The organism is Flavobacterium sp. GW821-FHT11G01, from assembly GCF_058808175.1.
In genome coordinates this window covers 600,668-658,338 of the sequence record NZ_JBXARK010000001.1, presented here as the reverse complement: position 1 = coordinate 658,338, position 57,671 = coordinate 600,668, and the positions used below count along the sequence as shown (strand labels likewise).

At 32.6% G+C, this 57,671-nt stretch carries 54 protein-coding genes (1 of these 54 cut by a window edge); 17 read left to right on the top strand and 37 right to left on the bottom strand.

Annotated features, from left to right (window positions below):
* A protein-coding gene (locus tag AC1RRN_RS02890) for a hypothetical protein (protein ID WP_492965853.1) crosses the window boundary here: on the bottom strand, positions 1-955 show its 5' portion. It extends 212 nt beyond the left edge of the window; only the first 955 of its 1,167 coding nucleotides appear in the window; its start codon is at positions 953-955; the stop codon falls past the left edge of the window.
* Positions 952-1,953 (bottom strand): DUF2157 domain-containing protein, encoded by a 1,002-nt coding sequence (locus AC1RRN_RS02885; RefSeq protein ID WP_492965852.1) that lies wholly within the window; start codon positions 1,951-1,953, stop codon positions 952-954. Before AC1RRN_RS02885 ends, AC1RRN_RS02890 begins: the two co-directional genes overlap by 4 nt.
* A 226-nt stretch (positions 1,954-2,179) precedes the next feature.
* On the opposite strand from AC1RRN_RS02885, the gene AC1RRN_RS02880 reads away from it, so the two are divergent.
* Complete coding sequence (locus AC1RRN_RS02880) at positions 2,180-3,493, top strand: T9SS type A sorting domain-containing protein (protein ID WP_492965851.1); 1,314 nt, start codon at positions 2,180-2,182, stop codon at positions 3,491-3,493.
* A 75-nt stretch (positions 3,494-3,568) separates the two neighbouring features.
* Here the strand turns inward: AC1RRN_RS02880 and argH are convergent, their stop codons facing one another.
* The 12 genes from argH to AC1RRN_RS02820 form a co-directional block, all read right to left on the bottom strand.
* Positions 3,569-4,849, bottom strand: coding sequence for an argininosuccinate lyase (gene argH / locus AC1RRN_RS02875; protein ID WP_492965850.1), 1,281 nt, complete (start codon positions 4,847-4,849; stop codon positions 3,569-3,571).
* A 182-nt stretch (positions 4,850-5,031) separates the two neighbouring features.
* Positions 5,032-6,102, bottom strand: coding sequence for a M20 family metallo-hydrolase (locus AC1RRN_RS02870; RefSeq protein ID WP_492965849.1), 1,071 nt, complete (start codon positions 6,100-6,102; stop codon positions 5,032-5,034).
* Between the two features lie 259 nt (positions 6,103-6,361).
* A complete protein-coding gene (gene argB / locus AC1RRN_RS02865) occupies positions 6,362-7,135 on the bottom strand; it encodes an acetylglutamate kinase (RefSeq protein WP_492965848.1) in 774 nt (257 codons plus the stop codon).
* A 103-nt stretch (positions 7,136-7,238) separates the two neighbouring features.
* Positions 7,239-8,186 (bottom strand): N-acetylornithine carbamoyltransferase, encoded by a 948-nt coding sequence (locus tag AC1RRN_RS02860; protein ID WP_492965847.1) that lies wholly within the window; start codon positions 8,184-8,186, stop codon positions 7,239-7,241.
* A gap of 78 nt (positions 8,187-8,264) precedes the next feature.
* Positions 8,265-9,026: a glutamate 5-kinase gene (proB, locus tag AC1RRN_RS02855; RefSeq protein WP_492965846.1), complete on the bottom strand. Its 762-nt coding sequence runs from the start codon at positions 9,024-9,026 to the stop codon at positions 8,265-8,267.
* 97 nt (positions 9,027-9,123) lie between these two features.
* Positions 9,124-10,317: a glutamate-5-semialdehyde dehydrogenase gene (locus AC1RRN_RS02850; protein WP_492965845.1), complete on the bottom strand. Its 1,194-nt coding sequence runs from the start codon at positions 10,315-10,317 to the stop codon at positions 9,124-9,126.
* Positions 10,318-10,343: 26 nt separating this feature from the next.
* Positions 10,344-10,949, bottom strand: a complete 606-nt coding sequence (locus tag AC1RRN_RS02845) for an FEKKY domain-containing protein (protein ID WP_492965844.1) — start codon at positions 10,947-10,949, stop codon at positions 10,344-10,346.
* A gap of 6 nt (positions 10,950-10,955) precedes the next feature.
* A complete protein-coding gene (locus AC1RRN_RS02840) occupies positions 10,956-12,095 on the bottom strand; it encodes an aspartate aminotransferase family protein (RefSeq protein WP_492965843.1) in 1,140 nt (379 codons plus the stop codon).
* 87 nt (positions 12,096-12,182) lie between these two features.
* Positions 12,183-13,160, bottom strand: coding sequence for an N-acetyl-gamma-glutamyl-phosphate reductase (gene argC / locus AC1RRN_RS02835; RefSeq protein WP_492965842.1), 978 nt, complete (start codon positions 13,158-13,160; stop codon positions 12,183-12,185).
* Positions 13,153-14,346, bottom strand: coding sequence for an argininosuccinate synthase (locus AC1RRN_RS02830; RefSeq protein WP_007806017.1), 1,194 nt, complete (start codon positions 14,344-14,346; stop codon positions 13,153-13,155). Before AC1RRN_RS02830 ends, argC begins: the two co-directional genes overlap by 8 nt.
* A 64-nt stretch (positions 14,347-14,410) precedes the next feature.
* A complete protein-coding gene (locus AC1RRN_RS02825) occupies positions 14,411-15,052 on the bottom strand; it encodes a GNAT family N-acetyltransferase (protein WP_492965841.1) in 642 nt (213 codons plus the stop codon).
* Between the two features lie 469 nt (positions 15,053-15,521).
* Positions 15,522-17,786, bottom strand: a complete 2,265-nt coding sequence (locus tag AC1RRN_RS02820; protein ID WP_492965840.1) for a M1 family metallopeptidase — start codon at positions 17,784-17,786, stop codon at positions 15,522-15,524.
* Between the two features lie 187 nt (positions 17,787-17,973).
* On the opposite strand from AC1RRN_RS02820, the gene AC1RRN_RS02815 reads away from it, so the two are divergent.
* The 3 genes from AC1RRN_RS02815 (at position 17,974) to AC1RRN_RS02805 (ending at position 20,074) form a co-directional block, all read left to right on the top strand.
* On the top strand, positions 17,974-18,825 hold the full coding sequence (locus tag AC1RRN_RS02815; protein WP_492965839.1) for an aldose 1-epimerase family protein: 852 nt from the start codon (positions 17,974-17,976) through the stop codon (positions 18,823-18,825).
* 10 nt (positions 18,826-18,835) lie between these two features.
* A complete protein-coding gene (locus tag AC1RRN_RS02810) occupies positions 18,836-19,384 on the top strand; it encodes a GNAT family N-acetyltransferase (protein ID WP_492965838.1) in 549 nt (182 codons plus the stop codon).
* A gap of 135 nt (positions 19,385-19,519) precedes the next feature.
* A complete protein-coding gene (locus AC1RRN_RS02805; protein ID WP_492965837.1) occupies positions 19,520-20,074 on the top strand; it encodes a DUF3575 domain-containing protein in 555 nt (184 codons plus the stop codon).
* Here the strand turns inward: AC1RRN_RS02805 and AC1RRN_RS02800 are convergent, their stop codons facing one another.
* Both AC1RRN_RS02800 and AC1RRN_RS02795 read right to left on the bottom strand, forming a co-directional pair.
* Positions 20,075-20,302: a VF530 family protein gene (locus tag AC1RRN_RS02800; protein WP_492965836.1), complete on the bottom strand. Its 228-nt coding sequence runs from the start codon at positions 20,300-20,302 to the stop codon at positions 20,075-20,077.
* Positions 20,303-20,407: 105 nt separating this feature from the next.
* Complete coding sequence (locus tag AC1RRN_RS02795) at positions 20,408-21,034, bottom strand: hypothetical protein (protein ID WP_492965835.1); 627 nt, start codon at positions 21,032-21,034, stop codon at positions 20,408-20,410.
* A gap of 140 nt (positions 21,035-21,174) precedes the next feature.
* On the opposite strand from AC1RRN_RS02795, the gene smpB reads away from it, so the two are divergent.
* From smpB to AC1RRN_RS02780, 3 genes are all read left to right on the top strand, one after another.
* A complete protein-coding gene (smpB, locus tag AC1RRN_RS02790) occupies positions 21,175-21,630 on the top strand; it encodes an SsrA-binding protein SmpB (protein ID WP_072971105.1) in 456 nt (151 codons plus the stop codon).
* 82 nt (positions 21,631-21,712) lie between these two features.
* Positions 21,713-22,351, top strand: a complete 639-nt coding sequence (locus tag AC1RRN_RS02785) for a putative periplasmic lipoprotein (RefSeq protein WP_492965834.1) — start codon at positions 21,713-21,715, stop codon at positions 22,349-22,351.
* Between the two features lie 89 nt (positions 22,352-22,440).
* The gene (locus AC1RRN_RS02780) at positions 22,441-23,490 is read left to right on the top strand and encodes a Fic family protein (protein WP_492965833.1); all 1,050 of its coding nucleotides are present in this window, start codon (positions 22,441-22,443) and stop codon (positions 23,488-23,490) included.
* A gap of 27 nt (positions 23,491-23,517) precedes the next feature.
* On the opposite strand, the gene AC1RRN_RS02775 is transcribed toward AC1RRN_RS02780, so the two are convergent.
* Positions 23,518-24,159 carry a protein-L-isoaspartate(D-aspartate) O-methyltransferase gene (locus AC1RRN_RS02775; protein WP_192184989.1) on the bottom strand — a complete coding sequence of 214 codons (642 nt, stop codon included), beginning with the start codon at positions 24,157-24,159 and terminating at the stop codon, positions 23,518-23,520.
* A gap of 211 nt (positions 24,160-24,370) precedes the next feature.
* On the opposite strand from AC1RRN_RS02775, the gene AC1RRN_RS02770 reads away from it, so the two are divergent.
* From AC1RRN_RS02770 to AC1RRN_RS02735, 8 genes are all read left to right on the top strand, one after another.
* Entirely contained in the window at positions 24,371-25,336 is a 966-nt protein-coding gene (locus AC1RRN_RS02770) for a Gfo/Idh/MocA family protein (protein WP_492965832.1), read from the top strand.
* A gap of 90 nt (positions 25,337-25,426) precedes the next feature.
* The gene (locus tag AC1RRN_RS02765) at positions 25,427-26,314 is read left to right on the top strand and encodes a 3-hydroxyacyl-CoA dehydrogenase family protein (RefSeq protein ID WP_492965831.1); all 888 of its coding nucleotides are present in this window, start codon (positions 25,427-25,429) and stop codon (positions 26,312-26,314) included.
* Positions 26,315-26,327: 13 nt separating this feature from the next.
* Complete coding sequence (locus tag AC1RRN_RS02760) at positions 26,328-26,849, top strand: hypothetical protein (RefSeq protein WP_492965830.1); 522 nt, start codon at positions 26,328-26,330, stop codon at positions 26,847-26,849.
* Positions 26,840-27,499, top strand: coding sequence for a YggS family pyridoxal phosphate-dependent enzyme (locus AC1RRN_RS02755; protein WP_492965829.1), 660 nt, complete (start codon positions 26,840-26,842; stop codon positions 27,497-27,499). The genes AC1RRN_RS02760 and AC1RRN_RS02755 overlap by 10 nt, the downstream gene beginning before the upstream one ends.
* Before the next feature lie 66 nt (positions 27,500-27,565).
* Positions 27,566-28,927 carry an exonuclease domain-containing protein gene (locus tag AC1RRN_RS02750; protein ID WP_492965828.1) on the top strand — a complete coding sequence of 454 codons (1,362 nt, stop codon included), beginning with the start codon at positions 27,566-27,568 and terminating at the stop codon, positions 28,925-28,927.
* A 30-nt stretch (positions 28,928-28,957) separates the two neighbouring features.
* Positions 28,958-29,797: an ion transporter gene (locus tag AC1RRN_RS02745; RefSeq protein ID WP_492965827.1), complete on the top strand. Its 840-nt coding sequence runs from the start codon at positions 28,958-28,960 to the stop codon at positions 29,795-29,797.
* 155 nt (positions 29,798-29,952) lie between these two features.
* Positions 29,953-30,873 (top strand): tRNA (adenosine(37)-N6)-dimethylallyltransferase MiaA, encoded by a 921-nt coding sequence (gene miaA, locus AC1RRN_RS02740; RefSeq protein WP_492965826.1) that lies wholly within the window; start codon positions 29,953-29,955, stop codon positions 30,871-30,873.
* 61 nt (positions 30,874-30,934) lie between these two features.
* Complete coding sequence (locus tag AC1RRN_RS02735; protein WP_492965825.1) at positions 30,935-31,681, top strand: acyl-[acyl-carrier-protein] thioesterase; 747 nt, start codon at positions 30,935-30,937, stop codon at positions 31,679-31,681.
* A 72-nt stretch (positions 31,682-31,753) separates the two neighbouring features.
* Here the strand turns inward: AC1RRN_RS02735 and AC1RRN_RS02730 are convergent, their stop codons facing one another.
* From AC1RRN_RS02730 to AC1RRN_RS02660, 15 genes are all read right to left on the bottom strand, one after another.
* Entirely contained in the window at positions 31,754-32,290 is a 537-nt protein-coding gene (locus tag AC1RRN_RS02730) for a hypothetical protein (protein ID WP_492965824.1), read from the bottom strand.
* Positions 32,277-32,966: a peptide chain release factor H gene (gene prfH / locus AC1RRN_RS02725; RefSeq protein ID WP_492965823.1), complete on the bottom strand. Its 690-nt coding sequence runs from the start codon at positions 32,964-32,966 to the stop codon at positions 32,277-32,279. Before prfH ends, AC1RRN_RS02730 begins: the two co-directional genes overlap by 14 nt.
* A gap of 12 nt (positions 32,967-32,978) precedes the next feature.
* The gene (locus AC1RRN_RS02720; protein ID WP_492965822.1) at positions 32,979-34,370 is read right to left on the bottom strand and encodes an RtcB family protein; all 1,392 of its coding nucleotides are present in this window, start codon (positions 34,368-34,370) and stop codon (positions 32,979-32,981) included.
* Between the two features lie 556 nt (positions 34,371-34,926).
* Entirely contained in the window at positions 34,927-35,643 is a 717-nt protein-coding gene (locus AC1RRN_RS02715) for a response regulator transcription factor (RefSeq protein ID WP_099711827.1), read from the bottom strand.
* Between the two features lie 3 nt (positions 35,644-35,646).
* Entirely contained in the window at positions 35,647-37,233 is a 1,587-nt protein-coding gene (locus AC1RRN_RS02710) for a sensor histidine kinase (protein WP_492965821.1), read from the bottom strand.
* Between the two features lie 59 nt (positions 37,234-37,292).
* A complete protein-coding gene (gene coaE / locus AC1RRN_RS02705; protein ID WP_492965819.1) occupies positions 37,293-37,889 on the bottom strand; it encodes a dephospho-CoA kinase in 597 nt (198 codons plus the stop codon).
* A gap of 1 nt (position 37,890) precedes the next feature.
* Positions 37,891-38,889: a glycosyltransferase family 2 protein gene (locus tag AC1RRN_RS02700; protein ID WP_492965818.1), complete on the bottom strand. Its 999-nt coding sequence runs from the start codon at positions 38,887-38,889 to the stop codon at positions 37,891-37,893.
* 122 nt (positions 38,890-39,011) lie between these two features.
* Positions 39,012-40,202: an enoyl-ACP reductase FabV gene (fabV, locus tag AC1RRN_RS02695; RefSeq protein ID WP_492965817.1), complete on the bottom strand. Its 1,191-nt coding sequence runs from the start codon at positions 40,200-40,202 to the stop codon at positions 39,012-39,014.
* Between the two features lie 106 nt (positions 40,203-40,308).
* Positions 40,309-41,961 (bottom strand): DNA repair protein RecN, encoded by a 1,653-nt coding sequence (gene recN / locus AC1RRN_RS02690; RefSeq protein ID WP_492965816.1) that lies wholly within the window; start codon positions 41,959-41,961, stop codon positions 40,309-40,311.
* Between the two features lie 53 nt (positions 41,962-42,014).
* Positions 42,015-42,899: a type IX secretion system protein PorD gene (gene porD, locus AC1RRN_RS02685; protein ID WP_492965815.1), complete on the bottom strand. Its 885-nt coding sequence runs from the start codon at positions 42,897-42,899 to the stop codon at positions 42,015-42,017.
* Positions 42,900-42,966: 67 nt separating this feature from the next.
* Positions 42,967-44,181: a bifunctional phosphopantothenoylcysteine decarboxylase/phosphopantothenate--cysteine ligase CoaBC gene (gene coaBC, locus AC1RRN_RS02680; RefSeq protein WP_492965813.1), complete on the bottom strand. Its 1,215-nt coding sequence runs from the start codon at positions 44,179-44,181 to the stop codon at positions 42,967-42,969.
* 9 nt (positions 44,182-44,190) lie between these two features.
* A complete protein-coding gene (locus AC1RRN_RS02675; RefSeq protein WP_007807938.1) occupies positions 44,191-44,508 on the bottom strand; it encodes a DNA-directed RNA polymerase subunit omega in 318 nt (105 codons plus the stop codon).
* 8 nt (positions 44,509-44,516) lie between these two features.
* Positions 44,517-45,311 carry an outer membrane protein assembly factor BamD gene (locus AC1RRN_RS02670; RefSeq protein ID WP_492965812.1) on the bottom strand — a complete coding sequence of 265 codons (795 nt, stop codon included), beginning with the start codon at positions 45,309-45,311 and terminating at the stop codon, positions 44,517-44,519.
* Between the two features lie 130 nt (positions 45,312-45,441).
* Entirely contained in the window at positions 45,442-46,329 is an 888-nt protein-coding gene (gene dapA / locus AC1RRN_RS02665) for a 4-hydroxy-tetrahydrodipicolinate synthase (protein ID WP_492965811.1), read from the bottom strand.
* 14 nt (positions 46,330-46,343) lie between these two features.
* Entirely contained in the window at positions 46,344-46,856 is a 513-nt protein-coding gene (locus AC1RRN_RS02660; RefSeq protein ID WP_492965810.1) for a DUF6913 domain-containing protein, read from the bottom strand.
* A gap of 47 nt (positions 46,857-46,903) precedes the next feature.
* Between AC1RRN_RS02660 and AC1RRN_RS02655 the strand changes: the two genes are divergently transcribed.
* Both AC1RRN_RS02655 and AC1RRN_RS02650 read left to right on the top strand, forming a co-directional pair.
* Positions 46,904-47,683: a 5'-nucleotidase C-terminal domain-containing protein gene (locus tag AC1RRN_RS02655; RefSeq protein ID WP_492965809.1), complete on the top strand. Its 780-nt coding sequence runs from the start codon at positions 46,904-46,906 to the stop codon at positions 47,681-47,683.
* Positions 47,684-47,735: 52 nt separating this feature from the next.
* Positions 47,736-48,647: a bifunctional metallophosphatase/5'-nucleotidase gene (locus AC1RRN_RS02650; RefSeq protein WP_492965808.1), complete on the top strand. Its 912-nt coding sequence runs from the start codon at positions 47,736-47,738 to the stop codon at positions 48,645-48,647.
* Here the strand turns inward: AC1RRN_RS02650 and AC1RRN_RS02645 are convergent.
* From AC1RRN_RS02645 to AC1RRN_RS02625, 5 genes are all read right to left on the bottom strand, one after another.
* Positions 48,633-49,328: a hypothetical protein gene (locus AC1RRN_RS02645; protein ID WP_492965807.1), complete on the bottom strand. Its 696-nt coding sequence runs from the start codon at positions 49,326-49,328 to the stop codon at positions 48,633-48,635. The genes AC1RRN_RS02650 and AC1RRN_RS02645 overlap by 15 nt on opposite strands.
* Positions 49,315-51,321 carry an NAD-dependent DNA ligase LigA gene (gene ligA / locus AC1RRN_RS02640; RefSeq protein WP_492965806.1) on the bottom strand — a complete coding sequence of 669 codons (2,007 nt, stop codon included), beginning with the start codon at positions 51,319-51,321 and terminating at the stop codon, positions 49,315-49,317. Before ligA ends, AC1RRN_RS02645 begins: the two co-directional genes overlap by 14 nt.
* 246 nt (positions 51,322-51,567) lie before the next feature.
* On the bottom strand, positions 51,568-53,502 hold the full coding sequence (locus AC1RRN_RS02635) for an OmpA family protein (RefSeq protein ID WP_492965805.1): 1,935 nt from the start codon (positions 53,500-53,502) through the stop codon (positions 51,568-51,570).
* A gap of 11 nt (positions 53,503-53,513) precedes the next feature.
* Entirely contained in the window at positions 53,514-54,446 is a 933-nt protein-coding gene (locus AC1RRN_RS02630) for a PorP/SprF family type IX secretion system membrane protein (protein WP_492965804.1), read from the bottom strand.
* A 47-nt stretch (positions 54,447-54,493) separates the two neighbouring features.
* The coding region (locus tag AC1RRN_RS02625; RefSeq protein ID WP_492965802.1) for an Ig-like domain-containing protein at positions 54,494-57,671 on the bottom strand (3,178 nt) is incomplete at its 5' end.

Genomic DNA, 57,671 nt, shown 5'->3' with positions numbered 1-57,671 from the left:
TTGCAAATAAAACGACTCCGCCTAAAGTTAAAGCGACTTCTATCGGTAAAACCGAATAATAAAATCGGATGGTATAAATTGAAAAACCAATGGCTAAGAAACTTATCCAAAGCATTATTCTGTCTTTTGTTTTTAAAGCTTGTACCAAATAAATAATCGGTACAATTAGGGTAAAAGCATAAAAGAAATAAGCAAACGGAATATCTTTCCCCGGAAGAATTTCATTCCCCAAAAGCATTACGGAAAGCTCTCTTACAACCAAATAATTACACGAAAGATAGAACAGAATCAAACAAAAACTATTGGCTAACAAAAGACCGTTATAATAATAACTTTCAGAAAGATTATGGATTGATTTTTTAGTAAAAAAGTAAAACCCTGCCGAAAATAACATCGCTACAAAAGGCAAAATAGTTTTTCCGATTGCTCCAAATTCAAATAAACCATAAAATAAAACTGCTGATGAAGCTAAACAAAAAACCAATAATGATGGTAAATGCAAATATCGTCTGTACATTATAAAAGCTGCAATTGCCATGAAAATAGCAATTATTAATTCATACCCTTCTGTTGTAATTCCTATAGCAAAACCTACGTTTAAAATGGCTCCTAAAATAAAAGCATCATCTAAACCGTGTCCGTAATATTTTTGACGGGCTAAAAATTCTGATGCGACAAAACCTACTCCAGCGAAAATGTAGCAACAAATTTTGAAAAAGAATTCTTCGCCACTCAACCCTAATAGCGAAATTGCTCCGCAAATTGATGAGTACAAAAATGATCCTAACAGAAAGAATCCTAATCGCACCAAAATATTCTTTTGGTTTTTAAAATCTGGTAATTGGTTTTTTATTAGATCTTTTTGTTCTTTACTAATAAAACCTGCATTTTGCAAAGAATTTGCTTCTTCTAATAAAGCCAAATCATTTAATAATTGTTTATCGTGTGCTATCATTCGGCGGTTTCTTTATTGAATTTTTTAATTAGTTTAATAAACAATATTATTGACCCAATGAAATAGGCCGGTAATGCAAGAACAAATAATATCCAAACATCTGAAAAATCAATAAATTGAAAAAATCTGAATATAAATATATTAAATCCAATGTAAGCATAGATTATCATAAAAACATAAAGGGAAATTGCCTTAATGTCGTAGCTGGTTTTATAAAAATAATAAGATGAACCTGCTAAAACTAACCCGAAAAGCATCCAGATACTATCATTATTATAATCATCTACAAGATTACTGATAGCGGCAATACTTATTAAATGCAATGCAAAAGTTAGATAGATAATATTAAAATGAGTTTTTAGATTTATTCTTGATCTATATATCGTATACAAAATAAGCAAGCCTCCTAATATAATAGCAGAATAACTAAGATTTGGGTTTGAATAAAAATCATTATGCAACAAATCCTGAGGCGTTACTGAAAATCCGATATATGCTGCCAAACCAGTAATTGCAATGGTTAATACACTTTTATTATCAAAATAATAAGCACAAAAGAAACTTACTACAGTTGGAATTAAAGTTGCCAGATCGTAATGTGTTCCGAAAGGTTTATACTGAAATTGCAAATAACCAATAAAAATGCAGGTCAGAATATTGGCTGCTAAAACCAAATATTCTAAAATTGGACTCTCAAATACAGTTTCTGTTTTTTGAAATCCTTTTGAATTTTTAAAACAATAGAAAAAGCAAACCGCGATAACAATAAGTAATATCGAAAGAATTGCGATATGCCCAATACTATCAATATTTTCATAAATTAAAATTCCAATTCCGGAAGTAAAAAGTAAAACTGATAAATACAGAAAAAGTTTCAGTTCTGCATTCAATGAGAAAATATTCAGATTTCGATAAGAAGTAATTTCCTGATATTGATTTTCAGTAATTAGACTCTTATCCAAAAGCGATTTAGTCGCCTGGTCATCAAACTTATTCATGTTTTGGTTTTATAAATAGCAAATCAAAAATAGTCTTTTTTTGATTCAATGAAACTTTATTATTGTAAATAAAATCTCTCTGTTTTTAATTGATTTAAAGAAGCTATTAAACTACAAAACCATAATATTTTACAAAAAAATAATAACATTTCATTTTTATTATTACATTCGTGTAATCGATTACATTAAACCGCTTTACTTTATCACGAACCAAACATTATTTAAAATGAAAAAACTATTAGTAATTATTTTTGCGCTGGGTCTGACCAATCTATCCGCACAAAATTATGTCATGTCGGCACCAGAAGGTTTTGGAGCTGCTGCAACCGGAGGCGGAAATGCAACTCCGGTAACTGTTTCGACTTATGCGGATTTAACGGCAAAATTAAAATTAACTACACCTCAGGTTATTTTGGTTTCCGGAACCATTGCATGCTCATACACAAGTGTTCTGGTCAATGACAAAACGATTATTGGATTACCAGGCGCAAGATTAGTCAATACAGACCAAACTGCAGCCGGATCTGGAATTCTGAGTTTAAAACCAGGTTCAAATAATATTATTATCCGAAATCTAGTATTTGAAGGCCCTGGTGCTTATGATGTTGACGGACGCGATAACCTAACTTCAGAAGCAACCAATATTTGGGTAGATCACTGTGAATTTCAGGACGGAATGGACGGTAATTTTGACAATAAAGGAGCCGCAGATAATGTGACTATTTCATGGTGTAAATTTACTTATCTAAAAGCTCCAAAAGCAGGAGGTTCTGGAGGTGCAGATGATCATCGATTTTCAGATTTAGTAGGTTCCGGAAAAAGTGATGCCCCAGCTGACGGACATTATAGCATTACCTTTAAAAACTGTTATTGGGCTGATGGCTGCAGAGAACGTATGCCACGTGCCCGAAATGCTGAACTTCATATTCTGAATTGTTATTATAATACTTCTGTGACAAGTTCTCTGGCTATTGGTTTGGGAGGTGGCGATAAAAATTCGACCTGTTATGTTGAAGGAACTGATTTTGCTAAAATTGGAACAACATTCAAAAATTATATTAGTACTGACGGAGGAACAGTTGGAATCGTATTTTTAAACAGTTTAAAAGCTCCTGCTGATTATGGAGAAGCTGTTACAAAACCTTCTTACGCTTATACCACCCTGCCTGTAGCTGATATTGCAGGATATATTACCAATACTTCTTGCGGTGCCGGAGCAACACTTCAGGTTTCTGCTGCTGGCACAATTTCTACCTCTTGCACTAATTTAGGAATTGCCGAAAACACGAATAATTTAGAATTAAAATATTATCCAACAGTTATAGATAGTTTATTGAATGTTCAGTTTTCTAATAAAGAAAATGGAACAGCTAATATCAGTATATTTTCTGCAAATGGTTCTAAAGTATATTCAAATTCTAAAAATATTACTGCCGATGAAAAAATAGAATTAAATATGGGGAATTTGGCAAAAGGAAACTATATCTGTAAAATTCAAATTGATAACAGAATAAAAACTTTCAAGTTTATAAAAAACTAAAATTCAACTTCATAAAAAAAACCGATTTGCATTTTAAAATACAAATCGGTTTTATTTTTTTATAAAGGAAAGCTTTTAGAAAGCAGCTTTCATTTTATCTTTAATAGCATCCAGGCATAAATTATTGATACTGCCTTCGTGTGTATGTTTAGTTTCTTTTGGAGATTTGTATGTTCCAGCTTCTAATTGTTCTGCAACAGCTTTGTACGCGTCTCTAAATGGCATTCCTGCTACAACCATCTCATTTAAAGTATCAACCGTAAACAAATAATCGTATTTTTTATCTTTTAAAATATTGTCTTTTACGGTAATGTCTTTTACAGAGAAAATGGCAATATCTAAACAAGATTTTAAGGTTTGAATTGCCGGAAATAATCCTTCTTTTAAAAGCTGTAAGTCTCTATGATAACCACTTGGAAGATTATTCGTAATTAAAGTGATTTCGTAAGGAAGCGCCTGAATCTTGTTGCATTTCCCTCTGATCAATTCGAAAACATCTGGATTCTTTTTATGAGGCATAATACTAGAACCAGTTGTGAGATGCGCCGGCAAACCAATAAAATCAAAGTTCTGGCTCATATACAAACAAACATCCATGGCAAATTTTGATAAAGTTCCCGCAACACTTGTCATCGCAAAAGCAACTGTTTTCTCTGCTTTTCCTCTACTCATTTGGGCTGCAACAGCATTATATTTTAAGGTTTCAAAGCCTAATTCTTTTGTCGTAAATGTTCTATTGATTGGAAATGAACTTCCGTAACCTGCCGCAGAACCTAACGGATTCTGATCTACAATTTTTGAAGCTGCGTTCAGCATTGTAACATCATCAATTAAACTTTCGGCGTAAGCAGAAAACCACATTCCGAATGACGATGGCATAGCGATTTGTAAATGCGTATAACCTGGCAATAATACATTTTGATGTTTTTCTGCCGATTCCATTAACAAGTCAAACAATGTTTTTACCTGTTCTTTTATCGCCTTTAATTCATCTTTTAAATACAAATGAACATCAACCAAAACCTGATCGTTACGAGAACGTGCAGTGTGGATTTTCTTTCCGGCATCGCCTAGTTTTATCGTAAGAAGATATTCGATTTTAGAATGTACGTCTTCGAAACTATCTTCGATTTCAAAATTTCCAACTACGATATCAGCGATGATTTCGTTTAATGCATCAACTAAAGAGGTTGTTTCTTCCTGAGTTAATAAACCAATTTGCCCTAACATTTTAGCGTGCGCAATTGAACCTAAAGCATCGTATTTTGCTAAAACCAAATCCAGTTCACGGTCGTTTCCAACAGTGAAATGTTCGATTTGTTTATCTGTTGGTATTCCTTTTTCCCAAAGTTTCATAAGATGTATGTTTTTTGTTTCACAGAGATCCGCAAAGTCACTCGAAGATTCGCAAAGTTTCTTTTTAAACTTATGCTTCTTATTTCATGATTGCCCTAGCCCCGATAGTAGTGAAAATCCTTTTGTGCCGGGGTTCGGCACAAAAGATTGTAACGGATAGCGGGATTAGCTCCTAAAAAATATTATAATTTAAAGAAATCGGTTAGTATTTTGATATACAAATCGACTCCTTCTTCAATTTCGTTTACAAAAATAAATTCGTCTGCTGAATGCGAACGTAATGTTTCTCCTGGTCCTAACTTTAAAGACTGACAGCTTAAAACTGATTGATCTGAAAGCGTTGGCGATCCATAAGTTGTTCTTCCTAAAGCGATTCCAGCCTGAACCAAACCGTGTTCAACCGGAATAGACGATGCATTTAAATGCATGGATCTTGGTGTAACTTCGGCATTTACATTGGCTTTCACCACTTCTAAAATTTCAGCATTTGTATAACGATCTGTTACACGAATATCTACAACCAAATCACATTCTGATGGCACAACATTATGCTGTTTTCCTGCACTGATTTGCGTTACGGTCATTTTTACGGGGCCTAAAACGTCTGAGATTTTATCGAATTTATAGTTTTTAAACCATTCCATTACCGGAATTGATTTATATAATGAATTATCATCATTTTGATGTGCAGCGTGACTTGCAGTACCTTTTACTTTTACATCAAGAACTAACAAACCTTTCTCTGCAACAGCTAATTGCATTAATGTTGGTTCGCCTACAATCGCGCAATCTAATTCTGGTAAATGTTTTAAAACACTGTTTAAACCATTTTTCCCGCTGCTTTCTTCTTCGGCGGAAGCCACAATTACTAAATTATGTGACAAATTTTGATTTTCATAAAAATGAACAAAAGTTGCCAAAAGTGAAACCAGACAACCACCTGCATCATTGCTTCCTAAACCAAATAATTTTCCGTCTTTTTCAATCGCTTTAAAAGGATGGTTTGTATAAGCCTGATTGGGTCTTACTGTATCGTGATGTGAATTGAGTAAAAGTGTTGGTTTATTTTCGTCAAAATATTTGTTGAAAGCCCAAACATTATTGTTTTCTCTTTTAAAAGGAATTTCGTTTTGATTGAACCAATTTTCTATCAAAAGCGCCGTCTGATCTTCTTCACTTGAAAATGAAGGGGTTTCAATAAGGCTTTTTAATAAACTAATTGCTTCTTGGGTAAGCGTATCTATACTTTTCATAAGTTTGGTTTCTTTGCCACAAAGGCGCGAAGTCACAAAGTTTTTTAATTTAAATCTGTGACATTTTTGATTGGCGCTAATTTCTAAAATTAAATTCTAAAAGCACTGCGCAGCTCCGTTTTTTTGCCACTAATTGCACGATTTTTTACGAATTATTTTTTTGTAAGAGATTTAAAATCAAAATAAACTTTTTAATGTATTTCCAAAATTATTTTCTCTGTTAAAACATAAAATTAGCGTCAATTCGTGGCAACATTTTTTATAATGTAATCGTTGTATGCGGAATATCTGAGTTTTGAAGCATTTTATGATGCCCAATTTTGATTTTCTGTACACCTCGTGATAAACTATTGAAACAGTTATCCAGTTTTGGAATCATTCCGGAATGGATTACTTTTTCTTCTTTTAGTTTATTGTATAATGCTTCGTTGATTTCTGTTATTACAGATGAATCATCTTCTGAATCTTGTAAAACACCTTGTTTTTCAAAACAATATGTCAATGTAACATCAAAAACTTCAGATAATGCAATTGATAATTCGCTTGCAATAGTGTCTGCATTTGTGTTTAACAATTGTCCGTTTTTGTCATGTGTAATGGCGCAGAAAACAGGAACAACCCCAGCTTCCAATAAAGTTGCAAGTAATTTGGTATTGACTTGTTTTACATCGCCTACAAATCCGTAATCAATTGTTGGGTGATTTCTTTTAGTTGACTGAATTAAATTTCCGTCAGCTCCCGAAAATCCCATTGCATTGTTTTCTTTGGCTTGCAATTGCGCAACTATATCTTTGTTGATTTGCCCGGCGTAAATCATTACCACAACATCCAGCATTGGAGCATCTGTAATTCGGCGTCCATCAATCATTTGCGGAACCAAACCAATACTCTGCGCCATTTTCGTAGCCGATTTTCCACCGCCGTGAACTAAAACTTTACATCCTTCGATTTTAGAAAAATCGGTTAAGAATTGTTCTAATTCTGCTGGATTATCGATGATGTTTCCACCTATTTTTATTACTGATACGTTCATTATCTTTAAGGTTCAGAGGCTCAGAGGTACAAAGGTGCAAAGGTTTTTCGCAAGGTTTTTAAACCTCTGTCCCTTTGAACCTTTGTAACTTTGCACCTTACATTTATATCTTCTTAAGAATCTTTTGTAAAACTAATTGTGCCGAATACGTTCTGTTATTCGCCTGCTGAATTACTATAGAATTCTCGCTGTCGATAACTTCGTCGCTTACAATTACGTTACGACGAACCGGAAGACAGTGCATGAATTTTCCGTTGTTGGTTAAAGCCATTTTTTCAGCAGTAACAGTCCAATTTGGGTCGCTGTTGGTTACTTTTCCGTAATCGTTGAAATTACTCCAGTTTTTAACATAAACGAAATCAGCATTTTCGAAAGCTTTGTTTTGATCGTATTCGATTTTACAATCTTTTGTGATTTCCGAACTTAATTCATAACCTTCTGGGTGTGTGATTACAAAATCCATTTCTTTTTGCATCTGCATCATTTCTACAAATGAATTCGCAACTGCCTGAGGTAAAGCTTTTGGATGCGGCGCCCATGAAAGTACCACTTTTGGTTTGTGCTTTGTTTTGTATTCTTCTATTGTAATCGCATCAGCCAAAGACTGTAACGGATGACGAACGGCACTTTCCATATTTACAATTGGCACTGTAGCATGTTTCAGAAATCCTGAAATTACAGTTTCTTGATAATCTTTTTCTTTGTCAACCAAACCTGCAAAAGCACGAATTGCGATAATATCACAATATTGAGAAACTACTTCTGCCGCTTCTTTGATATGTTCTGAAGCACCAGAATTCATAACGGCTCCGTCTTCGAACTCTAATGTCCAGCCTTCGTTGGTAAAATTCATTACCATAACGTTCATTCCTAAATTTAAAGCCGCTTTTTGTGTACTCAAACGCGTTCTTAAACTTGGATTAAAGAATAACATTCCTAAGGTCTTATTCTTGCCTAAACTTTGATTTTTAAGCGGATTCTTTTTGATTTTTAATGCGCTTTTTACCCATTTTGATAATGAGTTGATATCTTGAATTGAAATATAGTTCATTTGTTTTTTATTAATTTAGATAATGTGATAATTAGAAAATTGGACAATTGTGCATTATCTAATTAACTAATTGACTCATTAGATTATTTTAGTAAAAGGAATTTCATTCTTCAATGCTTTTAAAATAAAATTATCATTTAATCCGTTTACGATCCAGGTTTCTATATTGGCTGCTTTTGCTATTCCGGCTGCTTCTATTTTAGATTGCATTCCTCCTGTTCCGTGAGATGATTTTGATTCGCCGATTTCTTTTTCTAATGATTTTAAATCATTTACCAGTTTGATCGTTTCCGGAATTTCGTCATGAATAGAATTCTTTGTATAAATTCCGTTTGTATTGGTTGCAATTATCAGAATATCAACATTTAGCAGCACTGCGGTTAACGCTGCTAATTTATCATTATCTCCAAACCTAATCTCATCTGTGGCAACAGTATCATTTTCATTGATAATCGGAATGTAATTGTTTTTAACCAATACATTAATTGTATTTACAATATTCTTTTTAGTCTGCTCTTTTTCGAAATCAGAATAAGAAAGTAAACACTGGGAAGTATTCAATCCTAAATCCTTAAAATTTTCATTGTAAATCCGCATTAAATGAGGCTGTCCAATAGAAGCCAAAGCCTGCTTCACAAAAACATCTTTATCCTGATTATCCAGCTTCACAAATTGCTTTGCCGCCGCAATTGCTCCTGAACTGACTATTATAAACTCATATTCGTCGTTTAAAGCCGCAATCTGTATTCCCAGATCCTCAATCTTTCCCCGCGAAATATGATTGGTTTCTTTGGTTAAAGTATTACTTCCTATTTTTAATAAAATCCGTTTCTTACTCATTTTCTAAGGTGCTAAGGTTCTGAGATACTAAGATTCTAAGTCTTTCTTTTCTCAAAATCAAAAATTTTCTAATTATCTAATTGACTAATTATCTCAATTACCTGACTTGTCCTTCTCCGTAAACGTACCATTTGTTCGTTACAAGATGTTGCAAACCAATTGGTCCTCTTTGATGCAATTTGTCTGTGCTTATGGCCAATTCTCCGCCTAAACCAAATTGTCCTCCATCTGTAAATCTTGTCGAAGCATTCTGATAAACTGCCGCAGCATCAACTGCTTCCATGAATTTTTGTGCTGCTTTATCATCCTTGGTAATAATTACAGCAGAATGTCCTCCACAATATTTATTGATTTTATCAATTGCATTTTCCTGAGAATCAATTGTTCCAATGACAATTTTATAATCTAAAAACTCTTCATACCAAATATCTTCGTTTTGAAGTGTTTCGGTATTTTCGAAATTCTCTAATGATTTATCGACGATAACTTCAACTTTCGACTCAATTAAAGCTTCGATTAAAATAGCTGCAAAACCTTCGAAATTGGGTAATCTTGAATCAATTAAAACTTTATCAACTGCATTACAGGCAGAAATTTTAGAAGTTTTGGCATTTAAAATTACTTTTAAGGCCAAATCTGTATCGGCATTTTCATGAACATACACAAAATTGTTTCCTCGTCCGCTTACAATAACTGGGCAAGTTGCGTGCTGTTTCACAAACTCGATTAATTTTTCTCCTCCTCTTGGAACAATTAAATCTACTTTTTGAGTTGGTTTTTCTAAAAATGTTTGAGTCTCTGTTCTGTTGTAATTCAGATATTCTACCCAGTCTTTTGAAACTCCGTTTTCTTCTAAAGCTTTATGCCAAAGGCTTACGATTTTCAAATTTGATTTTAAAGACTCTTTTCCTCCTTTTAATAAAATCTTATTTCCGGATTTAAAAGCGATTCCCCCAGCTTCGATTGTAACATCAGGACGGGATTCGTAAATAATTAAAATCGTTCCGAAAGCAGCTGTTTTATTTATGACTTTAATTCCATTATCATGAACAAAATGAAAACGCTCCACTCCAACCGGATCTTCCTGAGAAGCCAATTGGTTTAATGATAAAATCATTTCGTCGACTTTTTTATCATCTACTTTTAAGCGTTCTTCCATTGCTAAATCTGAGCCGTCGTAATCAGCAAGATCTTCCTGATTAGTTAGGATTATCTGATTCCGCTCCTGCTCGACCAGCTTTGCCATAAACCGCAAAACCGCATTGCGTTTTTCAATTGATAATGGATTCATAATTTATAGTTGGTTGGTTGTTTAACTTATTTTATAGCATCTATTTCCAGCTTCATTTTTTCTCTCCAATTTTTTCCATTTCTTTTTTCAAGATAAGGATCTGTAATTTTTCTATATTCTGCCTTTGAAATTTCCAGACTCTCAGAAATTGAGCAATAGCTCACACTAATTATCCCGTATTTCTTTTTAATTGAATCCTTCTTTAAAAATTTACTATACTCTTTTTTATCTCTCGGAGGTAAAATTAAGCCACCACCAAATTCTCTTATTTTATCCTTTTTAATGTCATTTCTTGCTTCGTTTTGAAAAGACAATATAGATTCATTTAAATCTTGTTTATTTTTATAGAATCTATATGAACCATAAGAAAAACTCAAAATAGTGCATAGGACATTAATGTAAATGATAGAAGAAACTATTTTTTTTGAAAAACTTATTTTCTTATAAAAAACAAGACAAAAAAGAGCCGCAATTAAAATTATTACTCCATAAATAAGTAATAACGGTTTCCACTCAACATGCTGTGTTATAATATCAAATAGTGAAAAATACTCTGGATAATTAAACGAATAGTAAATTAAGACATTAACTATCCAAAGTATTATCGTACTGATAAATAACTTTATTTTCATAGATTTTTAGTTCTTCAACTCTTCCAAACTTTCTTTTAAAGCTTTTACAAACGTATCGATATCCGCTTTTTTTACTGTAAGCGGTGGTAAAATTCTTAATAGATTTTTATTGTTTGCACTTCCAGTAAAAATATGTTTCTCGATAATTAGTTTTTTTCTTAAAGCAGCTACATCAAAATCAAATTCTACTCCAAGCATTAAACCTTTTCCTTTTACTTGTTTGATACCATCAACTTCTTTGATTTTTTCTAAGAAATATTCATAAACTTCGTTTACATTTTTTTGTAAATCGAGTTTTTCAATTACATCTAAAACGGCAATTCCTGCAGCACAAGATAAATGGCTTCCGCCGAAAGTTGTTCCCAATAATCCGAAACTTGCTTCAAATTTTGGGGAAATTAAAATGGCTCCAACCGGAAATCCGTTCCCCATTCCTTTTGCAACTGAAATAATATCAGCATTGATTCCGTGATGTTGGAAAGCGAAGAATTTTCCGCTTCTTCCATATCCTGATTGTACTTCGTCTAAAATCAAAACAACATCATGTTTTTTACAAGCTTTTTCTAAAGCCTGAAAAAATTCTGTTGTTCCCTGATCTAAACCTCCAACTCCCTGAATTCCTTCGATAATTACTGCTGTAACATCTCCTTTAGCTAATTCAGCTTCAACTAGTTCAATTTGGTTTAAAGGTAAAAAAGTAACTACTTGCTGCGCGTTAATTGGTGCAACAATCTTTTTATTATCTGTAACGGCAACCGCTGCAGAAGTTCTTCCATGGAAAGAATTATCAAAAGCTACAACTCTTGATTTTCCATTGTGGAAAGAAGCTAATTTTAAAGCATTCTCATTCGCTTCAGCTCCAGAACTGCATAAAAACAATTCGTAATCTTCTAAACCAGAAAGCTTTCCTAATTTCTGAGCTAATTCAACCTGTAAAGGATTCTGAATCGCATTCGAATAAAATCCTAAATGGTCTAATTGATTTTTAAGTTTTGCTACATAATCCGGCTGTGTGTGTCCGATAGAAATCACACCATGTCCGCTATATAAGTCTAAATATTCTACTCCTTTGTCATCAGTAATGGTACAATCTATTGCTTTTACAGGAGTTATGTCATATAATGGGTAAACGTTGAATAAGTTCATCTTTTTTTAGTTTTTGGTTGATGGTTGATGGTTGTTGGTTTAAGTTCGATATTCTATTAACTCTAAACCAACAACTATCAACTAAAATTAAAATCCGCTTGGTTTCAAATGCAAACCGGTGGTTTCTTCTAATCCAAACATTAAATTCATGTTTTGAATTGCTTGTCCCGAAGCGCCTTTGGTTAAGTTATCAATGATTGAGGTAACCAAAATCCGGTTTCCTTTTTTCATTAAACTAATGATACATTTGTTTGTTTGAACGACTTGTTTCATATTGATATTTGTCGTCGTAACGGTTACAAACGGTTCGTTTTTATAGAAATCTTCATATTTCGCAACGGTTTGTTCCAAACTTTCATCTGAAGTTGTATATAAGGTTGCGAAAATTCCCCTTGGAAAATCTCCTCTATTCGGAATAAAAAGCAATTCACTTTCAAAATCATCCTGCAATTGAACCAGGCTTTCTGAGATTTCTCCCAAATGTTGGTGCTCAAAAGCTTTATAATGCGACATATTATTGTTTCTCCAGCTAAAATGTGACGTTTCTGAAAGTCCAACTCCTGCACCAGTACTTCCTGTGGTTGCATTAATATGGACGTCATTATTCAATAAATTATGTTTCGCTAATGGCAATAAAGCCAATTGAATAGCAGTTGCAAAACAACCAGGATTTGCAATATAATTTGCTTTTTTAATTTCGGCTTTATTGATTTCAGGCAATCCGTAAATAAAATCTTTTCCTTCAAAATGAGCGTCTTTATTCAATCTGAAATCATTTCCTAAATCAATGATTTTAGTGTGGCTAGCAAATTGATTTTCCTGCAAAAATGAAATTGATTTTCCGTGTCCTAAACATAAAAACACAACATTTACATCTGGATTGATGGTATCAGTAAAATTCATTTCAATATCTCCCATCAAGTCGTGGTGCGCCACAGAAAGCGGTTTACCCGAATTGGTTGTACTGTAAACAAAATCGATGTTTACATTGGGATGATACATTAATATTCTGATAAGTTCTCCGGCCGTATAGCCCGAACCACCAATTATTCCGACATTAATCATGATCTAAATGATTTACAGATGAAAATATATTTTGAGCATTTCCTAAAATCTTGATAAATCCTTTTGCATCGTCAGAAGTCCAGGCATTGTTCATTTCTCCATATTGGCCAAAACCTGTATTCATTAAATCATTATCAGATTCGATTCCGTCAAGCGAAAAATGATATGGTTTTAAAGAAACCGTTACAACACCATTTACAGTCTTTTGAGTGTCCTGCAAAAACGTTTCGATGTTACGCATAACCGGATCTAAAAACTGACCTTCGTGAAATAACATTCCGTACCAGTTTCCTAACTGCTCTTTCCAGTATTGCTGCCATTTTCCTAGCGTATGTTTTTCTAATAAATGGTGCGCTTTGATGATAATTAAGGGTGCAGCAGCTTCAAAACCAACTCTTCCTTTAATTCCGATAATAGTATCTCCAACGTGAATATCTCTACCTATTGCAAAAGCGTTTGCTAATTTTTCAAGAGCTACAATATTGTTTGAAGGTTTATCAAACTGTCCGTTTAGACCAACTAATTCTCCTTTTTCGAAATGAAGTCTTACTTTTTCTTCACCTTCTTTTTTCAATTGAGAAGGATAAGCTTCACTTGGCAACGGTTGACTTGAAGTTAACGTTTCTTTTCCTCCAACACTGGTTCCCCAAAGTCCTTTATTGATCGAATATTGTGCTTTTTCCCAAGAATAGTGAACTCCATTTTGAGCTAGATAATCAACTTCTTCTTGTCTAGAAAGTTTTAAATCTCTAATTGGTGTAATAATTTCGATTTCCGGAGCAATAGTTTGGAAAATCAAATCAAAACGAATTTGGTCATTTCCTGCACCAGTACTTCCGTGTGCGATGGCGCTTGCTCCTACTTTTTTAGCATATTTTATAGCTTCGATAGCCTGAAAAACACGCTCTGCACTAACTGATAACGGATAAGTATTATTTTTTAATACATTTCCAAAAATCAAATATTTTATAGCTTTATCATAATATTTATCTACGATTGTAAGGTTTGCATGTTGTGCACTTCCTAATTCGTAGGCTCTTTTTTCAATTGCTGATAATTCTTCAGCATCAAATCCTCCTGTATCTACAAGTACGGTGTGAACTTCGTATCCTTTTTCATTTTTTAAATATTTCAAACAATACGAGGTATCTAATCCTCCACTATAAGCTAATACAACTTTTTTCATTTTATATAATTTAGGCTAATACTTTCGTATTTAGCAAGTTTGAGATTTCTTTTTTAGGGTATTCTTATGGTAAAAAAATAAAAGACAGAATTTTGTTTAAGAATAAAGCTTGTTTTATTTTTTTTAATCTGTTCAAAACAGCCTCATTAAAAGGATGTCTTGGAGGATCTTTTTGTTTTTCTTTTGGATCATACAACATTCCTGTGCAAAGACACATTTTGTTTTCTTTGCTTTTTAGAATTTCGTAATTGGTACAGGTTTTACATCCTGACCAAAAACTTGGATCAGTCGTTAATTCAGAGAAAGGCACCGGTTTGTACCCCAAATCAGAGTTGATTTTCATTACGGCTAAACCAGTTGTGATTCCAAATATTTTAGCATCTGGGTATCTTTTCAGCGAATAATCAAAAACTTTAGATTTGATTTTTTTGGCTAAACCTAAACTTCTGTAATCGGGATGTACAATTAAACCAGAATGCGCGACGAATTTTCCGTGCTGCCAACTTTCGATATAACAAAAACCTGCAAATTTTCCATCTGCCAGAGCAATCATCGCATCACCGTTCGACATTTTTTTCTGAATGTACTCAGGAGTTCTTTTAGCTATCCCCGTGCCTCTTAATAAGGCAGATGATTCTATCGTATCGCAAATTTCCTGTGCGAATTTGAAGTGTTCTTCTTGAGTTACAACAATAGAGATTTTCATTTCAATAGTTGAAGTTAGAGTTAAAAATTAAAACGTATTGTTTAGTTTGAAATCTGGAAATCAATCCAATAAAATTAGACAAAATAGCAGTAACATTCTCAAAATCAAAAACTTGATTAAGAAAATTTACAAAATAATATATACTTTTAGGATATGTTTGTCCAATGGACAAATTGTGTGATTTCAAAATGAAAAATGAATATAAATAAATACGCGGCGAAAAACTCTGTGAATACTATAGAGATAGCATCCGTACTTCGGGAGAAGTTACAGGAGAGTTTGTCCGTGACAAAGAAGTTATATGTAAACTTATTTTATTCATCGGTTGCAAAAGTACACTATTTTTTTATTTACAAAACAAAAAAATAAAATTCTAACATTTTTTTAGCGTAATGTTATTTTTAAACAAAAGAAAACCCGATAGTTAATAATAACTATCGGGTTTTAAATGATTTATATTTTTTATTCCTTAATTTTTAGTAAAAGGAATTACTTTTCCATCACCCAAAATCATATCAACAGCTGTTTTAGCATCGTTGAATTTAAATTTAACTCCTGCTCTCTTTGACTCAAAAGTATCATTTTCTCCAGCAACCGGTTCAACAGAAAATTTTGGATAATTTGTTATCTCGGCACTAAGAACACTGCTTTTCTCTGTAAATTCAATTTTCAAAGGTGCCTTTGAAGTAGAATAAGTTCCTACATAACCATCTAAGATAATATCTTTCTCTACCTTACCGTTTCCCGCTCTCCATACGTTGTTGCTTTCATTATAATCCGGAAAAACATGATCAGGATCTAATGTAATACTTTCAATTTCTTCAATAGAATTGTGTTTGAAAGACCAGTCATTGTTACGCTGCCAAATTTCAACAGGTAATTTTACTCTCGTTACTTTTCCACTTTTTGTTTTTACATCCAAGATAATTGGCATTGGCATCTTATCGAAATTTTCAACAGTAATTACAACTCCTTTAGATGGATCGTTTTTCACATATTTAATAGAATTAATTCCTTGATCAAATCTCCAATTGTTTACGAACCAGCTTCTCCAGAACCAACTTAGATCTTCTCCTGCAACGTTTTCAATTGTTCTGAAAAAATCATCAGGAGTTGGATGTTTATATGCCCAACGTTCTACATATGTACGCAATGCTTTATCAAAACGCTCTTCTCCTAAAACCTGTTCTCTCAAAATTGTTAATCCTGCACTTGGTTTTACATAACATAAAACACCAATATTTGCTTCCTTCATATTATCAGGAGAACTCATAATGGTTTCTAATTTTGGGCTAGTTAAATACTCCACATCCTCATGAAGATCTGCAGGTTTTTGTTTGTATTCTCCATTATTAAAATCAAATGAACTTACAGAGTTAATAAAAGTATTAAAACCTTCATCCATCCATGCAAATAAACGTTCGTTTGATCCTACAATCATAGGAAACCAGATATGTCCAAATTCGTGATCTGTAACACCCCACAAATCATCTCCCTTCGATTTCCATCCACAAAAAACAATACCCGGGTATTCCATTCCGCCTTCATTTCCTGCCACGTTTGTTGCAGCTGGATAAGGATATTCAAACCATCTTTTTGAGTAATTTTCGATTGATGATTTTACGTATTCAGTAGAACGACCATAAGCATCGTTTCCAGCACTTTCAACAGGGTATGCTGATAAAGCCAATGATTTTTTACCACTTGGTAAATTTATTTTTGCTCCGTCTAAGATAAATGCCGCAGATGACGCCCATGAAAAGTCACGAGCATTTTTTATTTGATAATGCCATGTTTTCTCCGATGCCGCATTTGTATTTGCTGTAGCTGCAACTTCTTCTGCAGTACGAATCATAACCGTTTTGTCACTCTGAGACGCTTCTTTATATCTTTTAAATTGTTCCGCAGGTAAAACTTCTGCTCCATTTAATAATTCTCCAGAACCTACAACATAGTGATTTGCAGGAACGGTAATCTTTACGTCAAAATTACCATACTCCAAATAAAATTCAGAAGCTCCTAAATATGGTGCAGTATTCCAGCCTCTTACATCATCATACACACACATACGTGGATACCATTGTGCGATCGTAAAGATTTTTCCATTTTTAGTTTCTAAAACTCCCATTCTGTCCGATCCTTCAAAAGGAGCAATAAATGAAAAATCAATTTTAATTTTTACAGATCCTCCTTTTGAAGCCAATTCTTGTGGAAGAAAAATTTGCATTCTGGTATCTGTCACAATGAATTTTGCATCAGTTTCAATCTTAGTTTTTCCGCCAGAAATTATTTTTACTGATTTAATTTTATTACCACCATCAAAGACCTGACCCTGAGCTCCATTACGGCTTCCTGATAAAGGCACAACAGCATTCCCTCTTGAATCTTCTTTGAATAAATTCTGATCTAAATTCAACCAAACAAATGACAATTTATCCGGACTATTATTAGTATAAGTAATTTCATCAGTAGCAATAATTTCATTTTTTACAGCATTTAATTTTGTTGTTATTTGATAATCAGCTCGATTTTGCCAATATTCAACTCCAGGCTGACCACTTGCAGAACGGGTTGATGTACCGTTTTTTGTATAAAAATGAGGTGCAAAAGCATCATGATAATTGTAGTTATTTACCGGGTTTGCTGCTGTTGTTGCTGGGGTTTGTGCCCAAACAGAAGTAATCCCTACAAACAAAGCCATGGTTAATATGGCTTTCGAGGATTGTTTTTTCATATTTTTTAGCTGTTTATGTAGCAAATTAATGAAAAAAAAAGCTATCCACAGAGGAAAGTTTAAGCTTAAATTTAATTTTAGCAAAATTTTATCAAAAAAATAATTTAAGCAATTTCTTTCAAAAACTAAAATTTATAAAATATATTTACAGCTAGATAAAAACTAATTTCTTTCAATCTATATCATTTTGAATACAACTATTTTAAATTCAACACTTAAAGCTTCGATCAAACATGCAGGAGCAGAATTATGTTCATTAAAGAACAGTCAGAATAAGGAATTTATCTGGGAAGGGAACCCGGATTTTTGGGGAAAACACTCTCCTGTCCTGTTCCCTATTGTAGGCACTTTAAAAAACAATACTTACACTATTGATCAAAAAGAATATCAACTGCCAAGGCATGGTTTTGCGCGTGATATGGAATTTCAATTGATTAGTAAAACAGAAAATTGCGCTACTTTTTCTTTGCAGTCAAATGTAGAAACACTCAAAAAATATCCTTTTGAATTTGAACTACAACTTATTTATACACTTCAGGAAAGCACTTTAGATATTGAATACAAAGTAATTAATAATAGTAAAACTAAAATGCCCTTTTCTATTGGTGCACATCCGGCTATTGCTTTGCCTGATAATTTTAAAAATTATGCTTTGAAATTTGAAAAGGAAGAAATTCTGAAATACTATCTACTTGAAAATGATTTAATTTCAAATAAAACTAAAATTTTAGAAACGACGAATAATTTAATTCCGTTAAATTATAAATTGTTTGAAAATGATGCTTTAATTTTCAAAACACTGGAATCAAATTCTCTTACAATTCTTGAAAATTCAAAACCATATATAAAAGTTGACTTTGCAGATTTTCCTAGTTTAGGAATATGGACAAAAGAACAAGCTCCTTTTATATGTATTGAACCATGGCTGGGATATTCTGATACCGATGACAATTCAGGTGATTTATTCGAAAAAGAAGGGATTTTAATTTTAGATGCAAATCATACATTTTCTTCAAAATTTAGTATCCAAATATTATAAAATCTAAAAAATGTTAGAATTCAACTTTTCTCCATTTCCAATAATAGAAACTGAACGTTTACTTTTAAGGAGAATTACCAACGATGATGTAAACGAGGTTTTTGAACTTCGCTCGAATCCTGAAACCATGAAATATATTCCAAGACCTTTAGTAAAAACCACTGAAGATGCATTGGAGCATATTGCTATGATTGAAGAGAAAATTATTACCAATGTTGGAATCAACTGGGGAATAGCTTTAAAAGATAATCCAAAATTGCTTGGAATTATTGGATATTACAGAATGCAGCCTGAAAATTATCGCGCTGAAATTGGCTATATGCTTTCACCTGAATTTCACGGAAAAGGAATTATTCCTGAAGCTGTAAAAAGACTAATCAGATATGGTTTTGATGATCTGAAATTACATTCAATCGAAGCAGTAATTGACCCTGAAAATTTTGCCTCAGAAAAAGTTTTACAAAAATGTGGTTTTGTTAAAGAAGCACATTTTAAAGAATCTGAATTTTATGAAGGTCGTTTTCTTGATAAGGTAATTTACTCATTACTAGAGAAATAAAATTGTTGCCAATTTCGCTTAAAAAAAATATCTTGTTAAATTAAAAAAAAATCATAATAGTAAGTAGGCTAATACGTTATATTTGCACGCGAAATATGAAATTAAACCTTATTTCGAATTCCGAAAACTTACCTTATGAAAAAAATACTTATTCTTCTAATTCTTTTCTTTTCCGTTCAAAGTCAAAGTCAGACTTATGTAAAATTTAATGGTGCAACTGCTTTATTTGCGATCCCAAATATTGGAATCGAAACTAGTATTGGAGAAAAAACTACTTTTAGCGTTGACGTAATGGCTTCTTTTTGGGAATCTGTAAATGGTCATAATCCTATGAAATTTGTTACGTTGACCCCTGAAATTCGTTACCACTTTAAAGAAAAATACAATGGATTTTATGTTGGTGGTCACATTGGCGGAGACGTATATGATATACAAAAATGGAATTATTGGGATAGCCCCAAATATGAGCATGGTTTTGGTTATCGTTTAGGTGTTACTGTTGGTTACAATATTAAATTAAATGATAAATTTCTATTGGATATTTTTGCCGGCGGTGGTTGGCATCAGGGCTTTTATCATGGTTATTATAATGATGGAACACCAGGTAGATATGACAAAGCTGAAAACTGGAATAAAAGTGGCGAATGGCTACCTTACAGAGGTGGAGTTATGATTTCTTATAAGTTATAATTATTCGACAAATTTAGGAAGTGACTTTACATATAAGTCTTCTACTTTTTTACGAGCCCAATCTGTTTTACGTAAGAAGGTTAAACTGGATTTTATGCTAGGATTTGAAGTAAAGCATTTTATTGGAATTAATTCTGATAAAGTATCAAAGCCATAATAAGCTACGAGCTTTTCTAATATCGATTGAAGCGTAATTCCGTGTAAAGGATCTTTAGATTGATTTTCCATTTTATATTTTTAAATAAAAATAAAAGACCATACTTAAAAAAGTATGGTCTTTCTTTTTTACAAAATTAACGAATTGAAATTAAATTTAAATCAAATCGACTACTATTAGAATATAAATTTAAATCCTACAGAAAGTGGTGTTGTTAAACTTGAACCTCCAACTAAATAAGCTGAATCAACATTTGCCATATGTGCTAATCCAAAATTAGTTATAGTAGTTTTAGTACCATCCTTTGGATCTATCGTTGTAGATGTAAAATTTGCCAAATCATAAGAAAACTCAACTGAGAAACTTTTGGTCACGAAATAATCAAATCCTCCTGATACAGACAAACCAAACTGATTTATTTTCGTATCAGATTCTTTTTCTTTGCCTGTGATAACCGGCAATGCTGCTTGTCCAAAGAAGTAAAGAGAACCAGCTACCTTCCAATATTTTCTTGCTAATGGCTCGATTACTATTAAATCTGTTTTTGCTGCTGTTTTTTCATTTAAATCCGACTTCATGTTAATATAACCAAGTCCTGCTCCAACAGCTACCGATGGTGCGATGAATGTACCTACAATTGGTATTACTGATAAATTTGTATTCTTAACATCTCCTGTTTTAGTTTGTTGATAACCAAATTGAGAAGTAGCAAACCACGCTCCTTTTAAACCTTGATTTGCATCTTGTGCTTTTGCGGTTAAACCGATTAACACAATACCAACTAATGATAAAATTTTTTTCATGTTTGAGTTTGTTTTAAATTATACAACAAACTTATATGTAAGTTTTTTCCTTAAACATGATCAAAATCATAGATTAAAAAAAATCTTTAATTATCTTAGATTGCATTAAAGTTTTTCAATTTTGTTTTACATTTGCAACTATGTTAAAAACAGTCAATATACTTAATAAAAGAGCCCGCTTCGATTACGAGATAATCGATACCTATACTGCCGGCGTTGTTTTAACCGGAACAGAGATTAAATCTATACGCTTAGGAAAAGCGAATATTACCGAAAGCTTTTGTGAATTTAATAACCTAGAACTTTTTGCAATCAATACTTATATTGAAGAATATTCTTTTGGAAATCAATTCAATCATAAATCAAGAAGCGAAAGAAAATTGCTTTTAAACAAGAAAGAATTAAAAAGCCTTCATAAAAGTGTACAGGCAAAAGGACTTACTATTGTCCCGCTAAAATTATTCACGAATGAAAAAGGTCTTGCAAAATTACAAATAGGTCTATGTAAAGGAAAGAAAAACTACGACAAACGTGAGTCTTTAAAAGAGCAGGATACAAAACGTGACTTGGATCGAATTAAAAAAGCTTACAATTAAAAGTGTAGCTTTAATTTTATCATAAAGAAGTGTTTATTAATATTTTATCGTTAATTTTATAGAAACAATTTAACTGTAAGATATGAAAAAGTACTTAGTTTTGTTAATCGCCGTACTGACACTTTCAAGTTGTGGCAGTAATACATCAATTGTAAATAGCTGGAGGGATCCTGATGTAACTGTTGCACAGGAACACTTTAAAAAAGTTTTAGTTGTTGCTTTAGTAAAAGATGAAGCTTCCCGAAGAATTACTGAAAACAGGATAGCAGCCAGTAATCAGATTTTCAAAACTTCTTATCAATTTTTAAACGAAACTACAAAGCAACTTACTCAGGAACAAAAATTAAAAATTTTGCAAGACGAAAATTTTGATGGAGTCGTTACTATGCGTTTGGTAAGTACTGAAAAAGAAACAAATTATGTCCCAGGAACTTATACTGGTATGTATTATGGCGGATTTGACGGAATGTATACCGGAATGTATGGTTACGGATTTGGGAACTGGTACGGAATGTATTCTCCAAATTTCTACGATCCCGGATATTATCAGGAAACCACATCTTATATGGTTGAAACCAATATTTTTTCATTAAAACAAAATAAATTAATCTGGACAGGAACGACTAAATCTGACTATGTTACTGATTTAGGACAAACTGTTGATGCCATTATGCAAGCTGTTGTTGGCGAAATGAAAAAAGACGGATCATTACCTAAATAAAATAATTAAAAGCAATATTTATTTATTGCTTTTTTTGTAAAATTTAAAATGACTAATTTTGTCAAGACATTTTAAATCATTTCTATAAAATGAAAATACTTCTTAAAAATGCAAGAGAGCAAAAAGGATTAAAAACTCGTGAAGTAGCACAACTTCTTGGGATTGATCAGGCATTAATAAGTAAATTTGAAAGCGGAACAAGAAAACCTACTAAAGACCAAATTTCAAAACTTTCTCAACTTTTAGAAATTGACTTTGAAACTTTAATGATTGCATGGTTAAAGGAAAAAATTTTATATGAAATTGGCGATGATGAGTTAGCGTTAAAAGCTTTAAAAGTTGCCGAAGATGAGATAAGGTACAATAAAGTAATATCAAATTTAAAAATATCAACTTCTTTAGAAAAGATTTTAAAAGAGATTGATATCCTAAAAGATAAATTAGATACTTATAGAAAATTTGACAGTTACAAGATTAAACAAGCTCTCGAATTGGAATATACTTTTGAAAGTAATAGAATTGAAGGAAACACTATGACGCTTCGTGAAACTGATATGGTTATCAATGAAGGTTTAACTATTTCCGGAAAAAGTATGAGAGAACATCTGGAAGCAATAAATCACCAGGAAGCAATTGGTTTTATCAAAGATTTAATGCAGAAAAATAATGCTTTGAATGAACGTGATCTTTTATCAATTCATAATTTAATTCTCCGTGGAATTATTCCCGAAGATGCCGGACGTTATCGAAAAGTTCAGGTCATGATTCAGGGAAGCAGTCATATGCCTCCACAACCTTTAATGGTTGCTCAGGAAATGGAAGAGTATTTTATTTGGTACGAAATAAATAAAAACAAATTACATCCAATTATCCTTGCTGCAGAAATGCATGAAAGACTAGTTACGATTCATCCTTTCATTGATGGAAACGGAAGAACTTCACGTTTAGTCATGAATTTAATATTAATGCAAAAAGGGTATTTGATTGCCAACATAAAAGGTGATTACGAAAACAGAATGCAATATTATCAATCATTAGAAAAAGCGCAAACAAAAAAAGATAAGGAAGATTTTTTACTTTTTATTGCTCAGATAGAAAAAGAAAGCTTAGAAAGATACATCAGTATTCTTACACAATAAGAAAGCCCAATTAATTGGGCTTTCTTATTAATTTTTATCTTCTAATAAAGGAACGAATCGAAATTCTCCAAACTCATGTTTCTCAAATTGTGTTTCATTTTTACGAATTAATAAAGTCATAATCTGTACATCTTCGCCTAACGGAATAACAAGCCTTCCTCCTATTTTTAACTGCGCCATTAAAGGTTGAGGAATAAATGGAGCGCCAGCCGTAACAATAATACTATCAAAAGGAGCATGATTTGGTAATCCTTTATAGCCATCTCCAAAAGAAAGATGCTTTGGGCGAATGTTTAATTTCGGAAACAAATTAGAGGTAGCTTTAAACAATTCATTTTGTCTTTCAATACTATAAACTTTAGCACCAAGCATAAACAAAACCGCAGTCTGATAACCCGATCCTGTACCTATTTCTAAAATCTTATGGTCTTTTTTAACTTCTAATAATTGCGATTGAAAAGCAACAGTATAAGGCTGTGAGATAGTTTGCCCAGCTCCTATAGGAAATGCCTTATCCTGATAAGCATAATCTTCAAAACTTGAATTGAGAAAAAGATGTCTTGGGATTTTTTTTATCGCATCCAAAACCGCTCTATCAGTAATTCCCTTTTGTTCTAAAGTGCTTACTAATTGATTACGAAGTCCTTGATGTTTGGCAGTGTCTTTCAAAATGGGTAGGTTTTATTTTGGCAAAAATAAGAAAGTAAAAAAGAAATCAAATATTGATTTTTAATTATTAAATTAATAAAGCCGAAAGTCAAAAGTCGAAAGTCAAAAGCCGCAACCGATAATTTACAATTCGCAATTCACAATTCACAATTAGCTAAATTCATTTTTACTTTCAACAAATAAATTCTATTTTTGTTTAAAATACATTCTCATGTTAAAAGTAGGAGTTTTAGGTGCTGGTCACTTAGGTAAGATACATTTACGCTTATTACAACAATCTGACAAATACGAATTAGTTGGATTTTACGACGAAAATCAAGAAAATGCCGAAAGAATTTCAAAAGAATTTGGCTATAAAAACTTCAACACTATTGCAAAATTAATCCACGCTGTGGATGTAATCGATATTGTAACACCAACACTTTCACATTACAAATGTGCTAAAGTAGCCATTAAATCAGGAAAACATATCTTTATAGAAAAACCTATTGCCAACACTGTAGAAGAAGCTGAAGAAATTATTGCTTTAGCCAAAGAATACAATGTAAAAGGACAAGTTGGTCATGTGGAGCGTTTTAACCCTGCATTTATTGCAACAAAAAACATGATCGAAAATCCGATGTTTATCGAAACACATCGTTTAGCTGAGTTTAATCCACGTGGTACAGATGTTCCTGTCGTTTTAGATTTAATGATTCACGATATTGATGCCATTTTAAGTGTTGTAAATTCGAAAGTTAAAAATATCAATGCAAGTGGTGTTTCTGTTATTAGTGATACTCCTGATATTGCAAATGCCCGAATTGAATTCGAAAATGGTTGTGTTGCTAATTTAACAGCAAGCAGAATTTCGATGAAAAATATGCGTAAAACACGATTTTTTCAAAGAGATGCTTACATTTCTGTTGATTTTCTGGAGAAGAAATGTGAAGTGGTTCGTATGAAAGATGCTCCGGAAGTTCCTGGGGATTTTGATATGATTCTGCAAAATGCTGAAGGTGTAAAAAAACAAATCTATTTTACAAATCCTGATGTAGAGCAAAACAATGCAATTTTAGATGAATTAGAGTCTTTTGCAAATGCTATTAATACAGATACTACGCCGGTTGTAACTTTAGAACAAGCTACAGATGCTTTACGTGTAGCATATCAGATTATTGATTGTTTCAATAAATAAAATATAATTTCAAAAATAAATTAGCCACGAATTCACGAATTTAATTGGTGAATTCGTGGCTAAAGTCTTAAATATAATACCTAAATTTAAATGAAAACTATAGCTGTAATTGGTGCAGGAACAATGGGTAACGGAATTGCTCATACTTTTGCACAAAGTGGTTTTACCGTAAAACTTATTGATGTTTCAGAAAAATCATTAGATAAAGGAATGGCAACTATTGCCGCTAATTTAGACAGAATGTTGTCTAAAGGGACCATTACTCAGGAAGATGTCGCAAAAACAATCACCAGTATTATTACTTATACTGATATTAAAGACGGAGTTGTTGGCGTTGATTTAGTTGTTGAAGCAGCTACAGAAAATGTTGAATTAAAACTGAACATCTTCAAACAATTAAACGAAGCTTGTTCTCATAATACTATTTTAGCAACGAATACTTCTTCTATATCTATTACACAAATTGGAGCCGTTGTTGCGCACCCTGAACGTGTTATCGGAATGCATTTCATGAATCCAGTGCCGATTATGAAATTAGTAGAAATCATTCGTGGATATAATACCAGCGATGAAGTGACTAAAATCATTATGGACCTGTCTGTAAAACTAGGAAAAACTCCAGTTGAAGTAAATGATTATCCTGGTTTTGTGGCTAATAGAATTTTGATGCCAATGCTAAATGAAGCAATTGAAACGTTATACAATAAAGTAGCCGGAGTTTATGAAATTGATACCGTAATGAAATTAGGAATGGGACACCCAATGGGACCGTTACAATTAGCTGATTTTATTGGGCTTGATGTTTGTTTGGCTATTTTGAATGTAATGTACGAAGGTTTCAAAAACCCTAAATATGCTCCTTGCCCACTGTTAGTGAATATGGTGAGAGCCGGAAAACTTGGAGTAAAATCTGGTGAAGGTTTTTATGATTATAGCGAAAGTAAAAAAGCAGAGAAAATCTCTAAGCAATTTGTTTAAGATTTTTTAAAAAATGATAACATTTGAGAGTGAATATAAAAATTTTAATCAGCGTTTTTTCAATTTAAATAATCTAACTTTTTTTATTGAGCTTACTCTTCTTTCACCAATAATTCTCGTTTTTAACCTTTCAATTTTATATACAATTATAATTGAGGTGTTTCTTCTGACAATTTGTATTTTTATAATCATCAACAGAAGCAAAAGCAATATCGATATAATAACTTTCGAAGAAAATAGCATTATACTACATGGAGAAACATTTAATACGAAATGGATAAAATCGATAAATATAAAACAAAGTTATATTGAGATACATAGTCTTGGTTCTCGGCAGGGATTAAGAGGTGCTACTTTTTATTTAAAAATAAAAAACAAAAAAAATAATTACATCATAAATTCATTCGAAACATATTCTGATGAAGGAATAATACAGATCTTTAATGAGTTTAAGAGGTTCAAGGAAGAAAAAATAATTGTAGACGAAAGACTAGTATTATTAAGAATTCAAGAAAAAATAGAAAAATGTCAATAGCATTAAATTTAAACATAATCAAATCCACATTACCTGAAAATGTAACTCTAGTTGCAGTTTCTAAAACCAAACCTGTTTCTGACTTAATGCAAGCCTACGAAGCGGGCCAACGCATTTTTGGAGAAAACAAAATCCAGGAAATGACGGATAAATGGGAAGAAATGCCAAAAGACATTCAATGGCATATGATTGGCCATGTCCAGTCGAATAAAGTCAAATTTATGGCACCATTTGTGAGTTTGATTCATGGTATTGATAGTTTGAAATTATTGCAGGAAATAAACAAACAGGCCTTAAAGAATAATCGAATTATAGATTGTCTGCTTCAAATATATATTGCTGAGGAAGAATCTAAATTTGGTTTGGATGAAAACGAATTAAATGAATTATTATCTTCATCTGAATTCAAAGAGTTAGAAAATATTCGTATCTTAGGATTAATGGGAATGGCAACTTTCACAGAAAATCAAATCCAAATTAAAAAAGAATTTACACATTTAAAATCTATTTTTGATTCAATCAAAACAATTGAAGATAAAAACTTACAACTAAATACAATTTCAATGGGAATGTCTGGAGACTACCAGCTTGCTATTGATTGCGGAAGTACAATGGTTAGAATTGGAAGCAGTATCTTTGGAGGAAGATAATTTAATTTAGATTAAAGATTGTAGATTTTAAACTGATTACTAAAAACTGAACACTGAATACTTGATTTGTACGCAATACTAGACATAGAAACCACTGGAGGCCAGTTTAATGAAGAAGGAATTACCGAAATCGCCATTTATAAATTTGATGGCCATGAAGTAGTTGATCAATTCATTAGCCTTGTTAATCCTGAAATTCCGATTCAGCCTTTTGTGGTGAAATTAACCGGGATAAATAATGCTATGTTGCATTCTGCTCCTAAATTCTTTGAAGTTGCAAAACGAATCATCGAAATCACTTCAGATTGTATTATTGTAGCACACAACGCCTCGTTTGATTACAGAATTCTACGAACTGAATTCAGACGTTTAGGTTACGATTTTGAAGCCAGAACACTTTGTACTGTTGAATTAGCTAAAAAACTAATTCCCGAACAACCTTCTTATAGTTTAGGAAAATTAGTTCGTGCGCTCGGAATACCAATGGCAGATCGTCATCGTGCCAGTGGAGACGCCATGGCAACTACAAAGTTGTTTAAGATGCTTTTAGAAAAAGATCTGGAAAAAACAATTGTAAAAGATTTTATAAAACTGGAAGTTGAAAAAGGTATTGCACCAAAATTATTAGATTTGGTCGGACAAATGCCAACTAAAACAGGTGTTTATTACATTCATAACGAAGGCGGAACCTTAATATACATAGGAAAAAGTCAGAATATTCGAAAAAGGGTAAATCAACATTTCACCGGAATTACAACAAAAAGCAAAAAAATCCAGGCTGAAGTTTTCACTATAACATATGACGAAACCGGAAGCGAATTAATTGCATTATTAAAAGAAAGCGAAGAAGTAAAAATAAACCGACCAAGACACAATCGTTCCCAGAAAAAAACGGTTTTCCCATTCGCTTTATATGCCGAAAAAGATTCAAACGGGTATTTAAACTTAAATCTTCAAAAAGCTGACGGTCGTAAAAAAGAAATTACTTCATTTGCTTCTTTGCAGGAAGGAAAAAATATGCTTTTCAAATTCACTGCAAAGTATCATTTATGCCAAAAACTAACAGGTTTATATCAAACTAAAAAAGAATGTTTTCAATATAAAATAAAAGAATGTGACGGCGCTTGTATTGGCGAAGTTACATCCGAAATTTATAACCTAAGAGTGCAACAATTCATTTCTGAGCATAGTTTCGAAAATAAAAACATGATTCTGCTCGACAGAGGAAGAAATATAAATGAACGAAGTGCCGTTTTAATCGAAAATGGTATTTATAAAGGATATGCTTTTTATGATTTGAATTATCAAATTACGAATATCGAAATCTTGAAAAACATTTTAATTCCGATGCAAAATAATCGTGATGTAAAAAATATAATCCAAAATTACATGCGCAAAAGCAAATCGCTTAAAATTCTTCATTTTTAAAATACCCTAATTTTCATTATCTTAGTCAATATGACAAAAATGAAATCTAAATACGAAAGCTTTCGGGAAAAAATCAAAGTAATTCTTTACGGAACAGATACCGTTTTAGGAAGACTTTTCGATTTAGTTTTACTCGGATTAATTTTATTGAGCGTTCTTTTGGTCATGATGGAAACCGTTCAGGGAATCAACCAAAAATACCATTCTCAACTCATTATCTGCGAATGGATAATTACAGTTTTTTTTACCATCGAATATATTTTACGTATTATTTCGATTCAAAAACCGGTAAAATATATTTTTAGCTTTTATGGCATTATTGATTTACTTGCTGTACTACCAATGTATCTTTCAATATTTTTCCCAGGAGCGAGTATTTTATCAGTCATAAGAGCATTACGCTTTTTCCGATTATTCAAAATATTGCACATTCCTCAAATTTCACATCAGTCCGTACAACTGCGTGAAGCAATTGAAGCCAGTAAAGAAAAAATCCTTGTTTTTATTTATTTCGTATTGATCAGCACCGTAATTATCGGTTCTGTTATGTATGTGATAGAAGGCAAGGAAAGTGGTTTTACAAGTATACCAGTTAGCATCTATTGGACTATAGTAACCTTGACAACAGTTGGTTATGGTGATATTTCACCTATAACTCCTTTAGGTCAATTCGTCGCTTCATTCGTTATGATTTTGGGTTATGGAATTATTGCTGTTCCAACTGGAATTGTAACTGCTGAATTTGCCAAAAACAGTCTAAAAAACAACACCGTAAGCGGTAAGAAGACTTGCAAAAACTGTAATTCGCAAGTCCACTTCGATAATGCGAAATATTGCTACGAATGCGGAACAGAATTACCTAATGTTTAATTTATGGAGCTATTTCCAGCTGTACACTCCAACTCCTCCTTATCTTTGTTGTTTTTTTAAGGCATAAAAGGAGCTTCCGCTGGTCGCTCTTTTATCCCAAAAAAAACTAACAAATATAAGTCCGGGGTTTCCACTCCCATCTGGGCTAGAAAAATATGAAATACTTAATTACCATTGTCGGACCAACAGCTATAGGCAAAACTGCCTTGAGTATTGCTTTGGCACAACATTTTAATTGCGAAATAATTTCTTGTGATAGTCGTCAGTTTTTTAAAGAAATGACTATTGGCACCGCAGTTCCTAATCCCGAAGAATTAAATGCTGCAAAACATCATTTTATCCAAAATAAATCCATTTTCGAAAATTATACCGTTGGTGATTATGAAAAAGAAGCACTTTTAAAATTAGAAGAATTATTTCAAAAGAATGATTTTGCCATTTTAATTGGTGGTTCGGGATTATATGTAGACGCAATTTTAAAAGGTTTTGACGAGTTTCCCGAAATTAATCCGGAAGTTCGTTCTGAAGTAAATTCAAAGTATGAAAAACTTGGAATTACCTATTTACAAGAGCAATTGCAAGATTTAGATCCGGACTATTTTCAAAAAATAACTTTAGAAAACCCGCAAACACTTCAAAATCCACAGCGAATGATGCGTTTTGTAGAAGTTTGCATCGGAACTAAAAAACCATATTCTTCTTTTTTAAATCAGAAGAAAAACAACCGAAATTTCACTCCTATTTTAATTGGTTTAGAAGCAGATAGAAAAGTAATTTATGATCGTATTAATCAACGTGTTGATATTATGATGAACGAAGGTTTATTAAATGAAGCTAAAGCTTTGTATCCTAATAAAGCGTTAAATGCGCTACAAACAGTCGGATATAGAGAATTATTTAGTTATTTTGATGGAGAATTTTCGTTTCCGTTTGCCATCGAAGAAATCAAGAAAAATACCCGAAGGTTTTCCAAAAGACAATTGACGTGGTTCAAAAGAAACGAAAATACGAAATGGTTTGATTACGCAACAAATAGAAAAGAAATTATAAATTACGTAGAAAAAAATTCTAAGTAAATCAAAAATCTTTTTTCTATACTCTTTATTCTATTCTCTAAAATAAATCTAAAATTCAAAAATGCCTATATCTCCAAATTTCACATCAGTTTTAAGCAAAGACTGGGAAATCAATTTCACGCAATGTACACCAAACGGTTTTTTAAAATATACTGATTTGTGCAATATTTTACAACTTACAGCGGCCGCACATTCTGAACTTGGAGGCATCAGTTTCTTTGACATGCAGGAATTTCATCAGGCCTGGGTTTTAAGCCGAATGAGAGTTGAAATAAGTGCTTTACCAAAATGGCAGGATATTGTTACTGTAAAAACATGGATTAACAGTTTAGAAAATTCACGTTCCGTTCGTGCATTAGAAATGTATGTTAACGGAAAAAAAATAGTAGGCTGCGAAACGTATTGGGCTGTTTTTAATACACAATTGCGCCGTCCTGAAGCTTTGGCTTTGCCCTACGAACATTTTGAATTATTTCCTGAAAACAGAGCAACAACTGAAGGTTTTTCAAAAATAAATATCAATCATGATAAAGAAGTCGTTTTTGAAAAAACAGTTTACTTATCAGATTTAGACATTGTAAATCACGTAAATAACGTTAAATATCTGGAATGGTGCCTGGATCATGTTGATCCAAAAAGAATTCTAAAACAAGAAGTTAAAAGCTTCGAAATGAATTTCATGAAAGAGCTGTCTCTGAAAGATAATGTTGTTATTCATGAAAGTGAAGACGATGACCATACTACAGCTACATTCAGCATTACAAAAAATGAAAAGACTTGTTTTGCTTTAGAATTGCACTGGAAATAATATTTCAGATTCAAATAAAAAAAAGCTGTATTCCAAAATTGGAAATACAGCTTTTTACATTTAAATTAAAAATCACTTTGATTTCTTTTTTGAATCCTTTTTCGATTTCTTAGGTTTCTTTTTATTTTCAAGCAACTCAATTTTGCCTTTAATTCTTTTTTCAACTTCTGTAATATCAGAATCAAAAGCGAACTGTAAAGTTGTAAGTTTAGCATTTTTAATTTCTTTTAAAGCTTTTTTAAACTCTTGTTTCGCTTCAAGAAGAATAGCTTTCTGTACAAATATATCCGATTTATTTATTCCCTTAATTGTCAACGCAAAATCGATCAATTTTTGAGCTTCCTCATAATCTTCATTCAGTATTAAGGTTTTAAGGTAATACGGATAAACTTCAAGCGCATGAATATTAATGGCTAAAGCCTCTTGAAAATAGTTTTTGGCTTCTTCATAATTCCATAGCTGCTCAGCCTGAATTCTTCCATACAAACACAAAACCATTGTATTTTTTGCATCATATGAAAAAGCATAATCTAAAGACTCAATTGTTTCTTCAAGCGAATAGGGATAATTATCCAAAGCCTGAAAAAGGTATTTATCAATTGTTTTCATTTCGTAAATCTTGTTTTAATTTCTGACGAGTTCCTTTATAACTTTTCGTTACTTTATTCCTTTTGAAATCACTTCCGGTAAAAACTCTCACAGGATTACCACGTTCAATATTAAGCTGGTTTTCCCATTGTTTACCAACGTGATTCTTAAGCTGAATCAGTTTTTCGTCTTCTAATTTTTTTAATAATCTTTCTGTTGCCAGTTTTTTGTTTTGGTGTTGTGAGCGGCTGTCCATTGAAACTACTGCAATTCCCGATGGAATGTGAGTTGCTCTTATCGCTGAACTCACTTTATTCACATGCTGTCCACCAGCTCCTGAACTTCGCATAGCCTGATATTGAATATCATTTTCTGAAACTGCTGCCTGTTTTTGCGGTTCGATTTCAAAAATCCCGATAAACCAGTTTTTGCGTTTGTGCATTTTTCGAAACTGACTCTGCCCAATCCATTGTATAGTCCCAATCCATGAATCTACAAATTGAGCTGCATTTCTTCCTTTTACAGAAATCGAAGCTGTCTCAACAGTTCCATTTTCCTGACCTGCTTCTCTTTGTAACAAAACAGTTTCTACTTGCTGTTCCTGAGCTTCTTCCAAAACTTTCTTAAGCACTTGGGCAACAACCCAAGTACATTCTGCAGGTCCACGACCTGCCGTTATCTGAATTATTTTTTCCACTTTAAATATCTTTTATCTGTCCATTCTAACGATTTTTGGAGTAAAAGTTCCCAGAACTTCAACCAAATCCGTTTGATTAGCCATCACTTTTGTAATGTCTTTGTAAGCCATCGGAGCTTCATCAATATTTCCTCCAATTAGAGTTACGTTGTTGGCTTTCAAAACCTTTTTGATTTCACTTTGTGTGAAAGTACTTTTACATTTCGCTCTCGAAAACAAACGTCCAGCTCCGTGCGAAGCCGAATTTAAACTTTCCGCATTTCCTTTTCCTTTCACAATGTATCCAGGCGCAGTCATCGATCCTGGAATAATTCCTAATTGACCTTCTGCCGCCGGTGTTGCACCTTTTCTATGCACAATACATTCTTGCCCGTTAAACATTTCTTTCCAGGCAAAATTGTGATGATTTTTTATCGTCACAACTACTCTTTTTCCTATTGCTTTGGCGATTCTTCTATGAATATCATCATGACAAGCTTTTGCATATTCTCCTGCTAAATTCATTGCCAGCCAATATTCCTGGCCGTCATGCGTATTTAAGTCTAACCAGGCTAAGTGCTGTACATTTTTAGGCAAGGAACATTGCTTTGTTGCCAAGTAAGTATAATGTTTGGCAATATTAGCACCCAAACCCCGTGAGCCGCTATGTGACAGAACAGCAAAATATTCTCCTGCTCCTAACTTCCATTCATTTTCAGGATTATCAATTTTTGCAATTCCAAATTCTACAAAATGGTTTCCACCACCAGAACTTCCTAATTGCTTATAAGCTTTTGGCAAAAGATTCTTTAACAATGGAATATACTGAAATTCACTTTTGTAAAAAACTTCATGATCTACTCTTGAAGCATGAACTTCATTCATTCCAAACTTGGTATTATCTTTTAAAATTGCTTCTAATTGATGTTCTTTTCCTTTGAAATACGATGACGGTAAATCAAAAATTGAAAGACTCATTCGACACCCAATGTCTACTCCCACACCGTACGGAATCACTGCATTGTCTGTTGCCAGAACTCCGCCAATTGGTAATCCATAACCTGAATGTGCGTCTGGCATTAAAGCCCCTGCAATTGAAATTGGTAATTTTAATGAATCATACAACTGAAATTTAGCTTGTTGATCAATATCATTTTCTCCAAAGATGGTAAAAGGTGCCCGTGTATTTTTCAACTGATGCATTCTAACCTGAACAGGATTTATCAAACCTTCTGCTACTTTTCCCCAGGTTCCGTTTCCTTCAAACTTTTCCGGATGAAGTAAAACCTCTTTAGCTTCTGTTAGAATAGATTCCTTTTTTTCTCTTTTTCTATATCTGTTTATTTGCCCTAAGGCAATGTTTATTGAATTGTTTTTTGGAAAGCCTAATTTAATCAGGTCTTTTCCGGATAATTTATTTCCCATAAATTTTTTAATTATTCTTGTCGTTTTGCAAACAGATGCTTTTCAAACTTGATTAGTCTGAATAAAACATGAGTGTGCGGAATCTTTTATCCTTTTCGGATAAATAATAAAATCAATTATTCGGGAAAATTTGAAGTGTCTAGAATAAAAAAGCCCGAAACTAAATGTCTTCGGGCTTTTTATATATCTAAAAAAGAATTTCTAAGATTGAAATAAGCCACGAAGAAGCGCTGCACCAAATCTGTTTGGTGTGAAGCTTTGTGATGTCGATGTAAGTACAAACATTTCTCTTCGTTTTAAAGGGTTATTATTTTTTTCGCCTGCAAATATTCAGAATTGTTTTTTGATTTTCCAAATTTATTTTAGGAAAATTCATGTAAAAATAATTTTAGCAGCAAAAATCATCAATAAAAATAAAATTATTGTGTTGATAATGAGCAATATAATAATTTAAGAATAAATTTATCATTCTTTATTTTTTGAAAAAATAAGGCATAAAAAAAGCTCTGATTTCTCAGAGCTTTCTTTACTATTTCATTAGTTTGGGTGAATCTTATTATTCAGTTACTTTGCTTTTAACAACCAATCTGAAACCTTCTCCGTGAATGTTTAAGATTTCAACATCTTCATCAGCTTTTAAGTATTTTCTAAGTTTAGCGATGTAAACGTCCATACTTCTTGAAGTAAAATAGTTGTCATCTCTCCAGATTTTTGTTAATGCTAATTCTCTTGGCATTAAATCATTTTCATGAAGAATCAACATTTTAAGTAATTCGTTCTCTTTTGGAGATAATTTTATTGGCTCTTCGTTTTCGAAAGTTAAAAATCTAAGTTTAGAATTTAAATGGAATTTACCAATATTAAATTCAAACTGCACTTGTTCTGCTTTTGTATCAGCAGATTTTCTTTGAATAATCGCTTTGATTTTCATCAATAAAACTTCTGAATCAAAAGGTTTATTCAAATAATCATCAGCACCAGCTTTATAACCTTTTAACACATCCTCTTTCATAGATTTTGCAGTTAAGAAGATAATTGGCACTTCACTATTCTTTTCTCTAATTTCTTTGGCTAAAGTATAACCATCTTTATAAGGCATCATTACATCAAGAATACATAAATCGTATACATCTTTCTTGAATTTTTCGAAACCTTCCATACCGTTTTTAGCTAAAGTAACTTCAAAGTCATTTAACATTAGATAATCTTTAAGAACTGCCCCAAAATTAAGGTCATCTTCTACTAAAAGTATTCTTTTGTTATTATTTTCCATATTTTAATTTATTAATGGTATTTTTATTATAAAGGTGCTACCTTTTCCTTTTTCGCTTTCAACATATACTTGACCATTGTGATCTTCCACTATTCTTTTTACATAAGCCAGACCTAAACCATGTCCTTTTACGTTATGTAGATCTCCTGTATGCTCTCTGTAAAATTTCTCAAAAACTCTTTTTTGAGCAACTTTACTCATACCAAGTCCATTATCTTTTACTTTTATCAGAATCATATCTTTGATATTTTCTGTAAAAATTTCAATTTCCGGAACATCTGGAGAATATTTTATTGCATTCTCTAATATATTTACCAAAACGTTTGTAAAATGCACTTCATTTACCAAACACGTAGTTCTTGAAGCATTTAGATGTTTTACAACCGTTCCGTGTCTATCTTCTAAAATTAGGTTTACATGTTCAATTGCATCATCAATAATATCGTGAATTGCAGTTGGTTCTTTTGTAATATCAAGTTCTCTTTTTTCTAATTTAGAAATACGAAGAACATTTTCAACCTGAGCATGCATTCTTTTATTTTCGTCCCTGATCATTTGGAGATAACGAAATACTTTTTCTTTATCTTCAATAATTTTAGGATTCTTTATCGCATCAAGTGCCAAATTTATAGTGGCAATTGGAGTTTTAAACTCATGCGTCATATTGTTTATGAAATCTGTTTTAATTTCAGAAATATGCTTTTGACGCAACAATTGATTCAATGCACTTGTGTAAGCAATTATTATAATCAATGTAAATACAATTGATAATATTGTAATACTTAACAACTCTGATAACAAAAATTTCTTTTTATATGGAAAGGTTATATATAGCTCATATTTACTATTTCCTTCATTATCAGTATATATCGGAATATGATAGCTTGCATCTTTATCAAAATGAAACGCATCCGATTTTACTTTTGTTGGCAAACCACTGTTAAGAACTCCAAATTCAAATTTGGTTTTTACACCATATTCTTCTAATTCTTTTTTTAATAACTTATTAAGTTTGTCTTTTGTAATCCTTCCTTCAATTGGCGTTAAAGAAGCAATATCTTTATATTGAATTTGTTGTTGTACTTTATTTAAAATATCTAAACTTCCTGATTTTTCAATTTTTAAATCCGGAATTATACTTTGTCCTAAAGCATTATTATCAATACCATTATTGTTATTATAAACTTCTGTTACACGTTTAGAACTGAAATTCTTAAACCTTTCACTACTGAATTTTTTATTAAATAGTGAGCCGCTTATATCATAATCTTCCGAAGTCAGCGTATTAGAATAAACAATAGTTTTATTTGTTTTGGTATTTCTCTGCACATAAAGAACTTCCAGTAAATCTTCTTTCTTAGGAATTTTACCAGTACTATCTTTTATACGATTATATTTGTCATAAAAACTGTATTCTTCTTGTTGCTCAAGTTTATCAGCAACATTACCAATTACCTGAGTAACGTGATATTTAAATTGTTCGTCATTATTTTTGAACGAAGAGTTGAACCAAAATACCTGAACCAGAATAATCCCTATTAAGGACAAACTCATAAGCAAAACAAGTATTCTAAAAAATAATTTATTCATCGAAACAAAATTAATATTTTAACAATATACTAAATAATACATTAACCAAATATTAACATTTAAGACTGATTTTGTTTAATATCTAAAATTTTAAGAATTTTAACAACTTCTTCTTTAGCAATTTTAAGATTTACGTTATTAATAACAAAATTGCTTCTGGAAATTCGATCTTCGTCTTTCCATTGCATTTGCATTCTGCTCAAAACTTGAGATCGAGTGGTATTATCACGCTCTAAGACCCTGTTAATTCTAACTTCTTCCGGTGCAGTAACTGTTATTATAAAATCACACTCTTTGTATCGGCCACTTTCGAATAAAATAGCTGCTTCGTAAATTACGTACTCATAATTTTTATGTTGCAATAACCATACCTCAAAATCGCTTTTTACGGCTGGATGTACTATTGCATTTAATTGTGCTAATTTTTCTTTGTCATTAAATACAATTTCAGCAAGTTTGGCTCTGTTTAAAACATTATTGTCAAAAACAATTTCTCCAAATACATTTTTCACCTCTTTTATAACATGTTCCAACTGCATTACTGCTCTTGCACCGTCATCGGCTATATAAACAGGAATTCCCATTTCTGCAAAATAATTAGCGATGGTTGTTTTTCCACTACCAATCCCTCCTGTTAAACCGATAACCTTTGTCATATTATATTTTAAAAAACATACGAGGAAAAGCTTCTTGTGGCTTTTTCTTTAAAAGAATAATTTTTACAAATGATTTTAAAAACCCTGTTCCATATCCATAGAATTGTTTCCAAACCGCTATTACTGACAAGTATCCTATTTTAATACTTTTATTTTGAATGCTTGCTGCAAGAAAAATCACAACGAAATATACGAAATATAATTGTAATAAAATATCAATATTGAAAATTAACAGTAAAAAAGCTAATAATAAACCTAGTATAAAAAAGGTAGGAAAGAAGAAGGTTAATTTATTATGTTCCGGATACCAACTATTTAATATTGGTCTTGCAATTCCAAACTTGTGTACCTGAATAGAAAATTTCTCCCAATCAATTCTACGTTTATGATAAACATATGCCTCAGAAAATAATCTCGTTTCAAAACCTAGATTCCATAAACGAATTGACAAATCCGGATCCTCACCTGGATGAATATTTCCAAATCCTTTCGAAGCTTCAAAAGCTTTTTTAGAAATCCCCATATTAAAACTCCTTGGCTGAAACTTATTGATTTTTTCAGAACCACCACGAATTCCTCCAGTTGTCAAAAATGAAGTCATAGCAAAATTGATTGCTTTCTGAATATCTGAAAAACTATCCAATGCTTTATCAGGTCCGCCAAAACAATCTACGTATTCTTTATTTAGCGCTTTACGCACCTCAGTTAAATAATTAGGCGGAATAATACAATCTGAATCAAATATGATAAAATAATCTCCTCTTGCCTTTTGCATCCCAAAATTCCTCGAATCTCCCGGGCCTGAATTTTCTTTAAAGTAATAGGATATATTCAATTTTCCCTGATAGGTCATCACCACATCTTTACATGGAATCGATGAACCATCTTCAACAAGAACAATTTCAAAAGGTTCATTATAATCAGATTTTGAGAGACTTTCTAAAAGCTCATCAACTTCATCTGGACGATTATACACGGGTATAATTAAAGAAAAAATCATAATGGGATGTGCGGTATTAAAGTGGCAATTTTTTTAATTTCAAAATTTTAACAAAGATATGGTATATTCATAAAAAAACCACCAACTTTAGGTTGATGGTTTTTACATATAGTGATAAGTTATTACTTAATACTTTCAATATTTACAACTTCATTTGCTTCAGCTTTATAATCAACTCCAGCAAATTCAAATCCAAAAAGATTTAAGAAATCATTTTTGTATCCAGCTAAATCTCCAATAGCCGGCAATGTTTCAGTTGTAGCTTCTTCCCAAAGTTTAGCCACTTTAGCCTGAACATCATCACGCATTTCCCAATCATCGATTCTAATTCTGCCTTTTTCATCTACAGGAACATCAGATCCAGTGTATAATCTGTCCTGGAACAAACGTTGAATTTGCTCGATACAACCTTCATGAATTCCTTCTTCTTTCATAATTTTATATAAAAGAGAAATATATAATGGAATTACCGGAATTGCAGAACTTGCCTGAGTAACTAACGCTTTGTTTACAGAAACATAAGCTTGTCCTCCGATAGATTTCAAACTATCAGTAATAGAGAAAGCAGTAGCCTCCAAATGATCTTTTGCACGTCCGATTGTACCTTTACGGTAAACTGCTTCAGTCAATGATGGCCCAATATAAGAATAAGCAACTGTTGTAGCGCCTTCAGCTAATAAATTTTCATTTTTTAAAGCATCCATCCACATAGCCCAGTCTTCTCCACCCATTACAGCTACAGTGTTTTCAATATCTTCTTCATTTGCAGGAGCGATAGAAACTTCTGTAACATTTCCGGTATGAAAGTCTACTGTTTTATTTGTAAAAGTTTGTCCAATTGGTTTTAAAACTGAACGATGTGTTACTCCTGTATTTGGATTCGTACGCATTGGTGAAGCCAAACTGTAAATAACTAAATCTACCTGACCTAAATCAGCTTTAATTAAATCTAATGTTTGTCTTTTAATTTCGTTTGAGAAAGCATCTCCATTGATACTTTTTGCATATAGACCTGCTTTATGAGCTTCAGCTTCAAAAGCTGCAGAATTATACCATCCCGGAGAAGCTGTTTTTCCTTCAACTGGCGGTTTCTCAAAAAATACTCCAATTGTAGCTGCATCAGATCCAAAGGCACTTGTAATTCTTGAAGCTAAACCAAAACCGGTCGAAGCTCCAATTACCAATACTTTCTTAGCACCTGCAATTGCTCCTTTTGATTTTATATATTCTATTTGATTTTTTACATTTTGTTCGCATCCTTTTGGGTGTGATGTCAAACAAATAAATCCTCTCATTCTAGGTTCTATAATCATATTTTTATTATTTATTCGTTCATTTCCAATCATTAAAGTGAGGTAGATGATTAGGTTATTTACGTTTATTGAATTAGTTTTAAGATGACAAATATAAAGTATTTCTTTAGTTCAACAAGGCTTTGGCATGATTTAAAGCCGAATCAGAGACAACTGCTCCAGATAACATCTGGGCAATTTCGATAACTCTTTCGTCCTGAGACAAAAGCTTTAATTCTGATTGTGTATCATTGTCAACTGTTGATTTAAATACTTTGAAGTGCGAATCGCCTTTTGCTGCAATTTGAGGTAAATGTGTAATGGCAAAAATTTGCATGTTTCTACTCATCTCTTTCATAATCTCTCCCATTCTGATAGCAATTTCTCCAGAAACTCCAGTATCAATTTCATCAAAAATTAAAGTTGGCAATTTTGAATATTGCGCTAAAATTGCTTTAACAGCCAGCATAATACGTGACATTTCTCCTCCGGAAGCTACTTTTTTCAATAACCCAAAATCAGTTCCTTTATTGGCAGAGAATAAAAATTGCAATTCATCTTTTCCATTTTGAAAATAGTTTTCTGATGGCAAAAGTTCAATATTGAAACGAACATTTGGCATTCCTAAAGTTTCCAGAATCGAAATTAATTTATTTGATAAAACCGGAATTGCATTTGCTCTATTTTGATGAATTTCAGCAGAAAGACCATCTAATTCCTGAACTTTTTGCGCTATTGAATTTGTCAATAAAGCGATTTCTTCTTCTATATTCCCTAATTCGATAACAGCGTTTTCTAAATTGGTCTGAATTTGAAGTAATTCATCAACAGAAATTACCTGATGTTTCTTTTGCAGATTATAAATCAATTGTAATTTCTGATTTGTAAGTTCCAGCTTTTCAGGATCGTTTAACAATTTCTCAGAAACATTTTGCAACTCTCTTGAAACATCATCAAATTCAATCGCTACACTGGTTACTCTTTCAAATAAACTTTGATATTCTGTCGAAAATGGGGCGATTTTTTGAAGAGAAGCTTTTATCTCGTTCAAATTATGAAAGACTCCAAATTGCTCTTCATTTGCAATAACCAAAGATTTATCTATTGATTCTTTTATAACTTCGACATTATTTAGCTTTTCAAATTCGGCTTCTAGTTCTTCCTGCTCGCCAGATTTTAATTTAGCAGCAATCAATTCATTTAATAGAAAAGTATTGTATTCCTGCTCTTTACCGGAATCACTTTGTTTTTTCAACAAAGCATTTAATTTTGACTTATCTGATTTATACTCTTTCAATAGCTTTTGGTATGATACAATCACATCAAAATTATTGGCAATAGCATCGATTATTTTAAACTGAACCGTTTCATCTGATAATTCCTGAGTTTGCTGTTGCGAGTGAATATCAATCAAAAATAAACTTAAATCTTGTAATTCCTGAAGATTTACCGGACTATCATTGATAAAAGCACGAGATTTTCCCGAAGGTAAAATTTCACGTCTTATAATGGTGTCATCTTCATAATCAAGATCATTTGCTTCAAAAAACTCTTTTAAGTTGTATTTAGAAATTTCAAATTGCGCTTCAATAATACATTTTTCTTCTTTATTTTTTAAAGAAGTTAAATCGGCTCTTTTCCCCAAAACCAATCCCAAGGCACCCAAAATAATAGATTTTCCAGCACCGGTTTCACCTGTAATTATAGAAAAGCCTTTTGAAAAATCTATTGATAATTTTTCAATCAGAGCATAGTTTTTAATTGACAGCGAAGTAATCATAGGATAAAATGTAAATAGTAGAAATTAATAAAATAGTAAAAATCGAAAATAAATTAATATTTAATTTGCGACCATTTGGTAGAATTCAGAGGCGACACTTTATTCAAAACATCGGACAAATCGCTTACTGTAATATTTGGACCTCCTGAAAAAATAGACACAATCTCATCTGATTTTGCATCAAAAAACACCCGGGTTAAAAAGGCATTCGGTTTAACCGAATTAAATTTACCAATAAGCAATAATGAAGATTTAATTCTTTCTTTAGCTCCTTTTAAATCATCACTCATTTTATCTAAACCATTATGATATAAATAAGTAACCTGACGCAAATCACTATACATTGGCGAGATCATATCGGTTATTAAATAATAACGATTTTGAATTCCATCAGCCTGGCTCCATCCTTTATAACCGCCCTGTTGTGCCACATTTGCAATATTTTGAGCAGTCTCAAGATATTGATTTCCTGCTCCCATTTGAAACGAATCTGCATCCATTCCCAAAATTAAGTAACTATAAAAAGAAACTACTGATACTAAATTAGATTCAAAAGTGGTAGGATTAAACAACAATGGTTCATACTCTGTGTAACGAAAACTAAAATCCTTATCGTTAAAATTAAATATAGGAGAAGAGTATGTTGAATTAAAAATCAATCTCGAAGATTGTACCTGAATTGTTCCTGAAAACTGATCAGAATTATTTGATGATAAGGTAATATACATCGAACAATTAATACGCTCGTTTTGTTTTAACACTGCCCCTGTCCAATCTGTTTTATTAAGAAATTCAGATAAGGACGTCTGGAGTGTTTTAAAAACCTGCTGATTAGGATTTGGCAGCCTTTCAGTATTAATAGTTACGGTGCAATTTAGCTGTTGCGCTTGTGTAAAGCCAAAAATTAAAAATACTAAAAGAGTAACTATTTTTTTCATAGAAAGATACTGTTTGCGTTGGCGTAAATATAAAAGACTAATGCTTGTAATGAAATCTTAAAATCAATTATAATTTTGCAAAATGCACAATCACCTTGTTTAAAATATCAACTGCTACTGATTCTTTTGATTTTAGTTCCATTGGCTCAATTTTAAAATCTTTATCAATAAAAGTAACTTTATTGGTTTCTTTTTTAAAACCTGCGCCTTCATCCTGCAGAGAATTAAGAACAATCAAATCTAAGTTTTTTTTCTGAATTTTCAGCTTAGCATTTTCAATTTCATTTTGAGTTTCCAGAGCAAATCCAATTAAAAACTGATCTTTTTTAATCGCTCCCAACGATGCCAGAATATCTTTTGTTTTTTCAAGCTCAATTGAGAATTCATCTGCAGCTTTTTTAATTTTCTGTAAAGCAACAACTTTCGGCTTATAATCAGCAACCGCCGCTGCCGCTATAGCAACATCAACCTGATTATAATGTAAATGACATGCATCGTACATTTCTTGCGCCGAAACAACATTTATAACTTCAACTAAATTATTTTTAGTTTTAAAATGAGTTGGACCAGCAACTAAAATAACTTGTGCACCTAATTTTGCCGCTTCATTAGCAATATCAAAACCCATTTTTCCGGAGGAATGATTTCCTATAAAACGTACAGGATCTATCGCTTCGTATGTTGGTCCGGCAGTAATTAGTATTTTTTTTCCTTTAAGTGGCAGTTTACTTTCTAAATCGGCCTCAATAAAAGCAACAATATTTTCTGGTTCGGCCATTCTTCCTTCTCCAGACAAACCGCTGGCAAGCTCACCATTTTCAGCAGGAATAATAACATTTCCAAACTGTTTTAAGGCAGTAAAACTAGATAAAGTTGAAGGATGCTTGTACATATCCAAATCCATTGCCGGAGCGAAATAAACAGGACATTTAGCCGATAAATAAGTTGCAATAAGAAGATTGTCACAGTTTCCTGTCGCCATCTTAGACAATGTATTGGCAGTTGCCGGAGCAATTAACATTAAATCAGCCCAAAGTCCTAATTCAACATGATTATTCCAAACGGCATCTTCGTCATCCTGATTAAAGAAAGTAGAGTGAACAGGATTTTTTGATAAGGTTGATAACGTAAGTGGAGTTACAAAATCCTTAGAAGCAGGTGTCATTATCACTTGGACATGTGCACCTGCTTTTATAAAAAGTCGTACTAATGAGGCTGTTTTATAGGCTGCAATTCCACCAGAAACTCCCAGTAAAATTTTCTTCCCGTTTAAAACTGACATTATACTATATTATTTGTTTGAACCTCTGTGGTAAGTTTTTCCGTCTAACCATTCCTGAACAGCTAAAGCGTGTGGTTTTGGTAATTTTTCGTAAAATTTAGAAACTTCAATTTGTTCTTTATTTTCAAAAACTTCTTCAAGACTGTCATTATAAGTAGCAAACTCTTCTAATTTTTCAGTTAATTCTTTTTTAATTTCAGAATTAATTTGATTTGCTCTTTTAGCCATAATGGTAATTGCTTCATACACATTTCCTGTTGGCTCTTCAATAACAGTTTTATTGTATGTTATTGTATTTACAGGAGCATTCGTCTTTTTTAAATCCATGACTTTATTTATTTAGTAAATTTTTGTAAATCTGTTTCAACTCTGGCATACATTTCGTCTGCCTGTTTTTTGTATTTTGTATCGCTTTTATACTTCAACAAGTTATTATAAGCAACTTTAGCAATATTAAGACGCTCTTCCATTTTTGAAGGAATACTGTTTATCGCTAATTGATATGCTGAATCATATTTGTAGAACAAAGCATCTTCTTTTAAAGGGGTTCCCGGAAAATCAGCAATAAAATTATCAAAAGCAACTAGTGCAGATTTATAATCTGAAATAGTATTATATCCTTTAGCATTTTCATATGCTTTTTTCTCTAACTTTCCATTCAAAATTTTCACTGCCTCGTTAGCCTGAGCGATGTACTCTGAATTTGGATAATTATCAATAAATGTTTGTAATTTCTCTAAAGCTTTTACAGTGTCAGCCTGATCTAAACTATAAACCGGGGCCAATTTTGAATAACTGTAAGCTCCTAAAAATGCAGCTTCCTGTACTTTTTCACTACGTGGATACCCTGAAACAAAACTTTCAAATTGATAACCAGCTAAATAGTACTGTTTTGTTTTGTAATAAGATTGTGAAAACATATAAAAAAGCTTTTCAGCCTGAGGTTTACCTCTATATGATGGTGCCAATTGCTCAAAAAGACGAATTGCTTTTGAATATTTTCCCGCATCATACATCTTTGTTGCCATTTCAAACTTAGCCGCAACATCTTCATTTTTCAAGGCTTTTTGGTAATCACTACAAGAACAAAAAAGGACAACAACAATTAATAGAGATACTATTTTTTTCATTTTCTTACTTTTATTATGATTTCTTAGACAATTATGCCAAAGCAAAATCACACCGAAGTTCCGGTGGCAAATTTAGTTATTAATTTAGCTACTACAAAATATTTTTTGGTATAATAAAATACCGGTAATTTTACTCTAATTTAATGCTGTTTTTAACAAATTTATTCAATCTTTCTGCCAATGAATCATCAACAATTACCAAAGGCAAACGTACTGTATTGTCAGCAATACCAAGGGCTTGAAACACTTGTTTGATTCCGGCTGGATTTCCCTGCTCAAAAATCATATCAATACAGTCTGACAAAAAGTATTGTGTTTTAAATGCTTCATTTACTTTTCTGTTCAGACCTAAACGGATCATTTCTGAAAATTCTTTAGGAAATCCCTGCCCGATAACAGAGATTACTCCTGCTCCACCAGCCAAAACAATTGGCAAAGCAATCATATCATCACCAGAAATCACAAGAAAATCTTTTGGTGCATTTTTTAGCAATTGCAAAGCCTGAGCCATATCACCTGCTGCTTCTTTTATCGCTACAACGTTACTAAAATCATTTGCAAGACGAATCACCGTTGCAGGCAACATATTACTTGATGTTCTTCCTGGAACGTTATATAAAATTACCGGAATTGGCGAAGCTTCAGCAATAGCTTTAAAATGCTGATAAATTCCTTCCTGCGTTGGCTTATTATAATAAGGAGAAACAGAAAGAATAGCATCAAAAGCAGAAAAATCTCCTGTTTTTAATTCCTCAACAATCTGCATTGTATTATTGCCACCAACACCAAGAACTAAAGGCAATCTTCCTTTATTAGTATCAATTACTGTCTTTATAACTAATTCTTTTTCGGCTTGTGTCAAGGTAGCATTTTCAGCCGTTGTTCCCATAACCACAAGATATTCAACTCCTCCATCAATCGAAAAATTAACGATGCGTTGTAAAGCTTCGATATCAACTGAAAAGTCTTTTTTAAATGGGGTTACAAGAGCAACACCAGTTCCTATTAATGATTGCATATTCTATTTATAATTTATTTTATACTTTTTAAATACTTAAACAATTCGGAAACGAATAGTTTATAATTTTCCAATTTGGTATCAATCATCCATCGATTTAATCTTTTATCGACTGAAGCTAATCCTACCTTAAACTTCGCTTTTGATTTACTTGTTGTCATCATTAAAATCGGTTTTTCGATATCATAATAGCTAATCAAAAGATCGAATTCTGTTTCAGTAAATTCATTCAAAAATTCTTCAGTAAACTCCCCTTTCCAATTAATCTGTTTTTTGGAAAAAGTAGGTCTCGAATACGTTTTTTTCTTTTCTAATTTACCTCTATATGCAACAATTTTTATGCTTTCAGGAGCAATTCCGTGAAGAATCAACTCTTTTACTAATTCCTTTGAATGACGAAATTCGCTTTCATCTATCAATAAACCAATTGTTTGCACATTGCTTGTAAAGACTTCGTTTTTGACAATATGCAGGCTATTTTTTAATGATTTTTTTACAAAAAATTCCTTTATATAATTTAAAAACATAGTACTTTTACCAGATTACAAAATTAATTATTTAAGTCGCATTTAAGATGGTAAAACTAAAAAAGTATAACGGATTTTTAAAACTTTTTGTTATATTCTTAACACTTTTTTTTATATTTTCCTGTAGTCAGAAAAATTATAATTTGACGAAGATAGAAGGAAAACAACTTCCGATAACAGAAAAAGGTAATGAAACTCCTCAAATTGAAAATTTTATCAAACCTTATCGCGATCATATTAATAAAGATTTAGACAGTGTTTTGGCTTATTCTCCTGAAACTCTTGACAAAAGCTCTGGAAAATGGCAAACTACTATTGGAAATTTAATGGCCGATGTTTGTTTAGAAAGAGGAAATTTAGTTTTTAAAACACGTGAGAAAAAAAGTATCGATTTATGTTTATTAAATCATGGTGGAATTCGTGCCATTTTGCCAAAAGGAAATGTAACAACAAGAACGGCTTACGAAATTATGCCTTTTGAAAACAGTTTGATTGTTGTTGCCTTGAGCGGCAATCAAATCCTTGAAATTGCAAGCTATATTATTAAGGAGAAAAAACCTCAACCACTATCTGGAATGACTTTTACGATATCAAAAGATAATACCGCCAAAAATATTCTGATTCAGGGAAAACCTATAGATGTTACTAAAACTTATTATGTAGTTACTAATGATTACCTAGCTAATGGTGGTGACAACATGAATTTCTTTTTAAAAGCTAGTGATAAATTTGACTTAAATTATAAAATCAGAAATGTGCTGATTGATTATTTTAAAGAGGTTGATACTATCCCGGTTAAAACCGATGTTCGAATTACTGTCGAATAAAACATTACTACTCAAAAATTAAATTACTGCACTTAGGCAAAAAATATATACAATGAAAAGAAGAGAATTTATCGAGAAAACAGCTGCAAGTACTGCCCTACTAAGTTTAGGTTTGTCATTAAGTAGTTTTGAAACTAACGATATTAAGCATTTAACTATTTTGCACACTAATGATGTTCACAGTCATATAGATCCTTTTCCGGCTGATGATCCGCGTAATGCAAATAAAGGTGGTGTATCTCGAAGAGCAACTTTGATTGAAGCTATCCGTAAGGAAAATCCAAATGTACTTTTGTTAGATGCAGGTGATATTTTTCAGGGAACTCCTTATTTTAATTATTATGGAGGCGAACTTGAATTTAAGTTGATGAGTATGATGAAATACGATGCCTCAACTATAGGAAATCATGATTTCGACAATGGTCTTGATGGTTTGTATGCACAAATGCCTCACGCAACTTTTGAATTTATCAATTCGAACTATGATTTTAAGAATACCGTAATGAACGGACTGGTAAAACCTTATAAAATCTTCAATAAAAACGGAATTAAGGTTGGTGTTTTTGGATTAGGAATTGAACTTAACGGTTTGGTCGACAAAAAAATGTATAAAGAAACTGTGTATAACAATCCGGTGGAAATTGCACAGGACATGACGCAAAAACTAAAAAAGGAAGAAAAATGTGATCTGGTTGTTTGTCTTTCTCACTTAGGTTATAATTACAAAGATGATGAATCTAAAATTTGCGATTTAAAACTGGCTGAATTGACACAAGATATAGATTTAATCATTGGTGGACATACTCATACATTTCTTGACAAACCAACTATTGTAAAAAATAAGGCTGGAGAGAATGTATTAGTTAATCAGGTAGGTTGCTACGGAATAAACTTAGGCCGTATCGATTTTTATTTTGATAAAGATAAAGCCCACACCAATCAGGGGAAATCAATTATTGTATAATACTTTTTTCTGTAATTTTGATCTTTCAAGAAAATATTCGACCATAAAATAGTAGGCCAGAATTTGCGTAACATCCCTGATTAAGACCAATACAACGGAGTATGAAAAGTATTCATTGAAAATATAAAATATATCTGAAAAGATATAGCAGACTGCCATTAATGACATTATCAAAGCAATATGTGTTCCTTTAGTTATGTAACGTACAAAGCAAAAATAACTCAAAACACTAAGAACAATACCGTAAAAAGTATAAAGCGTATTGAATTTTTTCATATTATCTGACTGCAGACTTAAAACAGATACCAGTAAATAAACTATAAATATTACCACTATTGATATTGGCAAGATATCTTTTTTAGTTAGTTTAATTTTTTCACGCTCCGATATGAAAATTTTTAAAAGAAGTAAATAGACCACCAAAAAACTTAACACCGCTCCAATTTCTGAAACCTCAACATCCATAAGATCAAACACCTGACCCACAAAACAAAATAAAAAAACGAAAGCTTCTGTTTTCCCTATTTTAAATTCACTGCTAACAAAAAAATAGAAAAATATGGCCGGCAATACTATTGCCTTGGCATAAATCGCTATATATTCCTGTTCTGTCCAATCAAAAATGATGGTAAACAGCAATGCCAGAAAATACAAAATCAACGACGGTTTATTCGCTTTCATTCAGTTTAGTTATAAAATCTTCCTCAGATAATATCGGAATATTTAATTTATTGGCTTTTTCTAATTTGGCTGGACCCATATTATCTCCTGCAATCACAAAATCTGTTTTTGCAGAAATGGAGCTTCCAACTTTCCCACCATTATCTTCGATTGTTTTCTTTAATTCATCTCTCGAAAACTGAGTAAAAACTCCTGAAACAACAAAAGTTTTTCCGATGAATTTTTCTGTAGCATTTGGGTTGATTTTTTCTACTATTTCGAATTGAACTCCATAACTTTTTAGGCGTTCAATTATTTTTTGATTTTCTTCATTTTCAAAAAACTCGATTACACTTTTTGCAATTCGTTCTCCAATTTCATCAACTAATATTAATTCCATTAAAGAAGCCTTACTTAGTGCATCAATATTTTTGTAATGTTTGGCTAATTTTTTAGCAACGGTTTCACCAACAAAACGGATTCCGAGCGCAAACAAAACGCTTTCAAACGGAATTTCTTTTGATTTTTCAACACCGTTTACCAGATTCTCAGCTGATTTTTGCGCCATTCTTTCTAAATGGAGAATATCCTCAACTTTCAATTCGTATAAATTAGCATAATTATGAACCAAATCATTCTTAAAAAGCAACGCAACGGTTTCACCACCAAGACCTTCAATGTCCATAGCTTTTCTTGAGATGTAATGTTGGATTCTACCAATAATCTGTGGAGGACATCCGTAGAAATTCGGACAATAATGATTTGCTTCACCTTCTGTACGAACTAATTCTGTCTGGCATTCCGGGCAATGTGTAATATATTCTGTTTTTACTGAATTTTCAGGACGTTGCTCTAAATCAACAGCTATAATTTTTGGAATAATTTCTCCTCCTTTTTCAACAAAAACAGTATCATTTATTCTGATATCTAATTTCTCAATCTGATCTGCATTGTGTAAAGAAGCTCTTTTTACGATCGTTCCGGCTAATTGCACCGGTTCTAAATTTGCAACCGGAGTGATTGCTCCTGTGCGTCCCACCTGGTAAGAAATTGACTTTAATTTAGTGGAAACCTGTTCTGATTTAAACTTATAAGCAATAGCCCAACGTGGTGATTTTGCAGTATATCCTAATTCTTGCTGATGCTGAATACTATTTACTTTAATAACAACTCCATCCGTTTCGTATGGTAATTTATGACGATGAACATCCCAATAATCAATAAAGTCGAAAACTTCGTGCATGTTATTCACCAACTTCGCTTCAGTTGGTACTTTAAATCCCCAATTCCTAGCAGATTCTAATCCTTCAATTTGAGAAGAAAAAGGTAAGTTATTGCTGGTAACTGAGTATAACAAACATTCTAACGGGCGTTTTGCAACCTCCGCACTATCTTGTAATTTTAAACTTCCTGAAGCCGTGTTTCTTGGATTTGAGTATGGCGTTTCTCCAATCTCAATTAATTCCTGATTCATTTTTTCGAAACCTTTTAAAGGTAAAATAATTTCACCTCGGATATCGAATTTCTCAGGATAATTTCCTTTTAATTGTAAAGGAATTGATTTTATTGTTTTAATATTATTTGTTACCTCATCTCCCTGAAAACCATCTCCACGTGTTAACGCCCGAACTAATTTTCCGTTTTCATAGGAAATACTAATCGAAGCTCCATCATACTTTAATTCACAGGTATATTCTAATTTGACATTTCCTAAAACTCTCTGAATTCGGTTTTCCCAATCTAACAGATCTTCTTTAGAATAAGAGTTATCCAAAGAATACATACGATATTGATGCGCAATAGTTTTAAAATTCTTGGTAACGGTTCCCCCTACACGTTGCGTTGGCGAATGTTCGTCAAAAAATTCAGGATTTTTTTCTTCCAAATCCTGTAACTGTTTTAATTTAATATCAAAATCATAATCTGAAATTGTGGCGTTATCTAGCACATAATAATTGTAGTTGTGCTGATTAAGTTCTTCTCGTAATGCCTGAATTGTTTCTTGAATACTCATAAAATATTAAAATGATGCGGATTGTAATGTTGAATAACTGAATATCAAAATTAGAATTATTTTCGCTGAAAAACATCAAAAAACAAAAGTTTTAAAAAATCAAAAATCAAGCTGCAAAAAGATGCAACTTGATTTTCTTCTTGTCCACTATTCTTAAAAAAGAATTAAACAAAACCAACTTCCAAATGGTTTCTTCGTTTTATATTTTTACACTGATTATCAAATAATTAGAGTGCAAATATAAAACTATTTTTGAATAATGATGAAGTCAGAACGTCTATTTAACAAATGTTCATCTTCTGTGCATTTTACTCCATTTTTACATTTATTAATCAATCGGCTTTCCCCATAGCCAATTGCGCTTTCGATTCGAGACGGATCAATATCCTGTGAAACAATATAATCTCTTGTTGACTTCGCTCTGTTATCAGAAAGTTTCAGGTTATATGAATCTTTTCCACGAGAATCAGTATGTGATTCAATCTTGATTCTGATGTTTGGAAATTTTTTCATAATAAAAACTACTTTTGTTAACTCTTCGATTGCAAGAGGCGTAATGTCATATTTATCGTAATCAAAGTAAATTGGGTTAACATCAACTTTTTCAACTCCTTTCTTTTTAACAACTAAATCATCATAATTGCTTAATTCGAAATTAATATCTTTGATCTCAGCACCGTTTTCCTTTGTCGTTTCTACTGTTTTCTCATCACTGCTATAATTTGGTTTTGCAGCAATCATCTTAACTATTTTTCCACACGGAACTTCAATAGCATATTTACCTTCATAATTAGTTTTGGTTTCGCCAAAAACATCACTATAAGAGTTATAGGCCATAATAGAAACATCAGGCAGTGGCAATTTAGTTTTACGATCTATTGCAATACCAGAAATGCTTTGATTACATACCGGTCTCCCTTTAGTAAATGAATAAATATCATCATCCCCTTTTCCTTCTGCTCTGTTGGAAGAAACATATCCGTAGTTTTCTGCGCTATCAATTACAAAAGTAAAATCATCTTTATTACTGTTAATTGGAGCTCCCATATTTACGGGATCTGAGAAAGTTCCGTCAGCTAATAATTTACTTTCATATACATCCAGGTCTCCAAAACCGTAGTGTCCATCAGAAGAAAAATACAGTTTTCCGTTGCGAAAAAATGGGAAAAGATCATTTCCGATAGTATTAATCTTTGGTCCAAGATTAACAGGTGAACTCATTGTTCCGTCAGCTGCTATTTTTACATAATACAAATCGGTTTCGCCAATACCTCCCGGCATATCTGAAGCAAAGAAAAGCCATCGTCCGTCTTCGCTTAAAGAAGGATGTCCCACAGAATAATCATCACTATCAAAGAAAACCTTTTGTGAGTTTTCTAATTTGTTATTTATAATCTCACCTTTAACAATTTGAAAATTATTCGTTTTAGTTTCATCGATAACCAACTTATTCTTTTTAACGATGTTTGTTGAATAATAAATTGTCTTTCCATTAGAATCAAAAGAAGCTGTTGCCTCGTGATATTTGGTCATTACATTTGGAAGAAATACTGTTTCGTTAAACAAACTTCCATCTGCAGGATTTCTTTCAGCAACATACAAGTTCAGAAAAGGCTGATTGTTCCATGTATACAGCTTTTCGCTAAACTTTGTTGTATCTCTGGCCGATGTAAATACAATCCGATCTTGAAAAAAGGTAGCTCCAAAGTCAGATTTACTCGTATTAATATCCAGATTTTTGACTGTGTAAAGAGATTTTGCTTTGGCTAAACTATCCATTTGCTTCTTTTGTGCAACGTATCTGTTTACTTCATTCTGATCTCCTTTTTTAGAAAGATATTCTTTTGTCATTTTATCTGCTTCATCATAATCCATAACCCCTTTCAAGGACTGAATATAACGCAGATAGTAAATATCAGTTAAATTATTGCCTTGAACCTCGTATAATTTTTTGTACCATTTTAAAGCATTTCTGGCATCTGAAATAAAATAATACGAGTCGGCAGCGTTCTTTAACGTTTGAGCGGTTGGACTTTTGATGTTCTGTAAAATTTCTTCGTAAGCTTTTGAAGCATCAGCGTAAGCATAATTTCTAAACAGGGCATCTGCCTTTTTTAAATTAGTCTGAGCAAAACTAAACGTAAAACTCAAAACTAAACTTAGGATATATAATTTTTTCATAGGTTTTACTTTTAGAAGAATCGAGGGGATTTAATTTTACTTTCGCCTTTGTTAAACTGATAACGCAAGATAATTTCGTGCGAACCATCATTGTATTTATTCAGATCGCTAACAGTGTAATCAAAAGCGTATCCAATATAAAAACTTTTAGATATCTGAAAACCTGCCAGGATGCTTATAGAATCATCTGTTCTATAAGAACCTCCTATTACAAATTTCTCGGCAATCATAAAATTCGCAGAAACATCTGCAGTAAGCGGAGCTCCACTCACTGCTTTTACTAAAAATGCTGGTTTAAATTTTAAATTTGGATTCAAATCAAAAACATAACCTCCCATTAAATAGTAATGCAAACGGTCATAGTCAATTGATTCCTGAACATCATCGTAATAACTACTTTGAATAAAACTCGGAACTGAAAGGCCTAAATACCATTTCTCAGTATAATAATAGATCCCCGCACCAACTGCCAGTTTTGCCTGATTGTCGATATTTTGATTTAACAAAACATCATTTGGATCATAATATCTCCCTTTTGACCAATCAACATTTAACATTCTCATCCCTGCTTTTAACCCAAAGGCTAATCTTTTTTCATAGCCTAAAGGGAGTGAATAAGCAAAGTTTCCGTCAAGATACAATTCGTTTGATGGACCAATTTTGTCATTAACGACACTTAATCCTAAACCTATTTGTTCATTTCTAAGTGGTGATTGAATGGTAAACGATTGCGTTTCTGGCGCCCCATCAATTCCAATCCATTGAGAGCGGTATAAAAGTGCTGCTTCTAAAGTGCCGGTAGATCCAGCATAAGCTGGATTTACCGCCATAGTGTTGTACATATATTGCGTGTACTCCGGGTCTTGTTGTGCACTGGCACAAAACGTGATAAAAGAACATATTAAGATGAAATACGTTTCTAATGATTTTATATATAGTTTCATAACGATACTTATTTAGTTTAATTAATTAGATGATTAATGCAGTTTGCTTATCTCATTATAGATAACCATCCTTTTTTAACCGTTCCGTCTCCAATGTCTATCACATAAAAATAAGTACCTGTTGGCAACATATCTCCTCTATTTATAACTCCAGATACATTGGCAGTTCCGTTCCAATCATTTTCATAATGTTGTTTACTGTATACTAATGCTCCATATCTATTATAAACTTTTAGCTCGTTATTTGGATAAGATTCGATACAGTCAATTCTGAAAAGATCATTTGCTCCGTCATTGTTTGGAGTGAACTCATTATAAACTGTCAAACAAATTGGATCAACAGAAACTGAAGCTGAATTGTTTGCTGCATCAACATCCAAAGGAGTTGAAATTTCAACAGTTGCGACACTTAAGTAATCACCGCCTGGCAATACTTCTGCAACAATAGTAAGTGTAACACTTTGACCAGCATTTAAAGTTGGAATGGTCCAAAGTGCCGTTGCCGGATTATAGGTTCCTGCAGTTGTACTGGTACTTACCAAATCATAACCGCTAGGTAGTAAATCACTAACTACTGTATTTATAAAATTACCTTGTCCAACATTATTAACAGTTACTGTAAATGTTATTTGTTCTCCAAAATTTGGAGTTGGATTACTCACTGTGTTGGTAATTGTTAAATCAGAACAAGTAGCAACCGTAACATTCAATGTTTTAGTGGTCGTTTCGTCACAATTATTGATGTACGTAACTGTCACTTTACCTGGTCCTATATCAGACCATGAAATAGTAGCAGAACCATCAGCGTTTCCTCCGCCAGAAGTAATTGTTCCGTTAGTTACTGACCATACATAGTTTGATTTTCCGTTTGCGATTGAATATGTCACTCCCTGGAAAACACATGGTGTATCATCAGTAGATGCAAGTTGTACAAGAGCATCATTTTCGAAATTAATTGTTACCCCTAATCTTGTAGCGCTTTCGCAACCATTTGTTGTATTACTAAGAGCACCAGCATAATAAGTTCCAGCCGTAAGTTGTGTATTTGCTGCTAAAGGTGTACCACCTGTTGCTGAAGAATACCATACTACGTTTGTTTCATTTACCAATATATTAGCAACAGTTGGTAATTTTGACAAACAGAATGTTTGTGTTGTTCTTGGTGTTGTTATAACACCAGGAGTGTTCACATTTATTACAACTGCCAATCTTACCGGATTCTCACAACCAATTGTACTTGAAACAGCACCATAATAAGTTCCTGTAACCAAAGCTGTTGTTGCTGGTAATGCTGTTCCGCCTGTTGCTGTGTTATACCAAACTACATTTGCCTGATTAACCTGAATATTGGCAACTGTTGGTGCATTTAATGAACAGAAGTTTTGAGTTGCAGAATTTGTAGTTGGTGTAGCAGCAGGATTGTTTATGCTTACTGTTACTTGCAAACGAACAGTACTTTGACAACCCGTTACCGGATCTAAAATTGCTCCGTAATAAATTCCGTTTGTTAAAGCTGTTGTTGAGGCAAGTGCTGTTCCACCAGTTAAAGTGTTATACCAAACTACATTTGTCTCGTTTACCTGAATATTAGCAACTGTTGGTGAACTAGTAATACAGAAACTTTGAGAAGCATTCATAGTTGTAGGTGTTGCAGGATTACTTACTTTAATAGTAACTTGTAATCTGATTGCACTTAAACAATTTGTTGTCGGATCTAAAATAGCTCCGTAGTAAATGCCACTTGCTAAAGCTGTTGTTACCGGAATTGCTGTTCCTCCAGTTTGAGTACTAAACCAAACTACATTTGCTTCATTCACTTGGATATTAGCAATTGTTGGCGCATTTATTAAACAGAAATCCTGCGTATTATCTGCTGTAGTTGGTCTTCCTGGATCTGTTACATTTATTGTAACTTGTAAGCGAACAGAACTTTCACAACCTGTTGCAGGATCTTTTATAGCTCCATAATAAACTCCACTTGTTAAGGCAGTTGTTGAAACTAATGAAGTTCCACCAGTTGCAACGCTATACCAAACTACATTTGCCTCATTAACCTGAATATTGGCAATTGTTGGCGCACTAATTAAACAGAAATTTTGTGTTGTAGCTGTCGTGGTTGGTGTTAACGGATCACTAATATTGATTGTTACTTGTAATCTTGTAGCACTTTCACAATTTGTTACCGGATCTAAAATAGCTCCATAATAAATGCCATTTACTAAAGCTGTAGTTACTGGAATAACTGTTCCGCCTGTCGGAGTGTTGTACCAAACTACATTTGCTTCATTCACCTGGATATTAGCAACTGTTGGTGCATTTACCAAACAGAAATCTTGTGTATTATCTGTAGTACTTGGCGTTCCTGGATCAGTTACACTAATGACAATAGCTAATCTAACATTACTCTCACAAGTAGTTGTCGGATCTTTGATTGCAGCATAATAAGTACCTGTTGTAAGCGCAGTTGTGGATGGAATCAAATTTCCTCCTGTCAAAGCATCGTACCAAACAATATTTGTAGCTGGGCTAACATCGATAGTGGCAAAAATCGGTGCATTTACCAAACAGAATTCCTGCGCTGTATCTGTAATCACTGGTGTTCCAGGATCGGTTACGCTTATGGCAATGGCTAATCTAACATTACTCTCGCAAGTAGTTGTCGGATCTTTGATTGCAGCATAATAAGTACCTGTTGTAAGCACAGTTGTGGATGGAATTAAATTTCCTCCTGTCAACGCATCATACCAAACAATATTCGTAGCTGGGCTAACATTTATAGTGGCAAAAGTCGGTGCATTTACCAAACAGAATTCCTGAGTTGTATCTGTAATCACTGGTGTTCCAGGATCAGTTACGCTAATGGTAATGGCTAATCTAACATTACTCTCGCAAGTAGTTGTCGGATCTTTGATTGCAGCATAATAAGTACCAGTGGTAAGAGCTGTTGTGGATGGAATCAAATTTCCTCCTGTCAACGCATCATACCAAACAATATTCGCAGCAATAGCTGGACTAACGTCGATAGTGGCAAAAGTCGGTGCATTTACCAAACAGAATTCCTGTGCTGTATCTGTAATCACTGGTGTTCCAGGATCAGTTACACTAATGACAATAGCTAATCTAACATTACTCTCGCAAGTAGTTGTCGGATCTTTGATTGCAGCATAATAAGTACCAGTGGTAAGAGCTGTTGTGGATGGAATCAAGTTTCCTCCTGTCATCGCA

Excerpts from the sequence above, each read along its gene's own strand:
- argC (WP_492965842.1), bottom strand. The coding sequence starts at position 13,160 with ATGATTAATGTCGGAATAATTGGTGGTTCGGGCTATACGGCCGGAGAA.
- AC1RRN_RS02805 (WP_492965837.1), top strand. The coding sequence starts at position 19,520 with ATGAAAAAAATACTTATTCTTCTAATTCTTTTCTTTTCCGTTCAAAGT.
- AC1RRN_RS02825 (WP_492965841.1), bottom strand. The coding sequence starts at position 15,052 with ATGAAAATCTCTATTGTTGTAACTCAAGAAGAACACTTCAAATTCGCA.
- AC1RRN_RS02745 (WP_492965827.1), top strand. The coding sequence starts at position 28,958 with ATGACAAAAATGAAATCTAAATACGAAAGCTTTCGGGAAAAAATCAAA.
- AC1RRN_RS02860 (WP_492965847.1), bottom strand. The coding sequence starts at position 8,186 with ATGAACTATATTTCAATTCAAGATATCAACTCATTATCAAAATGGGTA.
- AC1RRN_RS02845 (WP_492965844.1), bottom strand. The coding sequence starts at position 10,949 with ATGAAAATAAAGTTATTTATCAGTACGATAATACTTTGGATAGTTAAT.
- AC1RRN_RS02720 (WP_492965822.1), bottom strand. The coding sequence starts at position 34,370 with ATGGGAAATAAATTATCCGGAAAAGACCTGATTAAATTAGGCTTTCCA.
- coaBC (WP_492965813.1), bottom strand. The coding sequence starts at position 44,181 with ATGTCAGTTTTAAACGGGAAGAAAATTTTACTGGGAGTTTCTGGTGGA.
- AC1RRN_RS02715 (WP_099711827.1), bottom strand. The coding sequence starts at position 35,643 with ATGGAAAATAATAACAAAAGAATACTTTTAGTAGAAGATGACCTTAAT.
- AC1RRN_RS02635 (WP_492965805.1), bottom strand. The coding sequence starts at position 53,502 with ATGAAAAAATTATATATCCTAAGTTTAGTTTTGAGTTTTACGTTTAGT.
- AC1RRN_RS02820 (WP_492965840.1), bottom strand. The coding sequence starts at position 17,786 with ATGAAAAAACAATCCTCGAAAGCCATATTAACCATGGCTTTGTTTGTA.
- AC1RRN_RS02760 (WP_492965830.1), top strand. The coding sequence starts at position 26,328 with ATGATAACATTTGAGAGTGAATATAAAAATTTTAATCAGCGTTTTTTC.
- AC1RRN_RS02655 (WP_492965809.1), top strand. The coding sequence starts at position 46,904 with ATGGTAAAACTAAAAAAGTATAACGGATTTTTAAAACTTTTTGTTATA.
- coaE (WP_492965819.1), bottom strand. The coding sequence starts at position 37,889 with ATGACAAAGGTTATCGGTTTAACAGGAGGGATTGGTAGTGGAAAAACA.
- fabV (WP_492965817.1), bottom strand. The coding sequence starts at position 40,202 with ATGATTATAGAACCTAGAATGAGAGGATTTATTTGTTTGACATCACAC.
- AC1RRN_RS02830 (WP_007806017.1), bottom strand. The coding sequence starts at position 14,346 with ATGAAAAAAGTTGTATTAGCTTATAGTGGAGGATTAGATACCTCGTAT.
- AC1RRN_RS02755 (WP_492965829.1), top strand. The coding sequence starts at position 26,840 with ATGTCAATAGCATTAAATTTAAACATAATCAAATCCACATTACCTGAA.
- AC1RRN_RS02795 (WP_492965835.1), bottom strand. The coding sequence starts at position 21,034 with ATGAAAAAAATTTTATCATTAGTTGGTATTGTGTTAATCGGTTTAACC.
- AC1RRN_RS02765 (WP_492965831.1), top strand. The coding sequence starts at position 25,427 with ATGAAAACTATAGCTGTAATTGGTGCAGGAACAATGGGTAACGGAATT.
- AC1RRN_RS02630 (WP_492965804.1), bottom strand. The coding sequence starts at position 54,446 with ATGAAACTATATATAAAATCATTAGAAACGTATTTCATCTTAATATGT.
- argH (WP_492965850.1), bottom strand. The coding sequence starts at position 4,849 with ATGAAACTTTGGGAAAAAGGAATACCAACAGATAAACAAATCGAACAT.
- AC1RRN_RS02810 (WP_492965838.1), top strand. The coding sequence starts at position 18,836 with ATGTTAGAATTCAACTTTTCTCCATTTCCAATAATAGAAACTGAACGT.
- AC1RRN_RS02700 (WP_492965818.1), bottom strand. The coding sequence starts at position 38,889 with ATGATTTTTTCTTTAATTATACCCGTGTATAATCGTCCAGATGAAGTT.
- AC1RRN_RS02660 (WP_492965810.1), bottom strand. The coding sequence starts at position 46,856 with ATGTTTTTAAATTATATAAAGGAATTTTTTGTAAAAAAATCATTAAAA.
- AC1RRN_RS02710 (WP_492965821.1), bottom strand. The coding sequence starts at position 37,233 with ATGAATAAATTATTTTTTAGAATACTTGTTTTGCTTATGAGTTTGTCC.
- AC1RRN_RS02850 (WP_492965845.1), bottom strand. The coding sequence starts at position 10,317 with ATGAATCCATTATCAATTGAAAAACGCAATGCGGTTTTGCGGTTTATG.
- AC1RRN_RS02780 (WP_492965833.1), top strand. The coding sequence starts at position 22,441 with ATGAAAATACTTCTTAAAAATGCAAGAGAGCAAAAAGGATTAAAAACT.
- AC1RRN_RS02730 (WP_492965824.1), bottom strand. The coding sequence starts at position 32,290 with ATGAAAACAATTGATAAATACCTTTTTCAGGCTTTGGATAATTATCCC.
- miaA (WP_492965826.1), top strand. The coding sequence starts at position 29,953 with ATGAAATACTTAATTACCATTGTCGGACCAACAGCTATAGGCAAAACT.
- AC1RRN_RS02800 (WP_492965836.1), bottom strand. The coding sequence starts at position 20,302 with ATGGAAAATCAATCTAAAGATCCTTTACACGGAATTACGCTTCAATCG.
- AC1RRN_RS02770 (WP_492965832.1), top strand. The coding sequence starts at position 24,371 with ATGTTAAAAGTAGGAGTTTTAGGTGCTGGTCACTTAGGTAAGATACAT.
- AC1RRN_RS02880 (WP_492965851.1), top strand. The coding sequence starts at position 2,180 with ATGAAAAAACTATTAGTAATTATTTTTGCGCTGGGTCTGACCAATCTA.
- AC1RRN_RS02650 (WP_492965808.1), top strand. The coding sequence starts at position 47,736 with ATGAAAAGAAGAGAATTTATCGAGAAAACAGCTGCAAGTACTGCCCTA.
- dapA (WP_492965811.1), bottom strand. The coding sequence starts at position 46,329 with ATGCAATCATTAATAGGAACTGGTGTTGCTCTTGTAACCCCATTTAAA.
- AC1RRN_RS02785 (WP_492965834.1), top strand. The coding sequence starts at position 21,713 with ATGAAAAAGTACTTAGTTTTGTTAATCGCCGTACTGACACTTTCAAGT.
- smpB (WP_072971105.1), top strand. The coding sequence starts at position 21,175 with ATGTTAAAAACAGTCAATATACTTAATAAAAGAGCCCGCTTCGATTAC.
- AC1RRN_RS02675 (WP_007807938.1), bottom strand. The coding sequence starts at position 44,508 with ATGGATTTAAAAAAGACGAATGCTCCTGTAAATACAATAACATACAAT.
- recN (WP_492965816.1), bottom strand. The coding sequence starts at position 41,961 with ATGATTACTTCGCTGTCAATTAAAAACTATGCTCTGATTGAAAAATTA.
- ligA (WP_492965806.1), bottom strand. The coding sequence starts at position 51,321 with ATGAGTATTCAAGAAACAATTCAGGCATTACGAGAAGAACTTAATCAG.
- AC1RRN_RS02645 (WP_492965807.1), bottom strand. The coding sequence starts at position 49,328 with ATGAAAGCGAATAAACCGTCGTTGATTTTGTATTTTCTGGCATTGCTG.
- AC1RRN_RS02870 (WP_492965849.1), bottom strand. The coding sequence starts at position 6,102 with ATGAAAAGTATAGATACGCTTACCCAAGAAGCAATTAGTTTATTAAAA.
- AC1RRN_RS02885 (WP_492965852.1), bottom strand. The coding sequence starts at position 1,953 with ATGAATAAGTTTGATGACCAGGCGACTAAATCGCTTTTGGATAAGAGT.
- argB (WP_492965848.1), bottom strand. The coding sequence starts at position 7,135 with ATGAACGTATCAGTAATAAAAATAGGTGGAAACATCATCGATAATCCA.
- AC1RRN_RS02670 (WP_492965812.1), bottom strand. The coding sequence starts at position 45,311 with ATGAAAAAAATAGTATCTCTATTAATTGTTGTTGTCCTTTTTTGTTCT.
- AC1RRN_RS02735 (WP_492965825.1), top strand. The coding sequence starts at position 30,935 with ATGCCTATATCTCCAAATTTCACATCAGTTTTAAGCAAAGACTGGGAA.
- porD (WP_492965815.1), bottom strand. The coding sequence starts at position 42,899 with ATGAAAAAAATAGTTACTCTTTTAGTATTTTTAATTTTTGGCTTTACA.
- AC1RRN_RS02840 (WP_492965843.1), bottom strand. The coding sequence starts at position 12,095 with ATGAACTTATTCAACGTTTACCCATTATATGACATAACTCCTGTAAAA.
- proB (WP_492965846.1), bottom strand. The coding sequence starts at position 9,026 with ATGAGTAAGAAACGGATTTTATTAAAAATAGGAAGTAATACTTTAACC.